This window comes from Brenneria sp. L4-2C (assembly GCF_040240335.1).
GTDB lineage: Bacteria > Pseudomonadota > Gammaproteobacteria > Enterobacterales > Enterobacteriaceae > Brenneria.
Genome location: NZ_JBEIAC010000009.1, coordinates 57,219 through 114,889, shown reverse-complemented (window position 1 = coordinate 114,889; position 57,671 = coordinate 57,219). Strand labels below are relative to the sequence as shown.

Genomic DNA, 57,671 nt, shown 5'->3' with positions numbered 1-57,671 from the left:
ATGCGGCGCCCGGCAGCGGCGTCGGGCCTTTCATCTTGCAGGCGGAAGGCATGGGGCGCCTGTTCGGCATCGATAAGCTGACCGACGGGCCGTTCCCGGAACACTACGAGCCGGTCGAATCGCCGCTGGCGAAAAGTCCGCTGCATGAAAATACCCGTTTTAACCCGGCCGCCCGCCTGTATGAGGCCGACCGGCTACGCATGGGCGCGGCGTCTGAATTTCCCTACGTGGCGACCACCTACTCCATTACCGAACTGTTTCGTCACTGGACCAAACATGCGCGGCTGAATGCGATTGTCCAGCCGGAGCAATTTGTCGAAATCGGCGAAGCGCTGGCCGAGCAGAAAGGCATCCGCGCCGGCGACATGGTGAAGCTCAGCAGCAAACGCGGTTATATCAAGGCGAAAGCGGTGGTCACCAAACGCATCCGCACGCTGATGATCGAAGGGCGACCGGTGGAAACCATCGGCGTGCCTTGTCATTGGGGGTTCGAAGGCACCACGCAGAAAGGGTTTCTGGCCAATATCCTGACGCCGCACGTCGGGGATGCCAATACCCAGACGCCGGAATACAAGGCGTTCCTGGTTAATCTGGAAAAGGCGTAGCGGAGAAAAATTATGGCCATGCAATCACAAGATATTATCCGTCGCTCCGCGACAAATTCCCTGACGCCGCCGCCGCAGGCGCGCGATCACCAGCAGGAAGTCGCCAAGCTGATCGACGTGACCACCTGTATCGGCTGTAAAGCCTGTCAGGTCGCCTGCTCCGAATGGAACGATATTCGCGACGAGGTGGGGCATAACGTCGGCGTGTACGATAACCCGACCGACTTAACCGCCAAATCCTGGACGGTGATGCGTTTCTCGGAAGTGGAGGAGAAGGGCAAACTGGAGTGGCTGATCCGCAAGGACGGCTGTATGCACTGCGCCGATCCGGGCTGCCTGAAAGCCTGCCCGTCGGAAGGCGCCATTATTCAGTATGCCAACGGTATCGTCGATTTTCAGTCCGAACACTGTATCGGCTGCGGCTACTGCATCGCCGGCTGTCCGTTTGACGTACCGCGTATGAACAAAGAGGACAACCGCGTCTACAAATGCACGCTGTGCGTAGACCGCGTGGCGGTGGGCCAGGAGCCGGCCTGCGTCAAGACCTGCCCGACCGGCGCCATTCATTTCGGCACCAAAGAGGCGATGAAAGATCTGGCGGCGGAGCGCGTCCTCGATCTCAACAGCCGCGGTTATGAAAATGCCGGACTGTACGATCCGGCCGGCGTCGGCGGCACCCACGTTATGTATGTTCTGCACCATGCGGATAAACCCCAGCTTTATCACGGCCTGCCGGATAACCCGGCCATCAGCCCGACGGTGACTTTCTGGAAAGGGATCTGGAAACCGCTGGCGGCCATCGGTTTTGCCGCTACATTCGCCGCCAGCGTATTCCACTATGTCGGCGTGGGGCCGAATCGCGTAGAAGACGATGAAGAGGACGCGGATGAGGCGCATCATGAGGATAAGCAACATGAAGAAGAATAATCGGATTCAGCGCTATAGCGCGCCGGAGCGCATTAATCACTGGATTGTGGCTTTCTGTTTCGTGTTCGCCGCCATCAGCGGATTAGGTTTTTTCTTTCCTTCGCTCAACTGGATGATGAATATCCTGGGAACGGCGCAACTGGCGCGCATTCTGCACCCGTTTGTCGGCGTGGTGATGTTTGCGGCGTTTCTGCTGATGTTTTTCCGCTACTGGAAACACAATCTGATCAATCGCGACGACATCGAATGGGCTAAAAATATTCATAAAATCGCCAGAAATGAGGAAGTCGGCGACACGGGCAGGTATAATTTCGGCCAGAAATGCGTATTCTGGTTAGCCATTATCAGCCTCGTATTGCTATTGGCGAGCGGCGTGGTCATGTGGCGGCCCTATTTTGCCGACGCGTTCCCCATTCCGGTTTTACGTCTGGCTTTATTGGTTCATTCGCTGTCGGCGGTTGGGCTTATCCTCGTTATCATGGTGCATATCTATGCGGCATTGTGGGTGAAAGGGACGATAACCGCTATGGTGGAAGGCTGGGTGCCGGCCGCCTGGGCGAAAAAACATCACCCGCGCTGGTATCGCGAGTTACAACGTAAACAACAGGAAAAATAACCCTGATGAGTATCCGTATTGTTCCTCAGGAACAGTTAGAAAGTAATGAAACTTCAGCATCGGTGGGACATATCCCGCCGTTGCTTTTTGCTAATTTGAAAAGTTTATACAGCAGCCGCGCCGAGCGGCTGCGGCAGTTGGCGCAGGCGCATCCGCTGGGGGATTATCTGACGTTCGCCGCCGCCGTGGTGGAGGCGCAGCGGAAAGTGCTGCACGATCATCCGTTGCGGATGGATCTGTCCGAGGTACTCAAACAGGCCGGCAATCGTCCCCCGCTGGATATTTCGGCGTTTCCCCGCGATGAACATTGGCACGCCCTGCTGCGCGCGCTGATCGAAGAGCTGAAACCGGAAGCGGACGGGCAGGTGCTGGCGACGCTGGAAAATCTGGAGAAGTCGTCGGCGCAAGAGCTGGAAACCATGGCGACCGCGTTGTTTAACCATGAGTTCGGCGCGGAAATTAACGATAAAGCGCCGTTTATCTGGGCCGCGCTGTCGTTATTCTGGGCGCAGATGGCCAGCCAAATCCCCGGTAAAGCGCGGGCGGAGCCGGGCGAACACCGTCAGTTTTGCCCGGTGTGCGGCAGTATGCCGGTTTCCGGCGTGGTGCAGCTCGGCGCCGGCAGCGGGTTGCGTTATCTGCACTGCAATCTGTGTGAAAGCGAGTGGCACATGGTGCGGGTGAAATGCAGCAACTGCGAGGAGTCGAGCGATCTGAACTACTGGTCGCTGGACAGCGAAAATGCCGCCGTTAAAGCGGAAAGCTGCGGCAACTGCGGCACCTATCTGAAAATCCTGTATCAGGAAAAAGATCACCGGGTGGAAGCGGTGGCCGACGATCTGGCGTCGCTGGTGCTGGACGTGAAAATGGAAGAAGAAGGCTTTTCCCGCAGCAGCATCAATCCGTTCCTGTTCCCCGAAAGCGCAATCTGATCGCGAACTGGCGGGGAATTATCCCCGTCATCCCCGCAGTAGTAGGCGGGGATCACATGCTGAAACCGGAGATAGTCATTGACTGATTCCCGGTTACTCGCCCCATCTCTTCGGCGGCGTTCAAAAACATGCCCGCTGTTTTTGTGCGCAGGGAATAACGCAGAGGGGGGCAGGCATCACAAGCGTTAGAGTCTGCCGGCGGCAGGCGCATATGTTAGCTCGTCCGGCGCGCCAGCAAGACAAACGACGCGATGGCCAGCGCATAACAGATGGCGATCACCAGCGCCATGGACAGCGCGGAAGTGCCGAATAGTCCGGTCAGCGGAACGCTGACGGCGCCCAGGGTGAACATGCTGACGCCAAGTAACGCCGAGGAGCTGCCCGCTTTATCTCCCTGACTTTGCATCGCCAATGCCGATGCGCTGGGGCCGACGATACCGATAATGATAATGGTAAAGAACAGCGGGATCAGCAGCCAGATCAGCGATGCTTGCAGCGCGGTCGCCAGCAGCAACAGCAGCGACGATACGCCGGCGATAACCAGCCCGACCTTCAGCACCGGTATTTCTCCAAAATGACCGCTCAAGCGTGAGGATATCTGGGCGGAAAATATCAATCCCACGCCATTGATGGCAAAACATAAACTGAACATCTGCGGGCTAAGCCGATAGATCTCCTGCAAGACAAACGGCGAGGCGCCGATATAGGCAAACATCCCGGCCCCGGCGAAGCCCTGAGCCAGACAAAGCCCCATAAACTGGCGCTGCGTCAGCAGGCTGGCGACCGACAGGACCAGCGTTCCCACGCCGCCGGTCACCCGGCGCTGCGGCGGAAGGGTTTCGGGCAGGCGCAGGGCGGCAAGCAACAGCAGCAAAACGGCAATCACCGCCAGCGCAATAAATATTCCCCGCCAGTCGATAATGCTCAGTAACACGCCGCCCATGACCGGGGCGACGATCGGCGCCAGACCGTTGATCAACATCAGCAAGGCGAAGAAGCGGGTCAACTCATGGCCGGAATAGAGATCGCGGGCTACCGCGCGCGACAAAACGGCGCCGCCGGCGCCGGCCAGCCCCTGAATAACCCGCGCGACGATCAGGTGATTAATATCCTGCGCCAGCGCGCACCAAACCGAAGCCAGCAGCAAAATAAACAGGGAGATCAGCAACGGTCGCCGGCGCCCCAGTTTGTCGCTGAGAGGGCCGAAAATCAGCTGGCCGACGCCCAAACCCAGCAGGCCGGCGGTCAGGCTTAACTGTGCGGCGGCGGTGGTCGTCGACAGTTCCGAGGCCAATTCCGGCAGCGCGGGCAGATAGAGGTCGGTACATAAAGGGCCAAGCGTCGCAAGCAGCCCCAGTACCAGTGCGTAACCCAAACGGGATGATTGCGTGGTTTTATTCATTGACGGTGGTTTCAGGGAAAGAGTGATGGAAGATATGCTGATAAAGCTGACTTAACATATCCGGCGAGGCCTTTTGGCTGGTCACGGCGCGAAACGCCGTGCCTTCAGACAAGACGGCCATTAATTCAACGCGCGCGGCGATTTGCGGCGCGCTCAAGGCGGGATAACGCTGTTGCAGCATCTCGGTCGCCTGCTGGAACAGCTTGTTATCGGCTTCTTGCAGGATCGCCGCGACGCGAGGATTGCGCGTGGCTTCGGCGGTCACTTCCAGCATCAGCGCATTATCATCTTCGCGGGTTTTCTCATCGCCCACCAGAATGCGCTCCGCCAGCATTTTTATCATTTGCGCGGAATGATCGCCGCTCAGCCTGAGAAGCTGTAATTTATTGTTCACGATCTGGCTGACCATTTCCTCAATGATGGCGTCTTTGTTGGCGAAGTAGCGATATATCTGGCCGACGCTAAGGTTCGCTTGCGAGGCGATGGCCGCCATCCCCGCGCCATGGAATCCCGCACGGCGAAAACAAAAGCGCGCCGCCGCGATGATCTGATCGCGGCGGGCGGTTATTCGTTCTGATTTGCTGATGGTTTTTTGCATAGTCTCTCCAATGTTGCAACGTTCACCCAGACAAACAGTAATCAACTTGGCGGACGATCTTATCGCGTTTTGTTAATTATGAGAATGAACGTTCATTCTCAATTATAAGGCATGATTTCCGCCCGGGGAAACGTTTTATTTTGTCGCGCGCAGGAAAAGCGGTCGTTACGGTGAATTGGTCGATAGCGATCGCGCCGGCCAGAAAGGCCGGCGCGGTTCTGATTCAGGCGAGAAACGTACGCTCATTAGCCAGCGAAAATCGATAGTCAGGGGTTTTCCGCTGATGCCGCCATGGCGTTTTTTCTTGCTTTGACATCGTTTGTTGATCGTCGGTTGACAGGTGAAATGAGGTTTGCCGCGTTTATCTGGCCTGAGCGGTCAGCAGATCAACCTTGCCGGCATCGCTGACGCGCGTCAGGTAGCCGGCGACGTGCGGTCCGAAGTGAATGCCTTTCACAATGCTCAGCGAGCGCAGAAGCGGGAACAGAATAAAGTCGGTGGTGGCAATCGTCTGTTTATCGGCCAATAGCGGCTCAAGCTCCGTCAGTTTGCGCTGCGCTTCGGCGATCAGCGCCGGGCTGTCGGCGATCAGCGCATCCAGATCGCCGAAGGCTTTCTCTTCGCGCAGACGGTAGGCTTCACGCGCTTCAGGCGTAGCCAGCTCTTTGAAATCCGCTTTGGTGAAACGCGGCACCGCCAGGTTGAAAATTACCCCGGAGGCGGCTTTGCACCATGTTTCAATGGCGGCATCGACCGGCTTGTCCGCGATTAGCGGCGTGCTGATGTTATCGACATAATGAACGATATCCATGCTTTCCGGCATAAAACTGCCGTCATCCTTCTGAAGGATGGGAACCACCTTACGTCCGACCATGCGGGTCGGGGTTTCAACGTCGCCTTCCATAATGACGGACAGATCGAAGGGGATCGCCTTCAGACCGAAAATCATTCTGGCTCTGACGCAGAACGGGCAGTGTTCATAAATGAAAAGTTTCATGTTTTGGCACCTTCAATGGGTAGGAAAACAGCAGAATACGGATCTTTATCCGACCTGTAACCATCATACTGCAAGTTGCCGCCGGGTGGGCCGTCGGCATATTGACGCGGGCGGGCTGTCGCCGGCCAACCCGCGTTGCGCGTGATAAAAAGCAATCTACCCGCCGGAGAATTAAACGCGTTGCCAGTCGCCGGCCGCTGACGCCAGCCGCGTCGGCGCGGGTTTTTTCAACGCCGGCGCCGGGGAGGCGCCGCGCGTGTCGCCGATATTGAACGCGCTCATCAGTTCCACCAGTCTGGCGGACTGGTCGCTGAGGCTGTCCGCGGCGCTGGCGGATTGTTCAACCAGCGCGGCGTTTTGCTGGGTCACCTGATCCAACTGGGTGATGGCGTCGTTAATCTGGCCGATGCCGTGCTCTTGCTCTTCCGTCGTGACGCCGATTTCGGCAATCAATCCGGCGACGTGGCGGGCCTGCTGCACCAGTTCATCAATGGTGGCGCCTGCGCCGCTGACCAATGACGCGCCTTTTTCCACCGTCGCGACGCTTGCGCCGATCAGATCCTTGATTTCTTTGGCGGCCGATGCGGAACGTTGCGCCAGCGCGCGGACTTCGCCTGCGACCACGGCAAAACCGCGGCCTTGCTCGCCCGCTCTGGCGGCTTCTACGGCGGCATTCAGCGCAAGGATGTTGGTCTGGAAGGCGATACCGTCGATCACGCCGATGATATCGCCGATTTTCTGCGAGCTGCCGCTGATTTCCTGCATGGTCTGGACGATATTCCCCACCGCCTGTCCGCCCTGCGCGGCCGTGGCGCTGGTGGTGTTGGCCAACTGGGTCGCGGTGCGTACCGTATCGGCGTTTTGACGAATGGTCTGACTCATCTGTTCCATCGCCGCGGCCGTTTGTTGCAGGCTGGCGGCCTGTTCTTCCGTACGCTGGCTCAGATCGGTGCTGCCGGCCGCGATTTCTCTGGCGCCGGTGGCGATGGATTCGCTGCTCTGCCGTACCTGATGAACCATCACGAGCAGCTGTTCGCGCATGTCGTTCATGGCCGCCAGCAGGCTGCCGGCGTCGCCCTGGCGCAGCGCGACCTGCATGGACAGATTGCCTTCCGCCACCTGATGGGCGATTTGCGCCGCATAGGCGGGTTCGCCGCCCAACTGGCTTTTAACCGTACGGGTAATCAGCCAGGCGATCAGCGCGCCAATCAGCGCGCTGATGGCGGTGACGATCAGCAGCAACGTTCCCGTCGATTTTGCCTCATCCATAAAGCGATGCGACATCGCGATGGTATCGGCCTTGTGCTCCTGGATCATTGCGTCCAGCGCCGCGATCACCCGGTTCTGCGGTTCGATCACTTCAGCCAGAATATAGGCGCGCGCGCTTTCCTGCTCACCGGACAAGCTCATCTCAATCGCCTTTTTGACCGCTTCCGAGTACGCCGGACGGGTCGAATTCAGATTATCCAGCAGCTCGCGCGAGCGTTTGAGCTTCAGGTTCTTATCCAGCAGCGTCATTCGTTCGTTATCACTAACGATCAGGCGCTCAATTTGTTGATTGCTTTCCTGAATACGATGCTTATCGGTATATAAAGCCATGTCGCGAATCAATCGTGACGCGGTATTCATATTATCTTTGATTTCTTGCATCAAGATCAGGTTGGTTAGCCGGGTATTCGCCAGATAGTCCATATGGTTCGCTACGCTGACCAACTGGCCGCGCCCGAAAATCGCGGTGAGCAGGCCAAGTAAAATCACTAAGGTAAAACCGGCGCCCAGCATTGAGCTGAGCTTCATATTTTTCAACTTATTCATAAATATCCTTTGCCATTTTATTCTTCCCTAACGAAGAGCGTCTTGTTTCGGAGGAGGGTTGTTGTGTCTACCCGTCATTTTGTTCGCGTCTTCCCTGCCGCGAATTGCTGCGGGAAACGGTCGCCGCGCCCGGCCGCAGAGTCGAGTTATGAGATAGCGAATTGGGGCGGAAGATTCTATTGGATTCCAAGGTTTAGATCGAGTTAATGTTTTGTTAATAATCTTTTGGCGAATGTGTTTTTCGGCCGTCATCGGCGCATTCCCTTGATGCGCATCCGGCGACTGCGCCGCAGTCGCCGGTTCGACGGGGTGTATTAAGACGACGTCAGGCGTTGCAGGGTCGTCAATTGCTCGACCGCCTCATGCATCGCATCCATTCCTTTGGCCGCTTCCTTCAAACGTCCCATATTGGCGGTTACGTTATGACGCTCCTGACTGGTTTCGGTGCTCATGACGGCGATCTGGTCGGCGGCTGAAATGCTTTGATTCGCCATATCCTGCGTGGTGCTGACGGTTTGCGCGGCGACGTTGCGGATACGCTCAATGGTGTCGACCGCCGAACGGATATTCTGCCTGGTGGCGTCGGCCTGTTCTTTGGAAGAGCGGGCCAGACGCCGGACCTCGTCGGCCACCACGGCGAAGCCGCGGCCGGCATCGCCCGCGCGTGCGGCTTCTACGGCGGCATTGAGCGCCAGCAGGTTGGTTTGATCGGCTATCGCGCTGATGCCGACAGTGATCTGCGTGATGCCGAGAGAAATCTGTTCCAGTTGGTTTAGCTCCTGCTCCAGATTGTTTTGCGCCGTGCGCGTCTGCATGGCCGCGGCGCTGATGGCGCGGATGCTGGACTCGGCGATGTCCAACGTTTCGGTCTGCCGGGTCGTGGCGTGCTCCAACTGCGGCAGCGTCGTCAGCAGCGGGTTGAGTTCTTCCTGATAAGCGACGACCCGCTGGATCACGCCGGACTGGATGCCGTGCATGGCTTCCCAGCGCCGCAGCGCCCGCTGGGCATAGTGGCCGGCGTAGGCCGCGTATTCGATGGGAAAATGCGTCATGGCTTTGACGTCGTGATCGAAAAACGCCAGCGCGGATAGCGTTTGGTTGATGGGGACGCCGAAAATCTCGCCAAAGCTGGAAAAACCGGCGGCCGGCACCTGATCAAAGAAGCCGGCGTGTTCCAGGCTGGCGGCGTTGTTCATCCTGCGCAACACGCAGTCATTCAGCAGCAGACCCGTGGGTTTGCCCTTATCGGCCAGGAACCGTTGCCAGTCATGGCGGGTGGCGGCGACAAAGTCCGTTGCCTGAAGAAGATACAGGCGATCGCCGAACGCTAAATCGCAGAAGAACGCGATGCGGTCGGGGTGAATGGCGGCGATCGAACGAATAAAATATTCGTTATCGACCTTCACCCCGAAGGTTTTCCCTGTCAGTTGATCGGCGATTTGCTCCGGTCGACAGCGCAGGTATTCGGCCAGCGCGCTGACGATCGGCTGGGGCCGTCCGTTGGCGTCGAAAACCGACCGGACGGTGCGGGCCACCGGATCGGCCTCCGCGACCAGCCAGCTTTGCTCCGTAGGGGTAAAGTTCTGGCTCTTGAACGGCGCAAAGGATTTCCCTTCAGCCATCTGGCAAAACACCAGCACGGCCTTGCCTTGCAGCACGCCGTCGCGGCGACCGATATAGGTGGCGCTGAAGTCGAGCTTGCCGCCGGCCGAGCCGCCAATCGCCAGGCAGGGAAAGCGGCCGCTGTCATACCATGCCTGCATCAGAAAACCTTCTGAGGCCGACAGGCCGTCGCAATAAATCATGGCGAAAGTGCGATCGGCGGAAAGCGGCATCTTGAGATTGAGCCGCTCCAGTTCCTGACGAATCGCCGCCACTCGCTCGCCGGCGCCGGCCTTTCCCTGTACATGCAAATCAATAACGTGAACTTCATGACGGGCGATCAATGTCTGCGGCAACCATAGCCAACTTCCCTGGCTTCCGCTCATTGCGCAATAGGTCGAGGTCTGCGGACGGCTGCACAGCGCGCCGGAGGATGAAAGGGCGATAACCGTCAGGTCGTCGTCTGAAAACCGCTGCCAGGCGCTATTGACCCTGGCGAAATCGGCATCGGGCGGCACGAACGCGAACAGCAGCCCCGAGGGGGCGGAAAGGCCGATTTTACTCAACGAGGCGGGTAACGCATCACAGTTATAGACGCCGCTGGCGGGCGATTTGACGCCGAAAAGACTTGCTCCTGCACGGAAAGACGACAGCATTCCCATAGTAGTTCCCTCTCTTCAATTGAATCATGGAGTAAAACGAATCATTGAATCATCCGAGTCTAGCCTGCGACGTATTTTCTGAATGCGTTACGGGTCACGTTTATCCGCCGCATGAATAGGCGGGGCCGGGCGCCGCGTCGCCCGGCTTATTATCAGACGATTAGTCGCGAATAAATTTCACGCCCGGCCTGGCGCGTTCGTCCACGCTTAACTCAAACACATCGGGGCGGGCATAGTGACCGACCACATCGAAATCGTAACGGGCGCGTTTAAGCTCACGCGTATCGATTTCCGCGCTGATCAGACCGCTCTCGTTTTTGAACGGGCCGGCCAGAATATCGCCCAGCGGGCCGACGATCACGCTGCCGCCCTGAATCAACGGCCGGTTTTCATCCCAACCCGCGACGCTGATCCCCAGTTCTTTCGGCGAGGGTTGCACCTGACAGGCGCTGACCACGAAACACCGTCCTTCATGCGCGATATGACGCATGGAGCACAGCCACATATCGCGTTCGTCGACCGTCGGCGCGCACCAGATCTCCACGCCTTTGGCATACATGGCGGTGCGCAGCAGCGGCATATGGTTTTCCCAGCAGATCGCCGATCCGATGCGTCCGGCCTCCGTCTCAACCACCGGCAGCGTGGAGCCGTCGCCCTGACCCCAGATCAGGCGTTCGGTGCCGGTCGGCATGAGTTTGCGGTGTTTCGCCGCCAGTCCCAGCGTCGGTTCGAAAAACAGCGATGAACAATATAACGAACTGCCGGACCGTTCGATGACGCCGACCACCAGCGCCGCGCCGGTGCGGGCGGATAAACCGGCCAGCGCCTCGGTTTCCTCGCCGGGCGCTTCGATGGCGTTGTCGAAATAGCGCGCGAACGCTTCCCGTCCTTCCGGTAACCGATACCCGAGATGCGTACCGAATATCTCGCCCTTGGGATAACCGCCGAGCACGGCTTCCGGCAGCACCACCAGTTTTGCGCCGCTGGCGGCGATGGCTTTTTCATAGGAAAGAATGAGTTTCAGCGTATCGGCTTTACCGCTGGGCAAAGCGCCGATTTGCAGCGCGGCGACGATGGATTGGGTCATGGCAAAAAACCTCTGAAGGGACGGAGACCTGATGATATAGAATGCGCTGTTACCAATGAAGAGCGAATGGTTGCTAATCGATATGAATGATATGAATATCGTCAGGGCCGACCTGAACCTGTTAAAAGTGTTTGAAGCGCTGTATGAAGAAGGCAGCGCCAGCCGGGCCGCCATCCGTCTGCATGTCACCCAGTCGGCGGTCAGCGCCTCGCTTGCCCGTCTGCGCGAGCTGTATGGCGAGCAATTGTTTCAGCGTACCGGCCACGGGCTGGCGCCGACGCCGCTGGCCAGTCAGCTAAAACCCGTCGTGACGGAGGCGTTAAACCGGTTTCGCCAAAGCCTGTCGATGGTCTCCCCGCAGGCCGAAAGCTATGAAGGGCGCTCGCTGATTATCGGGCTTTCCGACGACTTTGAAATCGCCATCGGCTCCCGGCTGATCGCCATTATGGCTGAACGGGCGCCAAAACTGCGGCTGATTTTTCGTCAGACGCATAGCCAGATTGTGTCGAGCGCGCTGATGGAGCGCCAAATCGATATTGCGATTACGTCCGGCGGCTTTTCCAGCCGCGCGTTGAGCCACGCGTGGGTGGGGGAAGGGGAGTATGCCTGTCTGGTCGATCCTGCATTTCATCCGGCCGATGAGCGCATGGACCTGGAACGCTTTGTGGCGAGCGATCACATCCTGATCTCATCCGGCGGTTTTATCGGCATTGTGGATGAGGCGCTGGCGGCTGCCGGTTTGAAGCGTCATGTCACGGCCGCCACTACCCATTTCGCCGCGCTGCCGTATCTGCTGAAAGGATCGCCGGCGATAGCCACTATCCCGGCGCATGCCGCGCTGGCCATTGCCGGCAACGGCGGATTACGCCTGTTGCCGTGTCCGGTCGGTTTGAGCCGTTATCCCATCGAGGTGGGCTGGCGCGCCGCCGGTTCATTCGACAAAATTGAAATCAAGGTTAAGGGCGCGATAGAGGAATGTTTCAGGCAACCGTAGCCGGATGTAAGGCTACGGCCGTCGGCAATCAGCCTTTGCGCAGACGCACCGCCAATCCTTTCAGGAAATAACGCAGCACCTGATCGCCGCAGGCGCGGTAGTTTTTATGTTCCGGCGCGCGCAGCATGGCGGTCAGTTCCGGCTGCGACAGGCGGAAATCCTGCGACTGAAGAATCTCCTGAATATCGGTGGTTTTCAGCGCGAACGCCACGCGCAGTTTTTTCAGGATGATGTTATTGGTGATCCGGCGTTCGATTTTGGGGGCCGGGCGGCTGTCGTCTCTGCCACGCCTGTGGATAATCAGCCCATCGAGAAACGCGCCCATCAGCACATCCGGGCAGAGCTGGCAGCCCTCTTCCTCTTCTTTTTTGACGAACGCGGCCATTTGCTGCGGCGTGACGCTGACGTCCATCAGCGCCAGAATTTCAATCAATTGTTCGTTATTCAGATTTAGCATGTAGCGCACGCTACGTAATACATCGTTATTTATCATTACCGGATGATTCCCGCCGCTGATGATCATTATGGCCGGGTAGTATAAAGCGATCCGGCCGTAAACGCAGTAAAGGATACCTCGGCGGCGGCGGGCATTGCCGCGTCGGTCAGTGGAAGGTCTCTCTGCCGGTGAAATGACCGACCCAGCCCGCCGGGTTGGTAAAGATGCGGATAGCGACAAAATCCGGGTATTCGCCGCTGTCGAACCAGTGCGGCGTATTGGCCGGCACGCGCAGCAGATCGCCGGCTTCGCAGGTCAGGCGGAAAACGCGGTCGTTAATCGGCACAAAAAAGGTGCCGCTGCCGTGGACGAAAAAGCGCACTTCATCTTCGCTGTGGGTGTGCTCATGCAGAAATTTCTCCCGGAGTTCCTGACGTTGCGGGTGGTCCGGCGTCAGGCTGATCACATCCGACGAGGTATAGCCTTCCTGTTGTTTGAGTCGTTCGATATCCGCGCGGAAATGCGCCAGCAGCGCTTCGCTGTCGGCGTCATGGCTGATGCCGTCGGTCGGCCAGCGCTCCAGTTGAATGCCGGCGCCGGCAAGCAGCGCGGCGATCTCGTCGAAGCGGGTCAACTGTTGAACCGGTTGGGCTGTTTGCGGACGCTGAAAAATAGAGAGTGTGGTCATGGTTGTTACCTCAGGCCGTTAGCAAGAATCCGTTAACCATCATCTTTATAGGGGTAAAAAACAAGACGCTTTATTTATATCTTATTCCAGCATTTTCCAAGAAAAAAAACGAATATGTTAATATTTTCAACCACTCGTTAACACCAATCCCGATTAGTTAATAGCGATTATCACTTTTGTTATTTAGATTTAAATTTTTCTACTGTTAGCATCATTTACCGCTATTAACTGTATAAAAATCAGGATGAAAACCATGATCGTTCATTTTCGTCGTTTGGGATCGCTGGCGTTACTGCTTGGTCTGGCCGGCAGCGCGCAGGCAGCGGATGAGGCGCTTTCGCTCAAGGGAAAAACCATCGGCGTGGCTGTGGTGGGAACACAGCATTTTTGGGATCGCGAGGCTTATAAAGGAGCCACGGCGGAGATAGAAAAACTGGGCGGCAGCGTGGTGGGCGTGGACGGCGGACGCGACAATCAGGTGCATGCCAATAACCACGATATTTTGCTGGCGCGCAAGGTGGATGCGGTCATCAGCATTCTGGGGGACAGCGCGGTAGAGCCCAAGTTCAAGGCGCTGCGCGACGCGGGCATCCCGGTCTTTACCGTCGATCACGTTTCGCCGTACTCCATCAACAACACCACCTCCGACAATTACGCCATCGGTTCGACCATCGGCCGCTACACGGCGGATGTGCTGGGCGGCAAGGGCAATGTCGCGGTGTTCAATGCGTTCTCCAACTCGCTGCGCATTTGCGGCATTCGTTACGATCTGTGGAAATACGTGTTGCAGGACTATCCCGGCATCAAAATTATTCAGCCGGAGCTGGCGGAGCAATACTCCAATTCGCCGGAAGATGCGCGTAAGAAAACCCTTGAGCTGCTGAGCCAGCATCCGAAAGGCACGCTGGATGCGATTCACGTCGCCTGCTGGGATCAGCCGGCCATCGGCGTGGTGCAGGCGCTGGAAGAGACCGGACGCGACAAGGACGTGAAGGTGACGGCGATCGACGCCGGCCCGGAAACGCTGGAAATCATGGCGGAGCAGGGCAGTCCGTTCGTCGCCAACGTCGCGCAGCAGCCGCATTTGATTGGCTCGCTGTCGGCGAAGAACGTGGCGCATTACTTTGCCGGCGAAACGCTGTTGCCGCAAACCTTTGTGCCGGTCTTGCCGGTGAAAGGCGAAGCCGAGGCGAAAGCGGCCTATAAGCAACTCGGCTACGGCGAACTGAAGTAATCATGACGGCGAATGCAGGCGCGTCGGAGCCGGCCTCCGCGGGGCTGGTGATGACGCGGATTAACAAGCGCTTCGCCGGCGTTGCTGCGTTGGAGGATGTTTCGCTGCATGCCGCGCCGGGCGAGATCCACGGCCTGATTGGCGAAAACGGCGCCGGAAAATCCACCCTGATCAAGATCCTGGCCGGAGTGTATGCCCCGGATAGCGGTTCCATCCTGTTCGACGGTCAGCCGGTGCATCCTGTGACGCCCGCCGTCGTGCATGCTCACGGCGTACGGGTGATTCATCAGGAATTACATCTGATCCCGCATTTCACCGTCGCGGAATCGGTGTTTATCGGTCAGGAGCGCCGTCATCGCTGGCTGGGGCTGGACCGACGGGCGATGCGCCGTGAGGCCGAGCGTTTCTTTCGGCAGACGCTGAATCTGCCGATGGATGCCGACCGGTTAATTCGCGATTTAAGTCTGGCTGAACGCAAGCTGGTGCAGATTGCGCGGGCGCTGATCGACGGCGACGCCAGGCTGGTGGTGTTTGACGAACCGACGGCGCCGCTGGAGGCGCGGGAAGCCGGTCAATTGCTACAGACTATTCTGGCGTTGAAGCAGCGCGGCATCGCTATTATCTATATTTCCCATTATCTCAATGAGATAGCTGATATTTGCGACCGTGTCACGGTATTGCGCAACGGTCGCAAGGTCGCGACGCTGGAGGCGCAGGCGGCGCAAAATATCGACGGAATGATCCATCTGATGGTGGGGCGCGACATCAACACTCTGTTCGCGCCGCCGCAACGCGCCGTTGCCGACGGACGTCCCTTTTTGCAGGCGGATCGCCTTACCGACGGGCGCTATTTTCGGCCCGTCAATTTTTCGGTGGCGCATGGTGAAATCGTCGGCATCGCGGGGCTGCTCGGATCGGGGCGCGAGGCGGTGATTGATGCGCTGTATGGATTAACGCCGGCGCGCGGCGGACGCCTGTTGATTAACGGCGTGGCGCGCCGTATTCGCTCCCCGGTACAGGCCATCGCGCTGGGGATGGCGCTGGTTCCGCGCGATCGCCGCCACCTGGGGCTGATTTTGCCCTGGTCGGTGGCGGATAATATCAATCTCTCGTCGCTGCCCGCGGTGGCGCGTCACGGCTGGCTGCGGCGCGCAAAGGCGAAACTGCGGGCGCGGCAACTGGCCGATAAGCTGGATATCCGGCCGCGCGAGGTGGAGCGGCCGGTGCGTTATCTGAGCGGCGGCAATCAGCAGAAAGTGATTCTGGCCCGCTGGCTGAGCACGGACGCCTCGCTGTTTATCCTTGATGAGCCGACGCTGGGCGTGGATATCGGCGCCAAAGCGGAAATCTACCAGCTCACCCGCCGACTGGCGGAGCAGGGGCGCAGCGTGATGGTTTCTTCCAGCGACGCCGGCGAACTGCTGGGGCTGTGCGACCGTATTCTGGTGATGTGGCGCGGCGAACTGATCGCCGATGTCGGTACCGAGCAACTCTCGCTGGATACGCTGCTGGCGCTGACCAGCGGCGGCCGGGAAAAGGAAGCGATATGATACGCGATGCCGGTTTGCCGTCGGCCGACGCCCGTCCGTCGGCGCTGCTCGATAAAATCCCGCTGCTGTTATTTGCCGCAGTGTTGCTGTTCCTGTGCGTACAGGCGCCGTACTTTCTCTCCTGGCAGAACATCGCCATTATTTTGCGTCAGACGGCGCCGCTGGCGATCCTGTGCTTCGGGCTGGTGTGCGTGATCGCCGGCGGCGGCGATGATGTGGTGGCGGGCGGCATCGATCTGTCGCTGCCGGCCATTGCGGTGCTGGCGGTGGCGATCGTCAGCCACGGGCTGACCAACGGCGGCGACGGCTATCTATGGCTGACGCTGCTGGCGGTGTCGGCTACGCTGCTGGCGGGCGGGCTGAATGCGCTGCTGGTGGTGCTGGTGCGTCTGCCGCCGCTATTGGCGACGCTGGCGTGTTCCGTGGCGCTTACCGGCCTGACCAATCTGCTGACCCGGCAACGCCGTATCAGCGTCATTGATCCTGCTATCGTGGCGTTTCGCGATAACAGTCTGCTGGGTTTGCCGCTGGCGGTATGGTTCATGCTGCTGGTGTTTATCCTGTTTCAATTTATTGTCCACCATAGCCGCTGGGGTCAACATTTACAGGTGGTCGGCGGCAATCCGGAAACGGCGCAGATGTCCGGTCTGTCCGTCCGCGGGCTGGTGACCGGCTCCTATCTGCTGGCGGCATTGGCGGCGGCGCTGGCCTCGTTAACCCTGCTGGCGCAAGGCTCCGGCAGTTCGCCCGGCACGGCGGAGCCGCTGCTGCTGGAAATGGTGCTGGCGACCTTTATCGGCGCGTCGTTTTCCCGCCGCCGGGTGGTCACTATCTGGGGCGCGTTGTTGGGGGCGCTGCTGGTGAATGCGTTATCAAACGGTCTGGCGCTGTTGCGGGTGGATATCTTCTGGGTAGGCGCCATCAAGGGTGTGTTGATTTTGCTGGTGCTCGGCGCGGGCTCGTTGCAGCAACGGAGGAACGGATCGTGAAGCTGAACGTGATGCCTTCTTTCCCGGCCCTATTCCGGCAAGGCAATCCGCTGCTGACGCTGTTTGTCCGCTACGGTTTTCTGCTGATTCTGCTGGCGTTTTTGCTGTTCTTTGCGCTGAGCAATCCGCTGTTTCTGACGTTCGGCAACTGGGCCAATCTGGTGCAGGGCAGCGCGGTGCTGCTGATCGTGGCGCTGGCGATGACGTTGGTGGTCGCCGCCGGCGGGATTGATTTGTCGGTCGGGGTGGCGCTGGATTTCGGCGCCGCCTTCGCGCTGATCGCGCTCAAGGTTTATCAACTGCCGTGGCCGGCGGCGGTGCTGGCGGCGCTAATCGGCGGCGCGCTGGTCGGTCTGCTGAACGCATTGCTGATTATTTATTGCCGGATAAAACCTTTTCTGGCCACGCTGGGCACCTGGTTTATCGGCAGCAGCATCGAGCGTATTTATACCGACGGCGGCGGCCCGATAGCCTATCGCCGCATGGCGCCGGAGTATCACCAACTGGCGGTCGGCGATCTGTGGGGGATCCCGCAGCCGATCCTTATCGTGCTGGCGCTATTAATCATTTACTACCTGTTGTTTGAGCGCGCCGTCGTCGGTAAGCGCCTGCACGCGATTGGGCTGAACACCCCGGCGGCGCTGATCGCCGGCGTTAATGTGCGTCGGTCGCTGTTCTGGCTGTTGATTGCCGCCTCCGTAACCTGCGCCGTCGGCGGCGTTATTTTATCCGCCAATCTGCGGCAGTTCACCCCGCTGGCGGGACAGGCCTATCTGATGGACGCCATTGCGGCGGTATTTATCGGTACGGCGTTTCACGCGCATGGGCGGCCGAACGTGCCGGGTACGCTGATCGGCGTCCTGTTCCTCGGCATGATCGCCAACGGTCTGAATCTGATGGGATTAAATTTCATGCTAAAAGACGCCCTGACCGGCATTATTCTGGTCGTCGCGCTGGCGCTGTCGTTCCTGCAAGGGCGTCTGCGTCAGCGCCTGTGAGCGGCGTCGGCAGAATCTATATGGGTATCAAGGAGTCAATGTGAGTCAGTTTGATGCGGTTTTTGTCGGATTAACCATTCTGGACGTCGCCGGTCGTTCGGTCAGCGAGCTGCCTGCCGGCGGCGATGTGCGCTTCATCGAACAGATCCGCCTGAACCCGGCCGGCACCGCCAGCGGCGCGGCGATGAACGCCGCCAAGTTGGGGATCCGCACCGCTACCGCCGCCTGTCTGGGGGAAGATGAAAAGGGCGATTTTATTCTTGGCGTCTACCAGCGGCTGGGGATCGATTGTTCGCTGGTGCAGCGTACCCGCGAGGCGGAGACCTCGGCCACCATTCTGGCGATCCGCCCGGACGGCGAGCGTTCGGCGTTGCATTACCGCGGCGCGTCCGATCGGTTGTTTATCGAGGAACAGGATTTCGACGCGGTGTGCGATACGCGCTTTTTGCATCATGGCGGCACCGGCCTGCTGGCGAGGATGGATCAGGGGCAGAGCGCCCGACTGCTGCGCCATGCCAAAGCGCGCGGGGTCACCACCAGTCTGGATTTGATTGCGCCGGATAGCGCGACGCTGTCGCTATTGACGCCGCTGTTGCCCTATGTCGACTATTTTATGCCGTCGCGTCAGGAAGCGACCTTTTTGTCGGGCAGGGATAATCTGGCCGACAGCGCGGCGTTTTTTCTTGAGCGCGGCGTCGGCGTCTGTATTTTCAAATCCGGCGCCGAGGGGTCTTACGTCTTTGGTCAGGACTTCTCTTTGCATATTCCGGCTTATCAGGTGGCGGTGGCCGACACCACCGGCTGCGGCGACAGTTACTGCGGCGGGTTTATCGCCGGGCTGGCGCGCGGCTGGGATCTTGAGCGCGCCTGCCGCCTCGGCTCGGCGGTCTCGGCGCTGGTGGCGACCGGGCTGGGTTCCGACGCCGGCGTCGTCGACTGGGAGCATACCCAGCGATTTATGGCGCAAACGAAGACGTTGTGACCTGTCGCTGTTTATGGGATTACCCCACCTCAACCCTCCCCTTCGCAGGGGAGGGAGTTGACTATCCCCCTGCGCAAGCAGCTCTTTCTTATACACAAATGCGGGAGCGCTGACGGGGTTGGTTGTTACGCGGCGTAAAAAATTATGCTGAGGAGATAGCAGGCTTAGGATGAGCCGCATGGATGCGGCGAAAGCTTGCGCCACGTCGGGAACGTGTCGCAAGCGGTCCGTTAAGCCTGATACCGACGAAGGCACCGCGCAGCGGCATAATTTAGCCACAAGCCCGGGTTCGTAGGGTGGTGGCGCTTGAACCACCCTGCGTCGGGCGCGTGCTGCGACATAGCATAGAAATGACGGCCTTCTCGCGCACGAAATAACACTGAGCCTACATATACCGTTATCGGTAAATATGTGACTAAGAGACAGCTATCAAGGGGGAGGCAAGGAGGGGGTCAACACTCAACCTACTTCCACGCATACAACAGCGGTTCGCCGCTGACAAAGCGCTCCAGCTCGGCGGCGATCATGGCGGTGTGTTTGCTCAGGGTTTCCCGCGTGGCGCCGGCGATGTGCGGGGTGATCACCACGTTGTCGAATTCGGTGACGAACGGATGATGCCGCCACAGCGGTTCGCTGTCGTAGACGTCCAGCGCGGCGCCGGCCAGCCGCCGCTCGCGCAAGGCGGCGATCAGATCCGCTTCCCGTATTACCGCCGCGCGCGAAGTGTTGATCAGGTAGGCGTGCGGCTGCATGCGGTTGAGCAGTGCGGCGTTAACCAGGTCTCTGGTCTGCGGGGTGCTGTTCAGGTGCAGACTGACGAAATCAGATTCGGCGAACAGCGTCTCCAGCGTGGTTTTGCGCACGCCGGGCTCGTCTATTTCTTCCGCCGCGACATAGGGATCGGCGATCAGCAATTGCATGCCGAACGCCCGCGCCAGCCGGCCCACTCGTTTGCCGATGCTGCCGTAGCCGACGATCCCCAGCGCCTTGTTGCGCAGCTCGCTGCCCTTAAACACCTCGTAAGGGCTCTCTTTGGTGACGTCCCAAACCACATCCTGCCGCAGACCGGCCTGCGTAGCGCTGTTTTGCCGATCGTCGCGGGTGAACTCGCCGCGTTTTAACGCCGCGTGCGCCTGCGGAATATGGCGCGCGACGTTGAGCATCAGCGCCAGCGTCAGTTCCGCGGCGGCGTCGGCGTTGCGCCCCGGCGTGTAGATCACCGGAATGGCGCGATCGCGGGCGGCGGCGACGTCGATATTCACCGGGTTGGCGCGGGTACAGGCAATCAGCCGCAGACGCGGGCAGGCGGCAATCACCTCGGCGGTGATATCGTCATAGCTGGTGATGAGGATCTCCGCGTCCCGCGCCAGCGCAATCAGCGCCGCGGCGCTGAGTTTGGGCTTGCCGACGGCCCAACCGTCTAAAACCAACTCGCCCAAACGACGAAACCGATCGAGGTCGCCGGCATATTCGGCGGTAAAAATGATTTTCATGATGGAAATGTGCCTTCTGCAAGCTGGTTCAGCGCCTGTTCGCGGGCCTGCCACAGGGGTTGCAACTGGTCGCGCAACTGGCGAAAGACCGGAAACAGCGTCTGGTAATGGCGATGCGCGCGCGGATTGGGCGCAAACGTCTGCCGACCCTGGTTGCCCGCCAGATCGGACGGTACGATTTTTTCGCCGACGGCCAGCGCGGCCAGCATCGCCGCGCCGCGAGCGCTGAGCTCTTTCGCCGGGCTGGCGATCACCTTGCGTCCGGTGCAGTCGGCGATGATTTGCAGCCAGTAGGGCGAGGCCGCGCCGCCGCCGGCGATATAGAGATCGCCGCCGTCAGGGTAATCGGTCAGCGAGTCCTTGATAGCATAGGCCAGCCCTTCGAATACCGCCCGCAACAGGTGCGCATTGGTGGTGTGCTGACCGATGCCGAAAAATCCCGCTCGCGCCGACTGACTGTAAAACGGCGCGCGTTCGCCGTTCAGATAAGGCTGATAAAACACGCCGTCGCTGCCCGGCGCAATGCGGCTGATTCGCTCGCCAAGCTCCTCGAAGTCGGCGGTATCCGCCAGATGCGCCAGCGCCCAGTCAATATTCGGCGTGCCGGACTGCATGGCGAACAGGTTAAGGTAATGTCCCGGCCAGGCATGAGCGACAAAGCGCGTTTTGGCGCTGACGCGCGCCAGTCCGCGACAGACAATCCCGGTACAGCAGGTGGTGCCGAGAATGGTGAAAATATCCCCGTCGCGCACCGCGCCGATGCCCAGCGCCGCGGCGGAGACGTCCAGCGCGCCTGCGCCGATCGGGGTGTTAACCGGCAGGCCGGTGAGGGCGGCGATGTCGTCGCTCAGCGCGCCGGCGATCGCCTGCGGTTGCAGCAGCGGCGGAAACAGAGGACGGAACGCGCCCAGCTCCAGCGTATCCAAGACGGTATCCGACAAGGTTTCGCTGCGCAGATCTAGCAGCGAGGTGCCGGCATCGGTTAATTCAAGGTTGGCCCTGCCGGTCAGGCGAAAACGCACCCAGTCTTTGGCGAAAAAGAAGTAGTCGGCCGCGCTCAGCAACTGGGGCTGATGCCGCGCCAGCCAATGCAGGATCAGGCTGCTGTTGCAAGGCAACAGCGGGGAGCCGGTGGCGGCGAAAAACGCGGCCTCAAGCGCCGGATCCTGTTTCAACTGCGCGACGCGTTGCGCCGTGCGGGTATCGCTCCACAGGATGGCGCGACGCACCGGTTCTCCCTGACGGTCGCTCAGCCAGACGCCTTCCCCCTGTCCCGCCAGCCCGATGGCCTTCAGTCGTCCATGCCGCAGCAGGGGGGAGCGCGCCAGCGTGGTCAGAGTCGCCAGCACGCCTTGCCATAAGCCGGCCATATCCTGTTCCGCATAACCCGGCAAAGGCGTCTCGGTGGCGTTGGCGGCTGAGGCGATCTGATGTTCATTGAACGCGGAATCGAACAGCACCGACTTCACTTTCGAGGTGCCGATATCAATGCCTATGTAGTAATCCATCCGTCATTCACCTTCTGTATTGCGGGCGAAATCAGGGTAATGGAAAATCCGACGGCGCTATATGCCGATATCGGCAAAGCAAATCATCAGGGGAGAAATAACCCGTGGGCGGGGAACGCGGTTTTCGCGACGCTCAGGGGGCGACCACCACCACCTGCAATCCGCTGGTCAGCCATGCGTCGAGCTGATGTTGGAGCGCCTGGGTCAGCGGGCCTGCGGTAACCAGCACCCAGAGCTTGTCCGGCTGTACTTCCGGCGTGATGTCGTCAAGCGCGGCGCCCAGCACGTCGAAATGGAACGCGGCGGTAGAGCGTTTCAGCGCTTCCAGCCATACTTCCGTGTGATCGCGTAAATGCCAGCCGGCCAGAAAGGCCTCCTGTCCGCGACGGCGGCGGTTGCTTGCCAGACAAAACGCGCTGTATCCGACGATCTGACCATCGAGCACGGCGCGCAGCGTGCGTACCGCGGCATGGTTACTGCTCAGCCGCATCCGCAGCGGGCGCAATACGTTATCCACCAGCGCGGCGCGCGGATATTCGCGCCCCGTTTCATAAAGAAGATGGCGCAGCGCGGACACCTGGCCCTGTTGCAAATGCGCCAGCATTTTATCCTGCAAGCGGCGCCAGTTATCTTCCGGCGCATAGCCGTGCGCGCCGTCGGCCAGCAGCGGTTTGACCTGACCGATCGAGACGCCTTTTTTCAGCCAGACCAGGATGCGCTGCACCTGCTTGAGGTCTTCATCATTATAGAGCCGGTGGCCTCCCGGCGTGCGCTGCGGCTGCAACAAACCGTAACGGCGCTGCCAGGCGCGCAGCGTAGCCGGCGTGATGCCGCATTGTTCAACGAATTCGCCGATGGTATAGACTGCCATAAATGCTTACGAAGCCATTGTTATGTAGGGATAGTCAGAAGGTAACGCCGGGCGCAAAGTTATACAAATGTTTTATCTTGTACAACCTTGACGCGCCCGGCGTCGGGCGCGTGCGGTGGCGCGGCTTCAGAATGGCGATAGGCCGGCGGAAAACAGCGCATCGATCAGAGGTTATTTTCCTGCGTATTGAGCGCCTGGCGCAGATCCTCTATCAGATCCTGCGGGTTTTCAATGCCGACGGACAGGCGCAGCAACTGCGGCGTGATGCCTTTCAGCAGCCGTTTTTCCAGCGGCACGGAGGCGTGGGTCATGGCAAAGGGCTGACTGATCAGGCTTTCGACGCCGCCCAGACTTTCCGCCAGCGTGAAAAGCCGGGTTCGCTGGATAACCGCGCGGGCATAGCCTTCGTCGCCCTGCAAACGCACCGAGATCATGCCGCCCGCGGCGGACATCTGGCGCTGCGCCAGCTCATGCTGCGGGTGGCTGGGCAGTCCCGGATAATAGACCTGCTCCACCTGCGGCTGTTGTTCCAACCAGCGGGCGAGCAGCAGGGCGTTTTCACTGTGGCGCGCAATACGCAGCGACAGCGTGCGAATGCCGCGGATGGTCAGGAAGCTGCTGAACGGATCGAGGATGCCGCCCACCGCGTTTTGCAGATAGCCGAGCCGCGTGGCCAGATCGCTGTTGTCGCCCACCACGGCGAGCCCGGCGATCACATCCGAGTGGCCGTTCAGATATTTGGTGGCGGAATGCACCACGATATCGAATCCCAGCTCCAGCGGCCGTTGCAGGGCCGGCGAGGCGAAGGTGTTGTCCGCCACGCTGATCAGATCATGGCGACGGGCGATGGCGGCTATCGCCGCCAGATCCGCCAGCTTCAGCAGCGGATTGGTGGGCGTTTCCACCCAAATCATACGGGTCTTCGGGGTGATGGCCTGTTCCAGCGCCTGAAGATCGGCCGGATCGACATAGGTCACCTGTAGCCCGGCGCTGCGCTTGCGTACGTTTTCCAACAGCCGCCAGGTGCCGCCGTAAAGATCGTCCACCGCCACCACGTGGCTGTCGTGATCGAGCAGTTCGAGAATGGTCGCGCTGGCGGCCAGGCCGGAGGCGAAAGCGAATCCCCGGCTTCCGCCCTCCAGTTCCGCGATGGCGGCTTCCAGCGCGCTGCGGGTCGGATTGCCGCTGCGCGAATACTCGTAGCCGGTATGTTCTCCCGGCGCGGGTTGCGCAAAGGTCGAGGTGGCGTAAATCGCGGGCATTACCGCGCCAGTGCTGTCGGGCGTGTAGCCGGCGTGGACGGTTCGGGTATCAAAACGACTCATAACATATTCCTTGTATCAGAAAGCGAGCGGGGCCAAACGCACATTCAGCGTAGCGCCAGTCGCCAATGGTTCAGCACATCGGTACGGGTTATCAGGCCCAGAAAGCGTTCGCCGTCGAGAACGATGGCGACGTGTCCTCGATCAAAGGTCGCGAGCAGTTCATCATGCGATGCGGACTTATCCAGCGTATTAACCTCGCCGGACATGGCGTCGCGGGCGGTGAGCGAGAAATGCTGCGCGTCTTTTTTCAGGCTGTTGAGCAGATCCCATTCATCAATAATGCCCACCACGCGATCGTTCTCCAGCACCGGCAACTGGGAAATGTCATACAGACGCATGCGGGCATGCACCAGCGCCAGCGTGTCGTCGGGGGAAACCGACACCGTGGCGCCTTCATCGTGCCGGTAGGTGATCAGATCGCGCAGATCGCCGTGCGGCGGGCGCTGAATCAAGCCCTGCTCGATCATCCAGTAGTCGTTGAACATCTTGGAGAGGTATTTATTGCCGCTGTCGCAGATCAGGGTGACCACGCGCCTGGGTTCGGTCTGCGCGCGGCAATAGCGCAGCGCGGCGGCCAGCAGCGTGCCGCTGGACGATCCCGCCAGCACGCCTTCTTTTCGCAACAGCTCGCGCGCGGTCGTTAAGGACTCGGCGTCGCTGATGGCATAGGCCTGCGTGACCTGGCTGAAATCGGCCAGCTCGGGGATAAAGTCTTCGCCGATGCCTTCCACCCGCCAGCTTCCCGCTTCCCCCAGCGTGCCGTATTTCAGGTAATCGGTAAGGATGGAGCCTTCCGGGTCGGCCAGGACGAATTCGGTGTCCGGCGATACCTCTGCAAAGTAGCGGCTGAGACCGCCCAGCGTGCCGCCGGAGCCCACGCCCACCACCACCGCATCGACTTGCTGTTCCAACTGCCGCCAGAGTTCCGGGCCGGTGGTGCGGTAGTGCGCGGCCGGGTTGGCCGGGTTATTGAACTGATCGATGTAATATGCGCCGGGTATCTCGGTCGCCAGCCGGCGGGCATAATCCTGATAATAGGCGGGATGCCCTTTGGCGACGTCGGAGCGCGTCAACAGCACCTCCGTTCCCAGCGCCCGCAGATGGAAGATCTTTTCCCGACTCATTTTGTCCGGCACCACCAGCACCAGACGGTAGCCTTTCAGCGCCGCCACCAGCGCCAGCCCCAGACCGGTATTGCCCGCCGTGGCCTCAATGATGGTGCCGCCCGGTTTCAGCCAGCCTTGCTGTTCCGCATGCTCAATCATCGACAAGGCGACCCGGTCTTTAATCGAACCGCCGGGGTTCTGATTTTCCAGTTTGACAAACAGCCGGCACGGCCCGGTGTCGAAATTCGTCAGTTCAAGTAACGGCGTGCGGCCAATGAAATCAAGTACTGAAGTAGAGATTGCCATGTGTTGTCCGTCCAGAAATAAACCGCGTGCCGCCATATTAGATCCGCGATAAATCAGGACGAACGAAATAAATCACCAATAGATATGCATATGTGTAATATAAAATCCTGTTTGGCCGTATGGATGTGTGGCTGCTCAGCAGTTTAGACGTATATGCTTCCGCCTGATGGCTATGCCGATACCTGCAATTTCCAGCCCTGCGCCTCCTGCTGCCGTTCCCACAGGCGTGAATACAACCCCGCCCGCGCAATCAGTTCCTGATGGTTTCCCTGTTCCACCAACCGCCCGTTATCCAGCACCAGGATCAGGTCGGCATGGCGAATGTTTTTTAGCCGATGGGCGATCGCGACGACGGTGCGCCCCTGCGCCAGCTCGGTCATCGCCTGCTGAATCTCGGCTTCCGCGGAAGGGTCGACGCTGGCGGTGGCTTCATCCAGCAACAGTATCGGCGCATTTTTCAGCAGCGCCCTGGCGATGGAAATCCGCTGGCGCTCCCCGCCGGATAGCGAGCCGCCGCCTTCGTCCAATAACGTGTCGTATCCCTGCGGCAATGCCTCAATGAAGCGGTGCGCCTGTGCGCGTTGCGCCGCCTCAATCGCTTCTTCCCGGCTGGCGTCCGGTCTGCCGATGCGCAGATTGTCCAGAACCGAACCAGAGAACAGCAGCACATCCTGGAAGACCATCGCCACATGTTGATGAAGCTGGTCGGTGCCGATATCGCGCAGATCGACGCCGCCGAGACGGATCCGGCCGGCGCGCACGTCCCATAAACGGGCGATCAGATGCGCCAGCGTGCTTTTACCGGCGCCGCTGGGGCCGACGATAGCGGTAAAGCGGTTGGCGGGGATCGCGCAGGAGATATCGTTAAGCGTCTGCGACGAATCGTTGCGATCGTCATAGGCGAAGTCGACATGTTCGAAAATGATCTCCTCTCCCTGCGGAGGCAATGGCGAAGCGGGTTCCGGCAGCGCTTTTTCCGCCAGCAGGGATTCAATGCGCATCAGCGATCGACGGGCGAAGCGCAGCATCAGCGTAGACAAACCAACGTCGAATAGCTGGCGGTATACCGGCAGCGCCAGTATCAGGAACAGGATCAGTACGTCCGGGGACAGGGTATGGTCGCCCAGCCACCAGACGCCGGCCAGCACCAGACTGATATAGCCCATTTCCAGCATAAATCCGTAACCGGCCAGCCAGGGCGCGGGTTTGGACTCCACGGCCAGCGCGGCGTCATGGTGTTCGGTCAGAATTGACGCCAGACGTCGCCAGGCCTGACCAAAGCGCCCGAAGCTGCGGATGACCGCAATGCCTTGTACGTATTCCAGCAGCGCGGACTGCGCGGCCATGCCGGAGGCGATCATCTGGTCGCCGGGACGCGCCGCCATGCGTTGACTCCAGCTCAGCATCAGCAGCGCCAGCGGAATGCCGGCGCAGGTTAATAGCGCCAGATGCCAGTCTACCCACAGCAGGAACAGCATGAGAAATATCGGCATCGCCAGACCGGACACGAACACGCCTAAAAAATGCGACCAGAGGTGCTCGATCAATTCAAGGTCCGACGTCAGACGCGCGGACAGATCGCCGCCGCGTTGCCGGTTGAACCAGCCCATCGGCAGTCGCCCCAGATGGTCGGCGACACGCAGCCGCGCTTCGCCCATCATGGCGTAAGCGCCGCTGAAGATCAGCGGCATGCCGTAATAGCCGGCGACGATGCGCAACGCCACGCTGGCAAGCATCGCCAGACCATATTCGATCGATTGCGCCGGGGTGTTGACGCCGGCGAAAACCTCGCGCAGCAGACCATAGAGCGCCATGTAGAAGAGCGCGGAAAAAAATCCTTCCGCCACGCACCACATCAGGCCGCGCACTAATCGCGGGTCGCGGACGCCGGATAAGCGAAAGCCGGACTGTACCAATTCACGAATCATTTATTTTTCCTCCCCGGCGCAAGTCTTGTCTGCCGGTTTACCGAGCGACCAGGATTCAGCCTGGATATAATCGTGCCACAGCCGCTGGTAGGCCGGGCAGGTTGCCAGCAGCGCGTCATGGGTTCCCTGTCCCGCCACCCGGCCTTTTTCCAGCACCACGATATTGTCGGCATGCATAATGGTGCCAAGACGGTGGGCGATCATTAATACCGTTCTTCCCGCGCAGAGGCGGCTCAGCGCCTGCTGTATCAGCTTTTCGTTTTCCGCGTCGATACTGGCCGTGACCTCGTCAAGCAACAGGATGGGCGCGTCTTTAAGCAACGCGCGGGCGATGGACAAGCGCTGGCGCTCGCCGCCGGACAAGCTGGCGCCGCGTTCGCCCAGCATGGTTGCGTAACCCTGCGGCAGCGCGCAGATGAAATCATGCGCCTGAGCGGCCCGCGCCGCGGCCTCGATCTCCGCATCGCTGGCGTCCGGGCGAGCCAATGCCAGGTTGTCGCGTACGGTGCCGTGCAGCAGAAAGACCTCCTGAAAGACAATCCCCAGACGAGCCAGCAGGGCATCCAGCGGCCATTGGCGAATGTCCACGCCGCCGATGGTCAGACTGCCGGATTCAAATTCGTAAAGACGCGCCGCCAATTTAACCAGCGTGCTTTTGCCTGAACCGCTGGCGCCGACCAGCGCGGTCAATTGACCGGCCCTGGCCTGAAAACTGACGCCGTTCAACGCCAGTTGCGCGTCGTACCGCTGACAGAGATCGGTAAATTGGATATCGAGCGCGCCGTCGGGGACGGGCGCGCCGGCCTGATTCGGCAAGGGGGGAACGGCGAGAATGTCGTTGATGCGTTCCAGCGCCGCCATGCGCTGCATCTGTTCGCCCATTGCAAAGGTCAGGCGCAGCAGCGGGGATAAGACCGCCGGCGCCACCAGCAGAAACATGACGAACGTCGGGCGATCCAGTTCGCCGCGCGCCAGCATCCAGGCGCCGAGCGGGGCGACGACCAGCAGGTTAACGGATAGCAGCGTGGTAAACAGCACCCAACCGCCGGTGCTGTTTTTGGCGTAAGTCTGAACCCAGTCGACGGCGCGGTGAATGGCGTCGGCGAGATCGCCGAACGAGCGCGACGTCAGCCCGAAACTCTTGATGACGTGTACGCCGCGGATATATTCGCCGACCTGATTGGCGATGCGCTTTTGCAGTTCGTTCCATTCCCGAATCTGCGCGCGTGAGCGCCGTATCATCCACCACTGAGCCAGCATCGCCAGCGGCAGCGGTATCAGCGCGGCCAGCGTCAGCGGCCAGTCGGCGGCGAACAACAGGATTAAGGCCGCGACGGGGATCGCCGCGGCGGCGGCCGCATCGGGCAACATATGGGCGAAGAAGCCCTCAAGACTATTGACGTCGTCATTCAGCACGCGGCGCAGGCTGCCGGTTCCACGCCGGGCGAAGAAGGCGAGCGGTACTTCCCCCAGCCGTTTCGCCATGCCGATTTTTAATCGATACTGAATATGAAAAGCGCCGATGTGGGCCAGAATATGGCTGATCGCCATACAGGCCCAGCGCAGCGCCAACACCGCCACTGCCCAGCCGATCAGTCGCCAGACCGCGCTCATATCAGGCTGGGCGGAGAAAAGCTGTACCGTGATGAGATAGATGATCCAGAACGGCGCCACGCTCAGCGCGGCCGACGCAATGGCGGTAATAATGGCGCCGCCGAGCGGGTAGGGCGCAAGCGTGATTAAGTGTAAAAATCCCCTGGGGGTCAGATCGGTCGGACGGCTTCCCGTTCGATGCTTCATAACGCGCATCCTTGGTTTCATGTGAAAAATGGGATGACGATCATGATGGCGGCGGCCCCGGCGTCGAGCTACCCGATTCGGTACGATTTCCCCCCCGATAAGGATTTATTTATGCGCGACCGGCGCGGGTCTTGCTTTTTATTTGAAAACAAGAATTGTTTGCAATGGCGTGTCTTGCGTTAAGCCTGGTTATACAATGGGGTTATAAATGCGGTGCAACGCAAAGGAAACAGTATGCAAGATATGAAGTCAGGCGCGTTACCGACCACCTCGGGGTTTCTCTGTCCGCCAGGCATGAAGGTAAAAACGCTGGAACTGCGTCCCGGCATGGAGTTGTCCCTCGTCACCTCCCGTACCGCCCAGACGCTGTCGGCGGTGACGGAAGGCGCGGGACAGACCGCGCGGATTCATTTTAATTGTCAGCTCAGCGGTCAGACGCGAATTGCCTGCCGCGAGCAGCGTCTGGAACTGGCGCGCGGTCGGGCGCTGACGACCTTTATTCCCGATGGCCTGTTCCGGGTGCAGTGCAGTCCCGACTGGAGAAACATCGAACTGAGGATCTCTCCGCCGTTGCTCATGGCGCTGGCGGGCGATGATTATGCAGGCGGGTACGACGATTATCGCGAGCAAGACGGTCTGCTTTGCCACGCCTGCGGTCAGCGCATTATCGATTCGGCCGAACGTCTCAGTCGTTTGCTGATGAGCGATCATCCTTCGGTACTGCTGGCGCATTCGGCCGCACTGGAATTTCTGGCCTGGAATTTGATGTCCGTCCGCGCCGTAAGGCCGCATGACGAGACAATCTGCGGCCGTGAGCGGCGGCGGCTGCAACTGGCGCGAGAACTGCTGCTCAAGGATTTAAGTAAACCGCCGACCATCGCACAATTGGCGCGCCGGAGCGGGCTAAATCAACAGAAGATTAAACGCGGATTCAAGCAACAGTTCGGCGTTACCCCTTATGCGCTGTTCCAGCGTAAACGCATGGAGTATGCGCGAGACCTGTTGGCGCGCCATGGCGTAACGGAAACCGCCGCGCTGCTGGGCTACAGCAATCCCTCTCATTTCAGCGCCGCGTTTCGCAAACAATTCGGCGTATTGCCGAAGGACGCGAGGCGGTGGTGCCTGTAACGCATTCGGCATCCAGCGAAAAAATCAACCCGGCGATTAGCCGCTTAGCGATATAGCCATTATTTGGCTAAGGTTTTTCATTATTGGTATTTTACCTGATGACGTAAATCAGGATTAATACTCGGGAGGAAGCAGCGCCGGCGGCTAAGACGCGTATTACCTTAATCAAATGACGTCAGATTATCTTGACCGGTTGAATATAAATATAATAGAGAGAGGATTAATCATGACCCATTATCGTTGTTGTAGCGACTCCACATTTTGTTTAAGCGATTTTTATTGGCTAATGACCGGAGTCTGCCATGAGCAATATCACATCTCTACCCATTCTGGACTTGTCACAGCTTGACGGTAATACGGAACAGCGGGCGAATTTTCTGGCCAAACTGAACCGGGCCGCCCGGGACGTCGGTTTCTTCTATTTAGTTCATCATGGCATCGATACCGCGCAGCTACAGCGCGTGCAGCAACTGGCGAAAGCGTTTTTTGCTTTGTCGGAGGCGGAAAAACAGCGTGTCGCCATGATTCATTCCCCCCATTTTCGTGGTTATAACCGGGCCGGCGCCGAATTAACGCGCAGCCAGCCGGACTGGCGCGAGCAATTTGATATCGGCGCCGAACGTCCCGCGTTGCATCTGTTGGCCCACGATCCCGCCTGGCGTCGGTTGCAGGGGCCGAACCTCTGGCCTGCGGCGCTGCCTGAGTTGAAAACCACCCTGTTGCACTGGCAGCAAGAGATGACGCGCATGGCGTTGCGCCTGCTGCGGGCGTTCGCCGAAGCGCTGGAGCTGCCCGTCACCGCGTTTGATGCGCTGTACGGCGCAAAACCCAACGAACACATCAAATTGATCCGCTATCCCGGCCGGCCGCATGACGGCGGTCAGCAGGGCGTCGGCGCGCACAAGGACTCCGGTTTTCTCAGTTTTTTACTCCAGGATAATCAGCAAGGCCTTCAGGTGGAAGTCGAACCGGGGCGTTGGATCGATGCGTTGCCGCTGGCCGGTTCTTTTGTCGTCAATATCGGCGAACTGCTGGAGCTGGCGACCAACGGTTATCTGCGGGCGACGGTTCATCGGGTGGTTTCTCCGCCGCCGGGACGGGAGCGTCTGTCCATCGCTTTTTTCCTCGGGGCGCAGTTGGATAGCGTGGTGCCGGTTTATCAATTGCCGGACCATCTTGCCGTCCAGGCGCTGGGACCGACCAGCGATCCCCTGAATCCCCTGTTGCGGGACGTGGGGTGGAATTATCTCAAGGGACGCTTACGTTCCCATCCTGATGTCGCGACCCGATATTACGGTGATGTTTTGCAAGCCAAAGAAACGATAACTATCTAAAAATAAGGAATATCCGTATGAAAAACCATGTCATTTTCTCTTTGGCAGGGCTGGCGTTATCCGTCGGTCTGGCGTTTTCGGCCCAGGCGGCGCAAGCGCTGCGGGTGGCGGCGGATCCGGTGCCGCATGCCGAGATTCTGGCGCAGGTGAAAAAAATCGATCCGTCTCTGGATCTGAACATCGTGGAACTGACCAGCGGCGTTAACGCCAACGAGCTATTAGCCCATGGCGATGTGGATGCCAACTATTTCCAACATGTGCCTTACCTGCGCGATCAGGAAAAAGCGCTCGGTAAGGAATTCGTGGTCGCCGCGACGGTGCATATCGAGCCGCTGGGGATCTACTCCAGAAAGTATAAAACGCTGAACGAGGTGCCGAATAACGCCACGGTGGCGGTGCCGAACAACGTGACCAACCTCAGTCGCGCGCTCTATTTGCTGCAAAGCGAGGGACTGATAAAGCTCAAGAGCGGCTATAACGATCCGGCGACCGCGCAGGCGACGCCGAAGGATATTGCGGAAAATCCCAAAAATCTGAAGATTACGGAAATTGAGGCGGCGCAACTGCCCCGTTCGCTGGATGATGTCGCGCTGGCCGTCATCAACGGCAACTATGCGCTGGAGGCGGGGCTGGTGCCGGCGAAAGATTCCCTCGGGCTGGAAAACGCCGCCGATAACCCGTATGCCAATATTCTGGTGACGACGCCGGCGCTGAAGGACGATCCGCGCATTAAGCAGTTGGCGAAAGATCTGGAGTCCAGCCAGATAGCGGATTTCATCAATAGCCGTTACAACGGGTCGGTGATACCGGTTGCAGGGAAAAAGTAATGATCGTTATCGACAGGCTTGGTAAACATTACGCCGAAAGCGCCCGACCGGCGCTGGATAATGTGTCGTTAACCATTCCCGACGGGGCGGTTTACGGCATTCTGGGCCGCAGCGGCGCGGGGAAAAGCACCCTGATCCGCTGTCTTAATCTGCTGGAACGGCCCACGTCGGGCCGTATTCTGATGGACGATCGCGATATCACCACGCTGTCGCCGCAGGAACTGCGCCGGCATCGCCAGCGCACCGGCATGATCTTCCAACATTTCAATCTGCTGCATGCCCGCAACGTGCGGGATAACGTGGCGGTTCCGCTGGAAATCGCCGGCGTCGCCAGCCCGCAGCGGGCGGCCAGAGTGGAAGAGTTGCTGGCGCTGGTGGGGTTGAGCGACAAGGCGCGGGCGTACCCGTCGCAGCTTTCCGGCGGACAAAAACAGCGGGTCGGGATTGCCCGCGCGCTGGCGGCGCGGCCGCAGTATTTGCTGTGTGACGAAGCCACCAGCGCTCTCGACCCGGAAACCACGGAGTCGGTGTTGTCGCTGCTGGCGGATATTAATCGCCAGTTAGGATTAACCATCGTCCTCATTACGCATGAACTGGCGGTGGTCAAGGCCATCTGCGATCACGCCGCGCTGCTGGAAGCGGGGCTGGTGGCGGAAAGCGGATCGCTGCGATCGCTGCTCTCTAATCCCGATTCGCGCTTGCGTAAGGCGCTACTGCCGGATTATGCCGCCGAACGGGCTTTTTTACAGCGTCATGGGGTGGAGGATATCCGCTTATGCAAAGTCGCCTGAGTTGGGAGGAGTTTTATTCCCTGATGCTGAACGCCACGCTGGAAACGCTGTATATGGTGGGGCTGGCCGCCTTGTTCACGGTGCTGATCGGGTTGCCGGTGGGCGTCGTGCTGTTTATCAGCCGTCACAACGGCGTGTTGCCGTTGCCGTGGGTAAACCGCGTGCTGGGCGGCATCATCAACATCGGGCGTTCGCTGCCGTTTGTGGTGCTGCTGATTGCGCTGATCCCGTTTACGCGTCTCATCGTGGGAACCACGCTGGGCAGCACGGCGGCGGTGGTGCCGATCACCATCGGCGCGTTTCCTTTCTTCGCACGCGTGGTGGAAAATGCGCTGGATGAAGTCGATCGCGGGCGGGTGGAAGCCATTCTTTCCATGGGGGGAACCGCCTGGCATGTCGTCAGTAAAGTGCTGCTGCCGGAGGCGCTGCCCGCCATTCTGGCCGGAATAACCCTGACGATAGTGATGTTGATCGGCTTTTCTTCCATGGCCGGGGTTATCGGCGGCGGCGGTTTGGGCGATCTGGCTATCCGCTATGGCTACCAGCGCTTTAACGATCAAATCATGGCCGGCACGGTTATCGTCCTGATTGTGCTGGTGCAGCTGGTGCAGTCTTTCGGCGACCGCATTGTGCGCTCGCTGGCCTATCGTCGTTAATCCGCCGCTATTGTCAGAGGGCGTTGCCGGGGGGTATCTTGTGCCGTCGGTCATTTCCCGGAGGCGATTTCCCTATCCCTGGATGGAGTGCAGCCTGATCAGGGCGCGATGACCTGTGACTGAGGGATAAAGGAAACGCGCATGATTGATGAAAACCGGCTTATTCAGTCCGTCGAACGGGCAATGTCCCTGCTGGAGGCGATGGCGGCGGCCGGCGGCGAAGCGCGGCTGGTTGATCTGGCGACGCACCTGGGGCTGCATAAAAGCACGCTGCACGGCTTGCTGAATACCTTGTCCGCCATGGGCTATGTCACCCGCCGCGATACCCGCTATGCGCTGGGGCTGCGCCTGAGGGAAATCGCTCAGCCGCTGGCCGACGCGGACGCCGCGTTGCGTCGCGCATTTTCCGGCGCGCTGCGGGCGATGGCGCAACACAGCGGTGAAACCTGCTACCTGGCCGTACCCTGCGGCACGCGCGAATATCTCTATATTGACGCGCTGGAAGGCAACGGCAGTCTGTGCGTTCCCAGTCCGCGCGGGCGGCGCGAGGGGTTAACCACCTCGGCGATCGGCAAAATATTTCTGGCTTATGATCCTGAGCTGATGCGTAGCTTGCGTCGTGCCGGGCTGGTATCGCCCGCGCTGGAAAAAGAGCTGAAAACGATTCAGGCGCAGGGTTATGCGCTGGATCTGGAGGAGGCCGAACCCGGTCTGAATTGTCTGGCGTTGCCTTTACGCCAGCAGGGGCGCGTGGCGGCGGCAATCGGCGCCGCCGGACCCGCCTGGAAACTGCGCGAATCGGTGCTGCGCCGTTTGGCAACCACCGCGATGTATTGAATGTTCGGCATTATCGAACTTTGTCCGCCAACTTGTCCGATGCTATTCCCACCATCCCTTCCTTATCGGCATTATCGAACGCTCTAATGGTTTTATCAGGAGTTTTCGTATGTTTGAGTCTCTTTCCCGACAGGTTATCGAACGCGCCCGGTCGCTGGCGTGTGAGCAGGGTTTCGCCGTTTGTATCAGCGTGGTGGACGATAGCGGCCTGTTGCGCGCGTTTCTGCGTATGGATGATGCCGTTCCCGGCGCAATCGATGTTTCGCTAAAGAAAGCGCGTACCGCGGCGCTGTTTCGGACCGATAGCGGCGAGATCGGCGCCGCCGCACAGCCGGGCGGGGCAATCTATACCCTGGAGGCCACCAACGGCGGGCTGATCAGCTTTGGCGGCGGCATTGTATTGCACGACGCTCAGGGCAAGGCGATCGGCGCCGTCGGCGTGGCGGGCGCCACGGTAGAGGACGATCAGGCTATCGCGCTGAAAGCGGCGGGGCGCGTATGAGCCGAGCGACGCAGGTACATCCCGGTATCTGGGCGCTTGCCGTTACCGCCTTCGCCATCGGCGTGGCGGAGTTTATCGTCGTGGGCGTATTGCCCGCCATTGCGCGGGATTTTAATGTCCCGCTGTCAACGGCGGGCGGGCTGGTCGGGATCTATGCGTTGGCGCTGGCCGTGGGGACGCCCGTTGTCGTATTGACGCTGGCGCGCTTGCCGCGTAAACCGGTGATGCTCGGACTGATAGCGGTTTTTCTTGCAGGCAATATATTATCGGCGCTGGCCGCCGACTACGCCATGCTGCTGGCCGGACGTATTCTGACTGCGGTCGCGCACGGCAGCTTTTTCGCCATCGGCGCGACGGTGGCGGCGCGGCTGGCGCCGGCAGGGCAGGCGAGTCGCGCCATTGCGCTTATGTTCGCCGGGCTGACCCTGGCGATGGTGATCGGCGTGCCGCTGGGCAGCCTGATTGGCAACGGTATCGGCTGGCGGCTGCCGTTCTACGCCGTTGCGCTATTGGCCGCTATCGCCTGGCTGGCGACGGTATTCTGGGTGCCGACGCTGGCGGCGAAACCTGCCGGCGGCGTCGCGACGCAGTTGGCGGCGTTGGCCCAGCCGGCGCTGCTGTTGATGATGAGCGTCACTATCCTGGGATTCGGGGCCAGCTTCGCCGCTTTTACCTTTGTTACGCCGATTTTGACGGAGATTACCGGGTTTTCATCTTCCAGCGCCAGTTTATTGCTGGTGGTATTCGGTGTCGCCACCCTGATCGGCAATCTGGCCGGCGGGCGTCTGGCTTCCGCGCTCGGCTGGCAGGTTGCGCTGAAGCGAATGTTGCTCTTGCTGCTGTTGACGCTCATTGCGCTGGCGTTTCTGATGCCTTATCCGTTGCCGATGATGGTGGTGTTATTTGTCTGGGGCGCGCTCGCTTTCGGTTTATCGCCGGGATTTCAGGCGGGAATGCTGGACACCGCCGAACGCTATACGCCGCAAGCGGTGGACTTTGCCTCGGCGTTGAACATTTCGGCGTTTAATTTAGGGATTACGTTGGGCGAGAGCGTCGGCGGCATGATGGTCGCCCGCGACGGGCTGACGCTGACGCCCTGGGCGGGCGTGGCGCTGGCGGCGCTGGCGCAACTGCCTCTGGGCTGGCTGGTGTTGAAAAACCGGCGCTTCGCGGCCTATTCATCCGGAGCCGATGCGAACCGCTGAATAATTAAGCTGGGCGGGCGATGAAAAGCGCCCGCCCGTTTGTTATGTCTGCCGCCATACTGCGAGTCGCCGGCGTGTTGGGGTGCGGAATGATTAGGGTATGGCGGTTGTTTTACTGATTATGGTGATTCTGTTTTTCCAGATACATATTTTTATCCGCTTCTTCCATTAATGATTTCAATGTCGACTGCTTATCCGCAATGGCGACGCCGATACTTAACGTCATTTTGATGGTGATGCCATCGGGCAAACAGATAGGTTCGCTCATTTTATTTTTGATTTTCCGTATTGTGGCGTCGATCAGATCCCTGTCTTGCGTCGTGGAACAGATAAACAAGGCAAATTCGTCGCCGCCCAGACGCGCGGGCAGCGACGCCTTACCCACGCACTGTAATAAACGGTTGGCGATGGTGACCAGAACGTCGTCGCCGGCGGCATGTCCATAGGTATCGTTAACCGGTTTGAAATGATTGCAATCGATAAAAAGTAAAGCGATCTGGGCGTTGCCTTTTTTATCTCTGAGCAAATTTTCCAGCGTGCTACAGAATGCCGCTCTGTTGGCTAACCCTGTCAGCGAGTCGCGGCGCGAACGTTTTAGCAGGGAGTCGTTTTCTTTCAACATCTGGCTTTGCCAATGTTCGATTTCTTCAATTAAGCTATTGAAGTCTTTACTCAATGTATCAATTTCCACTATTTTACCCGCGGGCGCCCGTCGGGAGAAATTACGGTTTTCCCTGATATCATGCACCGCGGCGGTAATATTTTGCAGATCGAAAACCAGCCCCTTATGCAGACGACGGGAAATAAAAATAGCCAGGACGGAGGCTAAAATAATGCACAGGGTCAGCGCGATTAACGAGAAATAAACGAACTGTTTTATCGTCGCATCCGCACCGGAGATTTCAATGTAGCCCACTAACTTGTCGCGATGATAAATAGGCTGAATAACCGAGTGCGGAAATAGCCAGCGGATGATTATTTTGTCCTGATGATCCAGCGTGAGGCTGTCGGTCGCCCGCCATTCGGTCAGTTTTCTCCCCTGAACATCGGTCACGGTGGCCACGCTGAATTGCCCCTGTTGACCAAGATTGGCTAATATTTCTTTGGTGGCCAGGCCGTCCTGAAATACCACGGCGGCTTCCACGCTTTGACTCAGGGTATAAGCCAGAACTTGCAGGCTTTTTTCCGTATATTGCTTAAGCGAAACCAGCGAAGCGGTGGTAATCAACATCCACGAGACCATCATCGTAATAAAGATGCTTACCGCGCTGATGCGGGTCAAGGCAGACCTGAAGGTTATTTTCCTTGCCTGACGGGAAGTAAACATGCCTTTATTATTCATGATCTTCATTCTGTGGTCGTGCGAGAATTAAAACCTCAGGGGTAACCCTGATACCCGTTCGAAACAATGCATCCCAATTAACGGCAAAGCTGACGGTTTTATTGGCGAATACCAGACAAAATGCGCTGCCGTTGCCGCATTCCTGGTTTTGTTCGGCAATGGTCAATAATGGATGATCCTGATAGCGTTCAGTGATGATTAACTGTTCCGCTGCGGATTCTCGACCAAAATACACGGCGTCGCATCGAGATGGCGGCATATCACGACTATTTTTCAGTACCACGGCATTAAAAACCGGCCTCTTTTGCGTCTCCGCCGGCGCGGTTATGGCGGACAGAAAGTAGGCGGATGAAAACACGCACAGTGTGGGGGGATTATCCGACGCCGGCCAGTGTGAATAACTGATGATGCCCGCTACGGTCTGATAAACCCTCTCTGCCGGCACCTGCGACATCTCATATTCTATTCCGGACGCCGCTCTGGCTGAAACGATCGCGATGGACAGTAAAAATGGGAGTAATACGGGCCATTTTTTCATCATTCCTTGGTTCAACCTTGTAAAAAAATACTCGCTCGAATAGGGGGCAATATATTTAATCCCCGCTATTCTAGCCAGCGCTTTTTAAGTTACGCCGAGACGGCGCCGGCGAAGAAAACGTTTTGACGCGCCACGCTCTGGCTTTACTTTCGCATTTACATATCCCGACTTCCTGATACAGTCAAAAAACGCGATCCACCCGTTGAGATTGCGATTTTCTATACGCAGGGAGAAGTCTCGTTTGGATATTTTAGCAATTAAATTGGTGGTTACGCCGATTCTGATGCTTGTCGTTTCCTTAGCGGTAAGAAAGTGGGGAGGGTTTGTCGGCGGTTTACTCTCTGGCATGCCGTTGACGTCTGGCCCGGTCGCGCTGTTTCTGGCTATCGAACAGGGGCCGCAATTTGCAACCCAGGCTGCATCCGGATCGCTGTCGGGGCTGGCGGCGGTGCTGATGACCTATCTTTTCTACCTGGTTATCGCCCGCTCGCTTGCTGTGGCGGCGGCCTGCGTCGCCGCGCTGGCCTTTTTTGTCGCGATTTCTCTGCTGCTGCTGATTTCCGCTGCTCCGCTGGGGGCGATTATTATCAGTCTGGCGGCGATTGCGATGATTGTTCGCTTAACCGGTCGGGTAGAGCGGAAAGCCGTCACATCGCCGGCGCCGTTTTGGGATATCCCTTTGCGCATGTTGACTTCAACCGCGATGCTTTTCGCTATTACCGGTTCGGCGCACATCATCGGGCCGCATGTCAGCGGCATTTTGTCGCCGGTGCCGGTGATCGCCTGGCCGTTAACGGTATTCGCCCATGTTCAGGGCGGTCGCGGTGAAATGGCGGCAGTGGTGCGTGGCAATGCGGTCAGCGCGTTGGGCGTCATCATTTTCTATGTGACGATCGGGGAACTGCTGCTCAAGGTCGGGTTATTGACGACATTTGTCGTGGCCTTCGCCGCTTCCATATTGGCGACGACGCTGCTGGCCGAAATCATGCGACGTTCGGTGAGAGCAACTACCTGAATACATTTGCCGTCACCGCGTCTGCTCAACAAATCAGCGCGTCATGGCCGAGTTAACATGACATACCGGTCGCGCCGGTCACTGACTTGGGTATGCTTCTGCGGATTAATGAGAGACTTCCTGTCTCTCACCGTAAATTTGCTCCTGACGATTTATCACTCGGCGGTCGTCCTCCTGCCTCTCGAATTATTCAGGGCAGATGGCTATCCTCGATTAAGAATACGGAGAAAATCCTGTTTATTTGAAATAAGAGAGAGTGCATTGGCAATGATTTCGTCACTAAAAATCGATGCGACTTGTTTTAGGACATCAATATGCTCTTTCTCTTTAGCGATAACGCCAATCGCGATAAACATGACGCTGCTGTTGCTTCTATCCCAAATAACGCCATCGGGAAACTGAAAAATCTCAACGCCTTTTTTTACAATGATATTGGTGGCCGATTTCGGCAGGTGAGGCAAGGTAATGCCATTTCCCAGAAAGGTGGAGACCTGTTGTTCTCTTTCATTGAGAAAGGCAACGCAATCCTGGCTGACATAGCCTTTTTCTTTAAAAGATTTACCGACCATGGATAGGACTTCCGCTTTGTTTTTTGCCTGACAGCCTAAATGAAGATTATTGATTGTAATATCATCTATCATGTTCTGTACCCTCTGCTATATAACCGTCATATTTCAAGCTGCTGTGCGTTCGCTTCATGACTCGGCCCCTCCCTGAGCCTCGCCGTAAAGGGTCATGAGCAAAACGACGATCTGTTGTCCCGCATCTCGAATTGTTTCCTGCTATATAACTTGTTTGTTTTCATATGGAATCGCGTTGACTATTGTCCAGCGGACAGCTCTTCCTCTAATTGCTCCAGTGATTTATTCGAGGTTTCCGGCAAGGCGTATATGACAAAGATAATAGCCAGATAGTTGATGACGGCCAGTATCAGGAATACGGGGCCTAAACCGAGTTCCGCCTGAAGCACCGGGAATAAATAGCTGACGATAGCATTCATAATCCACATGAAAAATACGGATATCCCCATGGATAGTCCGCGGATTTTTAATGGGAACAGTTCAGCTAACACCACCCAGGTCAGGAAACCCATGGTACATTGCATCACACCGACGAATAATGCGCCCAATAGCCAGATCGCCGTGGCTTTTACATCGCCGGTCAGGGTGTAGTCAGCGGCGGCAATGACCAGATGCAAGGTTGCCATAAGAGCAAACCCACTGACGATTAGCGTTTTCCGTTTAAACCGGTCAACCAGGAAAAGCACCCCGATCAACATACCGCCGACGGAGAATACGCCGTTGAGCACATTACATATCAAGGATGTTCTTTCTGAAAAACCCGCGGTACGCAGTATTTCCGTACCATAATACATAATAACGTTAACCCCGGTGGTTTGTTGGGCGGCGGCCCAGACCATGCCCACCAGAATGAGTTTGAAAATCCAGGGCGTATTGAGAATGATCGACAGCGAGCCTTTCGTATGCAGCTTCTTTTCCGCTTCGATATTAATCAACGTCACGATATCTTCAAATTCTTTAACCGCTCTTTCTACCGGCCGAATTTGTTTTAAAATGGCTAAGGCTTCTTCTCCGCGATTTTTGCTAACCAGCCATCGGGGGCTTTCCGGCGAACGCCACATGCCGATGAGCAATCCAATGGCGGGCAATGCCTGAACCATTAACATATATCGCCAAACATCCGGGAGATGTCCCCAGACATAACCAATAACGGCGTTAACGGCAAACGCGGATAATTGGCCGATGACGATGGCCACTTCATTTAATCCTGTCAGCTTTCCTCGCATTTCCGTTGGCGCGACTTCAGATATAAATGTAGGCGCCGTAACCGATGCGCCGCCCACGGCATAGCCGAGTAAAAATCGAGCAATCAACAGGTTGGTGATATTGGGCGCCAGCGCAGACATAAATGCGCCGAACAAGAAAAGGAATGATAAATATAATAAATATTTTCGCCGACCAATATAGTCGGCCAGTTTGCCGCCACAGACGCTACCCAGTGCGGCGCCGATTAAAAGTACGCTCATGACGAGGCCTTCGGTCGTCGGCGTGAGCGCCATATTTTCTTTCAGGGAAAGGAAGGCGCCGTTAATTACGCCCGTGTCATAACCAAAGAGTAGGCCTCCGAATGTGGCGACTAATGTTATTTGATGCAATCGTTTTCGCTGTTGTATATTGAGAACCATAGTTAGCGACATATCTTTACCTTTTATTCAGTTAATCATGTGATGCCAAAAACCCCTTAATATATTCATGTTAATGGTTGTTACACCTTATGAATAAAAGGCGGTGAGGGTTCTTGGTTCTGTGAACGATTATTTGGCTAAATTTTTATATCAATAAAGTTGATAAAATTTTTATTAATATGATTGCCACCGAAGGTTTTATTTTCTGCGCTTGCTTACTATTTTATTGTTTTCTTACTTTAAGTTTTAACCCATCGGCGTTCCTTCGCTGATTCGGTAATGGCCTCCAGCACTTGAGAAACTCGTCATTCATCATTTATTCCCTTTGCTATTCCATAGCCGCAAGGCAAAACGCGCCTTGCGGGGAGTCATATATCGTCATTAAATATCGGCGACCTCGCGAATATAACGCCTGGCTTTAACGGCATATTCAAAAGGATTGGCTTTGGCGGGATCTTGTTCGGCCTCGACCACGATCCAGCCCTGGTAACCAAAATCCTCCAGTAACTTAAAGACCGGCCTGAAATCAATCACCCCGTCGCCCGGTACGGTAAAGGTTCCTTTTTTCACGCCATCAAGGAAACTTAATTTATGGGCGCGAACCTCGGCGACGATCTCGTCGCGCACATCTTTCAGATGAACGTGGTTGATACGCGGCAGGTATTTGCGCAGGATTTGCAACATGGCTTCCTGCGAACCTTCCGAGTAGTAGGCGTGGCCGGTGTCATAGAGCAGGTAAACATCATCATTCACCAGCGCCATGAAACGATCGATTTCCTCAGCTGTCTGAATGCCGGTACCCATATGGTGATGCAGGCCGACGGTCATATTTTTTTCAGCCGCGAGATCCGCCAATTCATTATACCCGTCGGCCACTAAGCGCCACTCTTCATCGGTAAAGATAGGCCGTCCTTCCAGTACCGGCTTTGGCGTACCCTGGGTACTGCGCGACTGCTCGGAACAACCAATGACGGTTGCCCCCATGGCATGAAGAAAATCCCGGTGAGTGATAAACTCATCAAGGGTTTTGGCTTTTTGTCCGTCGGCAAAAAACGTACTGAACCAGGCATTGCAGATTTGAATGCCGCGTATATCCAGCATCGGTTTGAGAACCTTGGGATCCCGCGGATATTTACTGCCCACTTCGCTGCCGGTAAAACCCGCCAGCGCCATTTCGCTGACCGTTTGCTGAAATGTATTTTCCTTTCCTAAATCGGGCATGTCGTCATTGGTCCAGCCGATGGGGGCTATGGCGAGTTTGACTTTATTTTTATCCATAATAAATACACCTCGAATAGAGCGGTAATTGAGAAATTTCCTCATGGTTGCTCATTGCGTGTCACAAGGGACATGACGCCTTAATTTCGGCGCGTAAACCAGCGTATCCCGATTGCCATACTGGAAAAGGTAATCGTGATGCATACCGATTCAGAGTATCTGTTCTGTCTTCCTGTATAAGAATATATCTTTCATATTTCTTTAGTGCAGAAAAAATATTCCATTTTGAGATAAGGATCATATATTAAAAGGCATTTATTTCGTCTGAATCTGCTTGCCTACTGACGTTATGGCGGTATTTACTGTGATCGCGATGATAAATAAACCTATTTTTTATAAGGTTACGTGATGGCGTTTGCCGGGCTTTTATTAAGACCTGGATGTGTGGGCGTTATAAAAATGGTCGGCAGTGATGATGAATAATGAACGCGATACGTTTTTTATCAAAATTTTTAAAAAATTAAATTCCATATTGAAATAATACAAAATATTCATTTTGAATTTTCGCCATCTGAAGCCGCGGGCGGCTCGCCGTTCGTTGATGCTGTCACATCGTCGCCCGGTTTCCCCCTGCGGTTGGCTTGCGTTCTGACAGAGTATTCACCGCTTGTCGGTCGGTTAAGCGCTGGGTTAGCCAGATCGGCAACCGACCGGCGCCGCACCGCCGGCGTTTACTGACAATAACCACCGAAGATGCGGACCAAAGGCGACTCAGTATTGACGGGCCTTGTCGATATTTTCCGCCAATAGGTCGGCGACGGACTGTATATCAGCGCTGGCGGAGACCTGTGCGCCGCCGACTCGCCACCAGCTGAAATAACCGTGGATCATGGTTTTCGGCAGCACTTTGATATCGATCAGCGTCGAGATACGCTGCCGCCTGGCGTCTTCCAGCGCATGATGCAACTCCTCTACCGTGGTGACCCGATAGCTTTTACAGCCGTAGCCCTCGGCTATTTTGGCAAAATCCACCGGCACCAGAGCGCCGTCAAGCCGGGATGGCGATTTATCCCGGAAACGGAATTCGGTGAAAAAACTTTGCATACCGTGTCCCAACTGTAGGTTGTTAATACAACCGTTAGCCATATTATCGAACAGCAATACGTTGATTTTGCTACCTTCCTGAATGCTGGTGACCAGCTCGGAATGCGACATCATAAAGGCGCCATCGCCCACCAGCGCGTAGACCTCCCGGCGCGGCTCAGCCAACTTAACGCCCAGCGCCGCGTTGACTTCGTATCCCATACAGGAGTAGCCATATTCAACGTGATAGCTCTGGGGGGAGGTTGTCCGCCAGATACGCTGTAAATCCCCCGGCAGGCTGCCTGAAGCGGCGACGATTACCGCGTCTTCCGGAATGGTTGCATTGACGATGCCCAATACCCGGCTCTGGGTCAGCAGCGAACCGGTGATACGATTGAATTCGTCAAAGACGGATTTATGGTCAAGGCCGTCGTTGATTTCAGGCGCAAAATCGTCGCCGGTGTAATTAATGGCGTAAACGCGTTTCCGCTCCGCCTGCAATTGGTTGCGCACCTCGGTGACGCGATCCCCCCAGTCCGCTCGCCAATCTTCCGACAACATGTATTGATTGAGCGCAATCAGCGTCTGACGTGCGTCTGCGGTGACCTGGAGACCATCGAGCTTGTAGGCGTCGAAGCGATTGATATTGAGGTTCAGGAACGACACCGCCGGATTCTGGAAAATCCATTTGGAGGAGGTCGTAAAGTCGGTATACCGGGTGCCGACGCCAATAATCAAATCGGCGTCTTGGGCCAGTTGGTTGGCGGCCAGGGTGCCGGTTTCGCCGATGCCGCCGACATTCAGCGGATGGTCGGAAAGCAATGCGCCTTTCCCGGCCTGAGTTTCGGCGAAGGGAATGCGGTAACGTTCGGCAAACTCACGCAGCGCCTGCCCGGCATCCGAGTATTGAACGCCGCCGCCGCAAATCAGTAACGGTTTGCTTTTACGCAACAATAATTCCCTTGCCTGGTTCAGCATATCCGCAGTGGGGGAACGGCGCTCGATGCGGTGTACCCGTTTTTGAAAGAAATAATCAGGATAATCATAAGCCTCTCCCTGGACATCCTGCGGCAGGGACAGCGTTACCGCACCGGTTTCCGCCGGGTCCGTCAGCACACGCAGGGCGCTGATGCAGGCGCTCATCAATTGTTCGGGGCGGGAGATCCGATCCCAATATTTGCTCACGGCGCGAAACGCGTCGTTGGTGCTGATGCTGAGATCGTAGGACTGTTCGATTTGTTGCAGCACCGGATCGGGCTGCCGGGTGGCATAGACATCACCGGGCAACAGCAGCAGAGGAATGCGGTTGGCGGTGGCGGTGGCCGCCGCCGTAATCATATTGGCGGCGCCGGGGCCGACGGAAGAGGTACAAGCATAGATTTGCCGGCGCAAAGACTGCTTGGCGTAGCCGATGGCCGCATGGGCCATGCCTTGCTCGTTTCGGCCCTGATGGATATGCAGTTGCCCGCTATCCTGCTCCAAAGCCTGCCCGATCCCCAGAACATTGCCATGGCCGAAGATGGCAAAAATTCCTTTGATGAATTTCGTTTCGACGCCGTCAACCTCGACATATTGGTTATCTAAAAACCGGACCAATGCTTGTGCCGTGGTTAATCTGATTTTGTTCATATTTTCCTTCCATTTCCTCTGGCCTGCGGGGAAACCCGGCGGTCAGGATAACCGCCCCATAAAGCGATCTGAGAAAGACGTAGGGTTATGATTAATCGGGTGATGAAGTCATAGCGTCATTATAAGGATTCCCTTGTTCAAAAAAATAAAAAATAAAATATTAATTTCATTTATGAGAGAAAGGTCAAATAATGAAAATTTCATTTTTCGGCCACAGGAAGGGTTGCGTCCTGCGGATTTGACGGTGTTTCTTTAACCATTATAGGGGATATTTATTGTTTATCATGAGGATGGGGTTAACGATGGGAATGGAATGCGCTTTGTTTTTTAATGCTTAAAAGGGATTAAATTTTCTATTTATCTATTTTGTGAAATTTTATATCCCTGCCTGCGCGATACATGGGGGATTTTGCTCATTGCCATTCTGGCGCGCCTGGCCGGGCAAGACTTGATTGATGGGGGGAACCGCCTTCTCCGGCGCCGAGAGAAAATGAGGGATGATGCTTCTTGAAGGGGGGAGCAAACGATCCTGGCCGGGAACGCATGACCGGCATATTTCATAAAATGACGAAATATTTTCAATAATAGGTTGATTTGAATTTTTCAGTCGTAATAATCAATGTCAGCGCTTTTGCTGAAATCCACGGTGTGCTGTTTTCATGACAACTTCTCCTTCCCAACTCTCGTCATTGCAGGATGATATACGTAACCGCTACGACACGCTCAGTAAGCGATTGAAGCAGGTGGCGCGTTATATGCTGGATAATAGCACCAGTATCCCTTTCGATACGATTGCATCCATCGCTGAAAAGGCCAATGTTCCGCCCTCGACGCTGATCCGTTTCGCCAACGCGTTCGGGTTTGACGGTTTCAATGAAATGAAACAGGTATTTCGTCAACACATCATGGAAGATACGGTCAGCTATACCGAACGCGCCCGATTATTTCGCCAGGTTGCCGGTAAAGAGGCCGATGTGCCGGAAACGCCGATGGAAATACTGAGCATGTTCAGCATGGTCAATAGCCTGGCGTTACAGCAACTACCGGGCCAGATCAAAGAAGAGGATTTGTCCCGGGCGGTGCAACTCCTGGCGAATGCCAACAATATTTATGTCATTGGGCTACGCCGCTCTTTCAGCCTCGCTTCCTATTTGACCTATGCCTTGCGGCATCTGGAGCGTCGCGCTTTTCTTATCGACGGGCTGGGCGGCATGTTTTCCGAACAGCTGAGCATGGTGCAGCCTGACGATGTGGTGATTGCCATCAGCTATTCGCCATACGCTCAGGAAGTCGTGGAACTGGTCTCCATGGGGGCTAAAAGCGGCGCCAAGCAAATTGCTATTACCGATAGCCTGGTCAGCCCGCTGGCCGCGTTCAGCGAAGTCTGCTTTGTGGTGCGTGAAGCGCAGGTCGACGGGTTTCGTTCCCAGATTTCTTCCATGTGTCTGTCCCAGACGCTGATGCTGTCCCTGGCGATGCAAAGCGCCACCCATCCGTCCAACGATAGTCGACAAGCCGACTAATTATTGATGCCGGATGAATAAGCCACTCGCCTGTGTCATTCCCGCGCAGGCGGGAATCAGCCGATGGCTGTTTGCGGTTTCAGCAGGAGATTCCCGCCGACGACAGCGGGAATAACGGGGGAAGGGCGCTTGAGGGCGCTAAGGACGCCGGGGATATTCCGCCGAGTTGATCCAGGCATGATCCTTTTCCCAGGTGAACTGCCATTTACGTACCGGGCCGGCCATAACATTAAGATAATAACTGTCGTAACCTGCGATAGTCGCTACCGGATGATAGCCGCGCGGAACTTTTACCACATCGCGATCGTACACCGGCAAACATTCATCCAGCGAGCGGTCATCGGTGTAAACCCGTTGCAGGCAAAACCCTTGGGCTGGATCGAGACGATGATAATAAGTCTCTTCCAGATAGGTTTCATCGGCCGAGTTTTCCGTATCATGTTTATGGCTGGGATAAGAGCTGGTATCTCCCTCCGCGGTAAATACCTCGACCACCAGCAGGCTGTCCGCCGGGTCGTTTTCCGGCAGGATATTATGAACCAGCCGCTTATTTCGGCCCTTGCCCCGTTGTTCTACTCCGACGTCAGCCGGTGCGATAAGCCGCGCCGGTAAATAGCCGTTGCCGGGCGCCCGGCAAACCGCGAGTTCCAAATCGGTTTGCGCGGTGATATGCGCCTGGTCGTGATGGGGGACGTAAACCGAATAAGGCGGTATGCGCTCAAAAGGGCTCATACGTTTGCCGATATCGCTGAATTCGGCGTGGCGGGTGGCGATGGTGGCGATGCCTGCCACCAATACCAGGCAAAGCTCCTGGTCGCCGCTGTCGAGATCCAACGACTGCCCTTTTTTAAGCAGGTAGGCGTCAAAACCGACATAACGCCAGCCGGCATTGGCCGGAGTAATGTGCTGGATACGCCCGCTGACGTCTCCGGCATGATACTTTGATAGTAAAGTGGTCACATAATCCTCCTGTGCAAATCAACATCGCCGCCCCTATCAACTGGTTACGCCCCGGCTAAAGGGAGAGAAGGGCGTGGCGAACATCGGCGAAATCCTTCTTACCCTATTCTTGTGGAATAAATATTTCAATTTTATTGTTATGAAATTTTAATTTAATGAGATGAGCCGCACAGTTAATCACCCATTCCGGCTACCCCTTATCGGGGCTGTCTCTTGGTCACATATTTATGCGGACTCAGAGGCAGTTTCGTGCGCCACAATGCCGCCATTTCCATGCTACGTCGTAGCACGCGCCCGACATAGGGGGCTAGCGCCAGCCCCCTATGAACCCGGGCTTGCGGCTAAATAATGCCGCTGCGCGGTGCCTTCGTCGGTATCAGGCTTAACGGACCGCTTGCGACACGGAATACTCGTCTCATCCCTGAGACTCGCCCTGGCGGGCCAGCGCAAGCGCTGTTCAAAAACGCTCCCGGCGTTTTTGTCCGACGTGGCGCAAGCTTTCGCCGCGTCCATGCGGCTCATCCTAAGCCTGCTATCTCCTCAGCATAATTTTTTACGCCGCATAACAGCCAACCCCGTTAGCGCTCCCGCATTTGTGACTAAGAGACAGCCGGGGAAGGGCCGGGGTTTAAACCACACAGGTGTCGTCAAACTCAAGTCAATAATGCCGATTAAATCGTACCGTCCCAGGAATCCACTTTTTCACGTTTACGCTCTTCCTCGTCAAACCAGCGGCTGGTGACGCATTTGGTTTCGGTATAAAAGCGCATGCCGTCTTTACCCAGACAATGCAGATCGCCGAAAAATGAGTTTTTATGACCAGAGAAGGGGAATACGCCGACCGGTACCGGAATGCCCACATTGATGCCGACCATGCCGCCGTGGGTCCGTTTCTGAAATTCCCGCGCATAGTGACCGTTCTGCGTGAAGATCACCGAACCATTGGCGAGCGGGTTCTGGTTCATGATGCGTAATCCTTCCTCAAAGTCTTTTACCCGTTTGAAGCAGAGAACCGGTCCGAAAATTTCCTCGGTACCGATGCTCATGTCCTCGGTTACGCGGTCAAACAGCGTCGGGCCGACGTAATAACCGTTCTCAAAACCCTCCACTTTATAGTTGCGGCCATCCAGCACGAGTTCGGCGCCTTGTTCGATGCCTTTGGTTATCCAGTTTTCCACCGACGTTTTATGTTCGGCGGAGATAACCGGTCCCATATCCGTCTCTTTGCGGTAACCCGGCCCAACCTTCAGCGCTTGCGCTTTTTCCAATACGGCCGCAATCAGCCGATCGGCGATCTCTTCCTGGACCACGACCACCGGCAACGCCATACAGCGTTCTCCCGCACAGCCGAAGGCGGCATTGATAATGCCCGCCGCAGTACGGGCGATGGGGGCGTCGGCCAGCACCAATGCATGGTTTTTAGCTTCGCACAGCGCCTGGACGCGTTTACCGTGCGCCGCCGCTTTGGAATAGACATGCAAACCCACCGGGGTCGAACCGACGAAAGAGACGCCGTTGACGTCGGGATGGGTCAGGAACAGGTCGGCCTCGTGTCGCGAGCAGGTCACGATATTAATGACGCCGTCGGGTACGCCGGCTTCCTGGTAAAGTTTGGCGATTTCCATACAGGTTATCGGCGTCATGCTGGCGGCCTTAATCACGATGGTATTGCCGGATGCGATACACAGCGGCGCCATCCAGCCCATCGGGATCATGGCGGGAAAATTGAACGGCACGATACCGGCAAATACCCCGATGGGTTCACGATAAAGGGTGGTATCAATGCCAGCCGACGCGTCCATCAGGCTTTCGCCGGCTAATAATGTCGGAATGGAACAGGCCAGTTCGGTTCCCTCCTTAGCCTTCAGAACGTCGCCCTGGGCATCGCCCCAGGCTTTGCCGTTTTCCCTGGCGACCAGTTCCGTCAGCCGCTCCTCATGTTTGATCAGCAGTTCGCGCACCTGGAACATGATCTGCGCACGTTTGATCGCCGGCGTGTTCGACCAGGCCGGGAACGCTTTACGGGCGGCGGCGATGGCGTTTTTCACTTCATCCTCGGTGCAGCAGGGAGCCTTGGCGATAACTTCGCCGGTGCTGGGGTTATGCACATCCATAAAGCGGGTGGTTTTGGAGTCGAGCCAACGGCCGTCAACCAAATACTGTAACGTTTGTACTGTAGACATATCTATTCACTCCATCATTGAGTCAAGCTCTCTTTCGTTTGTCAGGCATCGTCGCGCTTAACGGCTAATGTCCTGGCTGCCTGCGGTCCTGCTGCGTAATTGAACATCATTCCGTTATTTTTTGTCCGCTCGGGGATGCATTCGTGCCGGATGTTCAGAATCTTTGACGCGCCCGCGACACGGCGCCGCGTTCGGGGAAATACACAGCACGTTACTGCCGACATTATAGGCGTGTTATGTTCTATAAAAGTCTATTTTGGAATAAAAATTCCATTTATGGGAGATTGATCAAAAAATGAAACTAACATTCCTTGTCGCGCTTCAGCACAGGCGGAAAGCCCGTTTCTTTATAAAATTATCATGTTAAACATTATCTTGGCTTTATTTAGTCTATTTGATTATATTAAGATTCGTTATTTTTATTATTGTTAATAACTATAAAAATCATTTAATTATAATTAAATGGTCATATAAATGTTATCAGCGGCACACGTTTTTCGAAGCGGTTTATTTTAATGTGATTGAAAATGAAATTTTTATTCCTCATAATATTCGCAGGCTTTTATTCATGGGGGATTGCATATTATGGGTACAGCGCAGCAGCAAAAGACGCTTGATGTCATTTGCATCGGGCGCATCGCGCTCGATTTGTACGGACAACAAATCGGTTCCCGATTGGAAGATATGACCACCTTTGCCAAATATTTGGGCGGATCGTCGGGAAATGTCGCTTATGGCACGGCGGTTCAGGGGCTGAAGTCCGGCATGCTGGCGCGGGTGGGCGACGAGCATATGGGTCGTTTCCTGCGCGAGGAGTTGCAGCGCGCCGGCGTGGATACCCGTTACCTCATTACTGATAAAGAGCGATTGACCGCGCTGGTGATTTTAGGCGTAAAAGATCAGGAGACGTTTCCGTTAATTTTCTATCGTGATAACTGCGCGGATATGGCGTTGAGCCCCGAGGATATCGACGAGGACTACATCGCTTCCAGTCGGGCGGTGGCGATTACCGGCACCCATCTTTCCCATCCCAATACCCGAGCCGCGGTGCTCAAAGCGCTGGAATTCGCGCAGCGCCACGGCCTGCGCCGGGCGCTGGATATCGATTACCGACCGGTACTTTGGGGGCTAACCACCCTGGGCGACGGCGAAACCCGTTTTATCCCTTCCGAGCGTGTTACCCGTGAATTACAGGACGTACTGCACCATTTCGACCTGATTGTCGGGACTGAAGAAGAATTCCATATTGCCGGCGGCAGCACCGATACGCTGACGGCGCTGCGTAATGTCCGTCGGGTGAGTCAGGCGACCCTGGTTTGCAAGCGGGGAGCGCAGGGATGCTCGGTATTCGAAGCGGAGATCCCGACCGGTTGGGACCAGGTGGCGCTCTACAGCGGCGTCAGAGTGGACGTTCTGAATGTGCTGGGGGCGGGAGACGCCTTTATGTCCGGACTGTTGCGCGGTTATCTCAACGATGAAGGGTGGGAACAAGCCTGCCGTTACGCCAATGCCTGCGGCGCGCTGGTGGTGTCGCGACACGGTTGCGCGCCGGCGATGCCGACCCGCCTTGAACTGGACGACTATCTGTCGCGGGAGCAATCGGTGCCGCGGCCGGATAAGGATGTCCGGTTGAATCATCTGCATCGGGTTACCACCCGCAAGCAGCAGTGGCCTGAACTCTGCGTGTTTGCCTTTGATCACCGCAAGCAATTGGCGGATATGGCCCACGCCGCCGGGCGGGACGAGAGCGATATCCCCCCGTTGAAATTGCTGTTGCTGCAAGGGGCGCGGGCCGCCGCCGCCGAGGCGGGATTGAAAAATAATGCCGGCATCCTGGCGGACACGACATACGGTCAGGCGGCGCTTAACGACATCACCGGCCAGGGATGGTGGATTGGCCGCCCGATAGAGTTGCCCGGCTCGCGGCCGCTGCGTCTGGAGCATGGCGACATCGGTTCCCAACTGGTGGGGTGGCCGCTGGAACATGTGGTGAAATGCCTGGTGTTTTATCACCCTAAGGATAGCGAGGCGACGCGGCTGGAACAGGAAGCGTTAATCACCGAGGTCTATCATGCCTGTTGCCAGTCCGGTCACGAACTGTTGCTGGAAGTGATCCTGCCGCATGACAACCCGGATCGGGATGAAAAGCGCTATGGCGAGATCCTGTCGCGCTTTTATTCTCTGGGCATTCAGCCGGACTGGTGGAAGCTGCCGCCGCTGTCTTCGACTGGCTGGCGGGATATCAGTCAGATCATCGAGCGTCATGACAGCCACTGTCGCGGGGTGGTGATTTTGGGGCTGGATGCGCCGGAAGCCTCCTTGAAAGCGGGTTTTGCGGCGGCGGCGGATGCGCCCTGGGTGAAAGGATTCGCCGTGGGGAGAACGATATTCGGCGAACCGGCCGCTAAGTGGTTCAGGGGGGAACTGGACGATCGCCAGGTGGTGGAAGCCGTGAAACAGAATTTTCTCAGGCTGATCGGATACTGGCGGACTTATCGTCCCGCCCCCCTCTGAACATGGCCGCAACGGCATAGCTTTGCGCGCGGGAAATCCTTGTCCCGCGCAATCATCCGCGATATCGATTCTTCTCTCCAATGCATGATTTATCCGCCGTATGGCGGCGTCGGCATAAAAACGACGCTTATGAATTAATATTTTCTTATTTTTTATAATGAAAAAATAATTTCCTTTATCGCGATTTCATTCGAAATATGATGGTGGCTGATTAACCGCAATAACAGGCGCGGTTCGCTATCAATGACCGCGATATCCGCCGACAGGGCGACACCGCCTGAGTATATAGGCTGGTATCGCTATCTCACGGTTGTCGATATCCCCTAAACCGGCGTAAAACGGGCCTTTGCCTGCATCGATGGAATGCTTGCCGAGGCGCCATGTGAAAAACGCCTCTCTGGTTGGCAATAGTTTGATCTCTCCCTCAAAATAAAATTATTTTTCCATAAAGTAATTTTATGAAATTTTAATGCGTATATACTCATTAGTACTTCAATAGGGGCAGCGCTTCAGTCCGGCTCCGGGGTTTTGGGCCGTTGGATGTTGCGTCGAATGATTCATTCGGGCAGTCGGCATGCCTATCGTTAAAGGTGAAAGTTCCAACGAAAACAATGAGCCGCGATTATCTCAATTTGTTGATTGTCTGGCGGATATGGAGCGATGAAATCGCGGGGGCAAAATAATCACACCCTTCTATGTGATTAATTTTTTATCGTGAGGATCATTATGTTGAAAATTGCATTATTGGGGGCAGGACGTATCGCCAAGATCCATGCTAATAATATCCATGCACACCCTGATTCAATACTGTACTCCGTTTCAGATATTAGCGCGGATGCCGCCCGGTCTTTGGCGGATCAATATCAGGCCAGGGTGCTTTCCGTCCAGGAAGCGATAAATCATCCCGAAGTGGATATTGTATTAGTTGCGACATCGACGGAAACCCATGCCGAGTTCTCTTTGCTGGCGGCTAAAGCCGGTAAAGCCATCTTCTGTGAAAAGCCCATTGATTTGAATATTGATCGTGTGAAGGCCTGTGTGGCTGAAATCAACCGCCTCGGCGTGCCTTTCATGATCGGTTTCAACCGTCGTTTCGATCCGAATCATGCACATTTGCATCGCGCCTTGCGCGCGGGAGAAATCGGTGAGTTGGAACATCTGCAAATCAGCTCCCGCGATCCGTCCCCGGTCCCTGATGATTACCTTGTGGCGTCCGGCGGTATGTTCAGGGATATGACCATTCATGATTTCGATATGGCGCGATTCCAGCTTGGCGAAGAGCCGGTCTCCGTCTCGGCAATCGCATCTGCGCTTATCAGTCCTGCGGTAAAAGCGGCCGGCGATATTGATACGGCGGTAGTCACCCTGCAAACGGCCTCAGGAAAGATTGCGGTGATCAACAATAGCCGGCGGTCAGGTTACGGATATGACCAGCGAATCGAAGCCCATGGTCAGAAGGGATCCTTGCGCGTCGAGAACGTTCCCACAACGACGCTGGTTAAGCTTACCGAAGAGGGCGGCGTACAGGCGCAGAAACCCTTGTACTTTTTCCTGGAACGTTATCACGATGCCTTCAGGGAAGAGTGGGATGCCTTTATTACCGCAGTCAAGACGAAAACACCGGTTCCCTCCACCGCCAGCGACGGTTTGAAAGCATTAATGCTTGCCGAGGCGGCGATCGAGTCGCTGAGAACGCAGAAAGTCGTTAATGTCTCATTAGACGGGGTTTAGCATGAGCCGACGCGCCACAGGGCTATTGCTGTTTTATACCTGCGCCGGTTTCTGATACCGCGACTGATTACCGACTGAATCATCTCTCCTATCCTCCACAACCTCATCGTTCCGGTGAGGTTTCTATTGTGAATTAAACATTTCCCGGACGGGGTGTTAACCCGAAAATAATCACGCTGCGAAAGTTAAATTTGAATTAACTCAGCATACTGGAGTCCAACGTAGACTCAATGACGGCACCCTACTCAGATAAAGAGGTTAGCTTGCGTCAGATCGGATAAAGAGTTTAGCTTGCGTTAGACAGGGACAGCGCAAGTTATGGCAATCTCACCTTAATAAAAGCGTGTTATGAATAATCCCCCGTTAAAGACCGCTTGCTAATAATTAGAGATACACTGTATATGCTTACTCCCCCGGAAAAATTTTTACACTATGCCCATCCCAGGTACTGGTTATCGTGGTTTGGGTTGGGGGTATTGTTTTTACTGGTTCAGTTGCCTTATCCCATACTGGTTAAATTGGGCGGCTGGTTGGGGCGTCGGTCGATGCGTTTTTTAAAACGACGCGTCGCAATCGCCAGACGTAATCTGGAACTCTGTTTTCCTGACGACGACGCACAGCAAATTGATGCAAAATTAACCGATAATTTCACCTCGCTCGGTATTGGGCTGATGGAAACGGGCATGGCGTGGTTCTGGCCCGACCGGCGGATTAAAAAGTGGATTGACGTCGTCGGGCTGGAGAATTTGCAGAAAGCGGAAGACCAGCAGCGCGGAGTGATCGTCATCGGCGTACACTTTATGACGCTCGAACTCCATTTCCGCATGTTGGGCCACTGCAAACCGATGACCGTGATGTACAGACCTCATAACAGCAAAATTATGGAGCGGGTGCAAAAGAAGGGGCGTTCTCGCTCGGGAAACGAACTGGTCAGCCGGAAAAAACTGGTCGGCATGGTGCATAAATTAAAACGCGGCGGCGTGGTCTGGTTTGCGCCGGATCAGGACTATGGTCCCAAAGGCAGCCTGTTCGCGCCTTTTTTTGGCGTGGAGCAGGCGGCGACCAGCAACGGTACCTTCATTATCGCCAGGCTGGCCAGACCTGCCCTGGTGACCGCCGTGGTGATCCGTAAGCCAGGCGCGCAAGGATATCAACTGATTATCTCGCCGGAACTGGAAAATTATCCTTATGACGACGCGCTGGCCGCCGCCGGCTACATCAATCGGGTTATCGAACGGGAAATCATGAAAGCCCCCGAACAGTATCTTTGGCTGCATCGGCGTTTCAAGACTCGTCCGGCAGGCGAACCGTCGCTGTATATTTAATATGCGGGCGTTTACCTTTTCTCGACTATACTTAACTCCATCGGTTTAAAACCGATTGGGCCTCCCGCCTTCTCCCTTTCCCGATACCCGCGCCGGACCGGCGCAACAAGGGTGTTTTTCCAAGATATAAGCGCCGACATTCCTGCGCCAATAAGGTCTGCCAGCTTTCTGGACGTTACCTTCAATACCGCCTGCGCGGATTTTGCGTTCAGGCGAAAAGGCGATTATGACAATATTTCCCCGCGTGCTGAATTTTTTGCGTCGATCCCCATCGCCCTGGCATGACATTTTACCGGTAAGAGGCGAGCTGTTCGGCATGGAGCGCCTGGAACAACACGGCCGCACGCTGGCGGAGGCTCAGCCGGTGACGCTCTCGCCGCCCGCCGTGCTGTCTTTGCACCATCGTTTGGACGATAACGCCAAGGTGTTACTGACCGCGTATCGCGCCAGCGCCGCTGAACTGGAAAAGGGCGGCAGCGTGGTGCCGGCGGCGGAATGGTTACTGGATAACTATCATCTGGTGTCGGCTCAGATCCGTGAAATCCGAGAAGATCTTCCGCCGCGCTATTACCAACAACTGCCGAAGTTATCGCAGGGGCCATTTGCCGGTTATCCGCGGGTCTTCGGTCTGGTCTGGGCGTTCATTGCCCACACCGACAGCCATGTCGATCCTGAAGCATTGCGCCGTTTCATCATGGCGTATCAGGGGGTACAGCCATTGACCATCGGGGAACTCTGGGCCGTCGCCATTACCCTGCGCATCGTGCTGATAGAAAATTTGCGTCGCCTGGCCGATCAGATGACGGTCGGGCGTCAGGCTCGCGCCGAGGCCGAACGGGTCGCCAACCGTCTGCTGCTGGCGGGCGATGGACAGTCCGCATTGGCGAAGGAGATCGCGCGTCATAATGATGCGCCGCTATCCGAGACGTTTGCGGCGCAACTGGTGAAGCGATTACGCGATCAGGATCCGCGCACCACGCCGGCGCTGGGGTGGCTGGAACAGCGCCTGAGCCAACAGGGGCGTACGATGGACGACGTGGTGCAAAACGCGCAGCAGCGTCTGGGCGTGTCGAATGTCACCGTGCGCAATATCATTACCAGCATGCGGTTAATTTCCGATATCGACTGGGCGACGTTTTTTGAAAGCGTCAGTCTGGTGGATGCGCGTTTGCGGGCCGGCAGCGCGTTTGCCGAGATGGATTTCACCTCGCGCAATTTATATCGCAGCGCCATTGAGCAACTGGCCCGACGGGCGCCTTGCAGCGAGCTGGATATTGCCGAAAAAGCGCTGTTGCTGGCGCAGAGCGTACCCGCCTCGTTATCGCCGGACGATCCTGAAGGGCGGCGGCGTGAACCCGGTTATTACCTGATAGCGGAAGGGCGTCCGCAGCTTGAAAAGGTCATTGATTTTCGCCCCGAACTGCTGCTGCACGTTAACCGTTTTTCACTGCGCGTGGGGATGGCCGGCTATGCGGCGGCCATCGGCTTTTTTACCGCGTTATTGCTCGCCGGCGCGTTAGTCGTCTTGTCGTCTCCCGCCGTTTCGCTCGTCTGGCTGATAGGGATCGGTTTCGTCTGTCTGATTCCATTTTCTGAAATCGCCACCGTCTGGGTCAACCGGCTGACGGCCTGGCTATTCGGCGCGTCTCCGCTGCCCGCGCTGGAACTGCTGC

The 57,671-nt window shown here is 56.9% G+C and carries 47 protein-coding genes (2 of these 47 cut by a window edge); 24 read left to right on the top strand and 23 right to left on the bottom strand.

Annotation, left to right across the window (positions count from 1 at the left end; translation table 11 throughout):
• The 4 genes in view from fdnG to fdhE are tightly spaced (at most 12 nt apart) and all read left to right on the top strand, a layout consistent with a single transcriptional unit that may run on beyond the window.
• Window positions 1–605 carry the 3' end of a formate dehydrogenase-N subunit alpha gene (gene fdnG / locus ABRZ26_RS14585; RefSeq protein WP_319604869.1) on the top strand. It extends 2,443 nt beyond the left edge of the window, so the window shows 605 of its 3,048 coding nt (coding positions 2,444–3,048); its start codon lies beyond the left edge, outside the window; it ends in the stop codon at window positions 603–605.
• A 12-nt stretch (window positions 606–617) separates the two neighbouring features.
• A complete protein-coding gene (fdxH, locus tag ABRZ26_RS14580) occupies window positions 618–1,532 on the top strand; it encodes a formate dehydrogenase subunit beta (RefSeq protein ID WP_319604868.1) in 915 nt (304 codons plus the stop codon).
• Window positions 1,519–2,148 carry a formate dehydrogenase cytochrome b556 subunit gene (gene fdoI / locus ABRZ26_RS14575; protein ID WP_319604867.1) on the top strand — a complete coding sequence of 210 codons (630 nt, stop codon included), beginning with the start codon at window positions 1,519–1,521 and terminating at the stop codon, window positions 2,146–2,148. Before fdxH ends, fdoI begins: the two co-directional genes overlap by 14 nt.
• Before the next feature lie 5 nt (window positions 2,149–2,153).
• Window positions 2,154–3,080 carry a formate dehydrogenase accessory protein FdhE gene (fdhE, locus tag ABRZ26_RS14570; RefSeq protein ID WP_319604866.1) on the top strand — a complete coding sequence of 309 codons (927 nt, stop codon included), beginning with the start codon at window positions 2,154–2,156 and terminating at the stop codon, window positions 3,078–3,080.
• A 214-nt stretch (window positions 3,081–3,294) separates the two neighbouring features.
• Here the strand turns inward: fdhE and ABRZ26_RS14565 are convergent, their stop codons facing one another.
• The 6 genes from ABRZ26_RS14565 to ABRZ26_RS14540 all read right to left on the bottom strand — a co-directional run bounded on the left by ABRZ26_RS14565 (window position 3,295) and on the right by ABRZ26_RS14540 (window position 11,243).
• Window positions 3,295–4,482 (bottom strand): multidrug effflux MFS transporter, encoded by a 1,188-nt coding sequence (locus ABRZ26_RS14565; protein WP_319604865.1) that lies wholly within the window; start codon window positions 4,480–4,482, stop codon window positions 3,295–3,297.
• Entirely contained in the window at window positions 4,475–5,080 is a 606-nt protein-coding gene (locus ABRZ26_RS14560) for a TetR/AcrR family transcriptional regulator (protein WP_319604864.1), read from the bottom strand. Before ABRZ26_RS14560 ends, ABRZ26_RS14565 begins: the two co-directional genes overlap by 8 nt.
• A gap of 361 nt (window positions 5,081–5,441) precedes the next feature.
• Window positions 5,442–6,077 carry a glutaredoxin 2 gene (gene grxB / locus ABRZ26_RS14555; protein WP_319604863.1) on the bottom strand — a complete coding sequence of 212 codons (636 nt, stop codon included), beginning with the start codon at window positions 6,075–6,077 and terminating at the stop codon, window positions 5,442–5,444.
• Between the two features lie 171 nt (window positions 6,078–6,248).
• Window positions 6,249–7,892, bottom strand: coding sequence for a methyl-accepting chemotaxis protein (locus ABRZ26_RS14550; RefSeq protein ID WP_319604862.1), 1,644 nt, complete (start codon window positions 7,890–7,892; stop codon window positions 6,249–6,251).
• Window positions 7,893–8,206: 314 nt separating this feature from the next.
• A complete protein-coding gene (locus ABRZ26_RS14545; protein WP_413556266.1) occupies window positions 8,207–10,150 on the bottom strand; it encodes a methyl-accepting chemotaxis protein in 1,944 nt (647 codons plus the stop codon).
• A 166-nt stretch (window positions 10,151–10,316) separates the two neighbouring features.
• Window positions 10,317–11,243 (bottom strand): carbon-nitrogen hydrolase family protein, encoded by a 927-nt coding sequence (locus ABRZ26_RS14540; RefSeq protein ID WP_319604860.1) that lies wholly within the window; start codon window positions 11,241–11,243, stop codon window positions 10,317–10,319.
• A gap of 55 nt (window positions 11,244–11,298) precedes the next feature.
• On the opposite strand from ABRZ26_RS14540, the gene ABRZ26_RS14535 reads away from it, so the two are divergent.
• Window positions 11,299–12,237, top strand: coding sequence for a LysR family transcriptional regulator (locus ABRZ26_RS14535; protein WP_319604859.1), 939 nt, complete (start codon window positions 11,299–11,301; stop codon window positions 12,235–12,237).
• 28 nt (window positions 12,238–12,265) lie between these two features.
• Here the strand turns inward: ABRZ26_RS14535 and ABRZ26_RS14530 are convergent, their stop codons facing one another.
• The gene (locus tag ABRZ26_RS14530) at window positions 12,266–12,730 is read right to left on the bottom strand and encodes a YehS family protein (RefSeq protein WP_319604858.1); all 465 of its coding nucleotides are present in this window, start codon (window positions 12,728–12,730) and stop codon (window positions 12,266–12,268) included.
• Window positions 12,731–12,839: 109 nt separating this feature from the next.
• The gene (locus tag ABRZ26_RS14525) at window positions 12,840–13,361 is read right to left on the bottom strand and encodes a 1,2-dihydroxy-3-keto-5-methylthiopentene dioxygenase (RefSeq protein ID WP_319604857.1); all 522 of its coding nucleotides are present in this window, start codon (window positions 13,359–13,361) and stop codon (window positions 12,840–12,842) included.
• Between the two features lie 253 nt (window positions 13,362–13,614).
• Between ABRZ26_RS14525 and ABRZ26_RS14520 the strand changes: the two genes are divergently transcribed.
• From ABRZ26_RS14520 to ABRZ26_RS14500, 5 genes are read left to right on the top strand one after another with little or no spacing between them, the layout of a single operon-like run.
• On the top strand, window positions 13,615–14,595 hold the full coding sequence (locus ABRZ26_RS14520; RefSeq protein WP_413556260.1) for a sugar ABC transporter substrate-binding protein: 981 nt from the start codon (window positions 13,615–13,617) through the stop codon (window positions 14,593–14,595).
• A gap of 2 nt (window positions 14,596–14,597) precedes the next feature.
• Entirely contained in the window at window positions 14,598–16,145 is a 1,548-nt protein-coding gene (locus tag ABRZ26_RS14515; protein ID WP_319604856.1) for a sugar ABC transporter ATP-binding protein, read from the top strand.
• Window positions 16,142–17,134: an ABC transporter permease gene (locus ABRZ26_RS14510; protein WP_319604855.1), complete on the top strand. Its 993-nt coding sequence runs from the start codon at window positions 16,142–16,144 to the stop codon at window positions 17,132–17,134. The genes ABRZ26_RS14515 and ABRZ26_RS14510 overlap by 4 nt, the downstream gene beginning before the upstream one ends.
• Before the next feature lie 11 nt (window positions 17,135–17,145).
• On the top strand, window positions 17,146–18,132 hold the full coding sequence (locus tag ABRZ26_RS14505; protein ID WP_319604961.1) for an ABC transporter permease: 987 nt from the start codon (window positions 17,146–17,148) through the stop codon (window positions 18,130–18,132).
• A 40-nt stretch (window positions 18,133–18,172) separates the two neighbouring features.
• Entirely contained in the window at window positions 18,173–19,114 is a 942-nt protein-coding gene (locus tag ABRZ26_RS14500; protein ID WP_319604854.1) for a carbohydrate kinase family protein, read from the top strand.
• A 464-nt stretch (window positions 19,115–19,578) separates the two neighbouring features.
• Here the strand turns inward: ABRZ26_RS14500 and ABRZ26_RS14495 are convergent, their stop codons facing one another.
• The 7 genes from ABRZ26_RS14495 to ABRZ26_RS14465 all read right to left on the bottom strand — a co-directional run bounded on the left by ABRZ26_RS14495 (window position 19,579) and on the right by ABRZ26_RS14465 (window position 29,451).
• On the bottom strand, window positions 19,579–20,607 hold the full coding sequence (locus tag ABRZ26_RS14495) for a 2-hydroxyacid dehydrogenase (RefSeq protein WP_319604853.1): 1,029 nt from the start codon (window positions 20,605–20,607) through the stop codon (window positions 19,579–19,581).
• A complete protein-coding gene (locus tag ABRZ26_RS14490; RefSeq protein WP_319604852.1) occupies window positions 20,604–22,115 on the bottom strand; it encodes an FGGY-family carbohydrate kinase in 1,512 nt (503 codons plus the stop codon). Before ABRZ26_RS14490 ends, ABRZ26_RS14495 begins: the two co-directional genes overlap by 4 nt.
• Window positions 22,116–22,248: 133 nt before the next feature.
• The gene (locus ABRZ26_RS14485) at window positions 22,249–22,986 is read right to left on the bottom strand and encodes a MerR family transcriptional regulator (protein ID WP_319604851.1); all 738 of its coding nucleotides are present in this window, start codon (window positions 22,984–22,986) and stop codon (window positions 22,249–22,251) included.
• A 164-nt stretch (window positions 22,987–23,150) separates the two neighbouring features.
• Window positions 23,151–24,311, bottom strand: coding sequence for a trans-sulfuration enzyme family protein (locus ABRZ26_RS14480; RefSeq protein WP_319604850.1), 1,161 nt, complete (start codon window positions 24,309–24,311; stop codon window positions 23,151–23,153).
• A gap of 44 nt (window positions 24,312–24,355) precedes the next feature.
• Window positions 24,356–25,723 carry a pyridoxal-phosphate dependent enzyme gene (locus ABRZ26_RS14475; protein ID WP_319604849.1) on the bottom strand — a complete coding sequence of 456 codons (1,368 nt, stop codon included), beginning with the start codon at window positions 25,721–25,723 and terminating at the stop codon, window positions 24,356–24,358.
• Window positions 25,724–25,893: 170 nt separating this feature from the next.
• Window positions 25,894–27,651, bottom strand: coding sequence for an ABC transporter ATP-binding protein (locus ABRZ26_RS14470; protein WP_319604848.1), 1,758 nt, complete (start codon window positions 27,649–27,651; stop codon window positions 25,894–25,896).
• On the bottom strand, window positions 27,652–29,451 hold the full coding sequence (locus ABRZ26_RS14465; RefSeq protein WP_319604847.1) for an ABC transporter ATP-binding protein: 1,800 nt from the start codon (window positions 29,449–29,451) through the stop codon (window positions 27,652–27,654).
• A gap of 234 nt (window positions 29,452–29,685) precedes the next feature.
• Between ABRZ26_RS14465 and ABRZ26_RS14460 the strand changes: the two genes are divergently transcribed.
• From ABRZ26_RS14460 to ABRZ26_RS14425, 8 genes are all read left to right on the top strand, one after another.
• Window positions 29,686–30,579 carry a helix-turn-helix transcriptional regulator gene (locus ABRZ26_RS14460; RefSeq protein ID WP_319604846.1) on the top strand — a complete coding sequence of 298 codons (894 nt, stop codon included), beginning with the start codon at window positions 29,686–29,688 and terminating at the stop codon, window positions 30,577–30,579.
• A 302-nt stretch (window positions 30,580–30,881) separates the two neighbouring features.
• Window positions 30,882–31,913 (top strand): isopenicillin N synthase family dioxygenase, encoded by a 1,032-nt coding sequence (locus ABRZ26_RS14455; protein ID WP_319604845.1) that lies wholly within the window; start codon window positions 30,882–30,884, stop codon window positions 31,911–31,913.
• A 17-nt stretch (window positions 31,914–31,930) separates the two neighbouring features.
• A complete protein-coding gene (locus tag ABRZ26_RS14450) occupies window positions 31,931–32,740 on the top strand; it encodes a MetQ/NlpA family ABC transporter substrate-binding protein (protein WP_319604844.1) in 810 nt (269 codons plus the stop codon).
• Complete coding sequence (locus tag ABRZ26_RS14445) at window positions 32,740–33,531, top strand: methionine ABC transporter ATP-binding protein (RefSeq protein ID WP_319604843.1); 792 nt, start codon at window positions 32,740–32,742, stop codon at window positions 33,529–33,531. The genes ABRZ26_RS14450 and ABRZ26_RS14445 overlap by 1 nt, the downstream gene beginning before the upstream one ends.
• Complete coding sequence (locus ABRZ26_RS14440; protein WP_319604842.1) at window positions 33,516–34,187, top strand: methionine ABC transporter permease; 672 nt, start codon at window positions 33,516–33,518, stop codon at window positions 34,185–34,187. Before ABRZ26_RS14445 ends, ABRZ26_RS14440 begins: the two co-directional genes overlap by 16 nt.
• Window positions 34,188–34,328: 141 nt before the next feature.
• Entirely contained in the window at window positions 34,329–35,024 is a 696-nt protein-coding gene (locus ABRZ26_RS14435) for an IclR family transcriptional regulator (RefSeq protein WP_319604841.1), read from the top strand.
• A gap of 109 nt (window positions 35,025–35,133) precedes the next feature.
• The gene (locus tag ABRZ26_RS14430; RefSeq protein ID WP_319604840.1) at window positions 35,134–35,526 is read left to right on the top strand and encodes a GlcG/HbpS family heme-binding protein; all 393 of its coding nucleotides are present in this window, start codon (window positions 35,134–35,136) and stop codon (window positions 35,524–35,526) included.
• On the top strand, window positions 35,523–36,731 hold the full coding sequence (locus tag ABRZ26_RS14425) for an MFS transporter (protein WP_319604839.1): 1,209 nt from the start codon (window positions 35,523–35,525) through the stop codon (window positions 36,729–36,731). The genes ABRZ26_RS14430 and ABRZ26_RS14425 overlap by 4 nt, the downstream gene beginning before the upstream one ends.
• A 112-nt stretch (window positions 36,732–36,843) precedes the next feature.
• On the opposite strand, the gene dgcN is transcribed toward ABRZ26_RS14425, so the two are convergent.
• The gene (gene dgcN / locus ABRZ26_RS14420) at window positions 36,844–38,073 is read right to left on the bottom strand and encodes a diguanylate cyclase DgcN/YfiN (protein ID WP_319604838.1); all 1,230 of its coding nucleotides are present in this window, start codon (window positions 38,071–38,073) and stop codon (window positions 36,844–36,846) included.
• Window positions 38,066–38,614, bottom strand: a complete 549-nt coding sequence (gene yfiR / locus ABRZ26_RS14415; RefSeq protein ID WP_319604837.1) for a regulatory sequestration protein YfiR — start codon at window positions 38,612–38,614, stop codon at window positions 38,066–38,068. Before yfiR ends, dgcN begins: the two co-directional genes overlap by 8 nt.
• Before the next feature lie 238 nt (window positions 38,615–38,852).
• Between yfiR and ABRZ26_RS14410 the strand changes: the two genes are divergently transcribed.
• On the top strand, window positions 38,853–39,626 hold the full coding sequence (locus ABRZ26_RS14410) for a hypothetical protein (protein WP_319604836.1): 774 nt from the start codon (window positions 38,853–38,855) through the stop codon (window positions 39,624–39,626).
• A 203-nt stretch (window positions 39,627–39,829) separates the two neighbouring features.
• Here the strand turns inward: ABRZ26_RS14410 and ABRZ26_RS14405 are convergent, their stop codons facing one another.
• The 4 genes from ABRZ26_RS14405 to iolD all read right to left on the bottom strand — a co-directional run bounded on the left by ABRZ26_RS14405 (window position 39,830) and on the right by iolD (window position 45,762).
• Window positions 39,830–40,267: a PTS mannitol transporter subunit IIA gene (locus tag ABRZ26_RS14405; protein ID WP_319604835.1), complete on the bottom strand. Its 438-nt coding sequence runs from the start codon at window positions 40,265–40,267 to the stop codon at window positions 39,830–39,832.
• Between the two features lie 179 nt (window positions 40,268–40,446).
• Complete coding sequence (locus ABRZ26_RS14400; RefSeq protein ID WP_319604834.1) at window positions 40,447–41,844, bottom strand: sugar porter family MFS transporter; 1,398 nt, start codon at window positions 41,842–41,844, stop codon at window positions 40,447–40,449.
• Window positions 41,845–42,213: 369 nt separating this feature from the next.
• Window positions 42,214–43,110: a myo-inosose-2 dehydratase gene (iolE, locus tag ABRZ26_RS14395; protein ID WP_319604833.1), complete on the bottom strand. Its 897-nt coding sequence runs from the start codon at window positions 43,108–43,110 to the stop codon at window positions 42,214–42,216.
• Window positions 43,111–43,821: 711 nt separating this feature from the next.
• A complete protein-coding gene (iolD, locus tag ABRZ26_RS14390) occupies window positions 43,822–45,762 on the bottom strand; it encodes a 3D-(3,5/4)-trihydroxycyclohexane-1,2-dione acylhydrolase (decyclizing) (protein WP_319604832.1) in 1,941 nt (646 codons plus the stop codon).
• 659 nt (window positions 45,763–46,421) lie between these two features.
• Between iolD and ABRZ26_RS14385 the strand changes: the two genes are divergently transcribed.
• Complete coding sequence (locus ABRZ26_RS14385) at window positions 46,422–47,285, top strand: MurR/RpiR family transcriptional regulator (protein ID WP_319604831.1); 864 nt, start codon at window positions 46,422–46,424, stop codon at window positions 47,283–47,285.
• Between the two features lie 138 nt (window positions 47,286–47,423).
• Here the strand turns inward: ABRZ26_RS14385 and iolB are convergent, their stop codons facing one another.
• Window positions 47,424–48,245, bottom strand: a complete 822-nt coding sequence (iolB, locus tag ABRZ26_RS14380; RefSeq protein WP_319604830.1) for a 5-deoxy-glucuronate isomerase — start codon at window positions 48,243–48,245, stop codon at window positions 47,424–47,426.
• 671 nt (window positions 48,246–48,916) lie between these two features.
• Window positions 48,917–50,428: a CoA-acylating methylmalonate-semialdehyde dehydrogenase gene (locus ABRZ26_RS14375; protein WP_319604829.1), complete on the bottom strand. Its 1,512-nt coding sequence runs from the start codon at window positions 50,426–50,428 to the stop codon at window positions 48,917–48,919.
• Between the two features lie 585 nt (window positions 50,429–51,013).
• Here ABRZ26_RS14375 and ABRZ26_RS14370 point away from each other — a divergent pair.
• The 4 genes from ABRZ26_RS14370 to ABRZ26_RS14355 form a co-directional block, all read left to right on the top strand.
• Entirely contained in the window at window positions 51,014–52,942 is a 1,929-nt protein-coding gene (locus tag ABRZ26_RS14370) for a bifunctional 5-dehydro-2-deoxygluconokinase/5-dehydro-2-deoxyphosphogluconate aldolase (protein WP_319604828.1), read from the top strand.
• Window positions 52,943–53,668: 726 nt separating this feature from the next.
• On the top strand, window positions 53,669–54,673 hold the full coding sequence (gene iolG, locus ABRZ26_RS14365; protein ID WP_319604827.1) for an inositol 2-dehydrogenase: 1,005 nt from the start codon (window positions 53,669–53,671) through the stop codon (window positions 54,671–54,673).
• Window positions 54,674–55,074: 401 nt separating this feature from the next.
• Window positions 55,075–55,998 (top strand): LpxL/LpxP family Kdo(2)-lipid IV(A) lauroyl/palmitoleoyl acyltransferase, encoded by a 924-nt coding sequence (gene lpxL, locus ABRZ26_RS14360; protein WP_319604826.1) that lies wholly within the window; start codon window positions 55,075–55,077, stop codon window positions 55,996–55,998.
• Between the two features lie 226 nt (window positions 55,999–56,224).
• Window positions 56,225–57,671 carry the start of a glycoside hydrolase family 94 protein gene (locus tag ABRZ26_RS14355; RefSeq protein ID WP_319604825.1) on the top strand. 7,136 nt of this gene lie beyond the right edge of the window, so only the first 1,447 of its 8,583 coding nucleotides appear in the window; the start codon lies at window positions 56,225–56,227; the stop codon falls past the right edge of the window.

Coding starts and splice junctions, on each gene's coding strand:
- fdxH (WP_319604868.1), top strand. CDS start 618: ATGGCCATGCAATCACAAGATATTATCCGTCGCTCCGCGACAAATTCC.
- fdoI (WP_319604867.1), top strand. CDS start 1,519: ATGAAGAAGAATAATCGGATTCAGCGCTATAGCGCGCCGGAGCGCATT.
- fdhE (WP_319604866.1), top strand. CDS start 2,154: ATGAGTATCCGTATTGTTCCTCAGGAACAGTTAGAAAGTAATGAAACT.
- ABRZ26_RS14565 (WP_319604865.1), bottom strand. CDS start 4,482: ATGAATAAAACCACGCAATCATCCCGTTTGGGTTACGCACTGGTACTG.
- ABRZ26_RS14560 (WP_319604864.1), bottom strand. CDS start 5,080: ATGCAAAAAACCATCAGCAAATCAGAACGAATAACCGCCCGCCGCGAT.
- grxB (WP_319604863.1), bottom strand. CDS start 6,077: ATGAAACTTTTCATTTATGAACACTGCCCGTTCTGCGTCAGAGCCAGA.
- ABRZ26_RS14550 (WP_319604862.1), bottom strand. CDS start 7,892: ATGAATAAGTTGAAAAATATGAAGCTCAGCTCAATGCTGGGCGCCGGT.
- ABRZ26_RS14545 (WP_413556266.1), bottom strand. CDS start 10,150: ATGCTGTCGTCTTTCCGTGCAGGAGCAAGTCTTTTCGGCGTCAAATCG.
- ABRZ26_RS14540 (WP_319604860.1), bottom strand. CDS start 11,243: ATGACCCAATCCATCGTCGCCGCGCTGCAAATCGGCGCTTTGCCCAGC.
- ABRZ26_RS14535 (WP_319604859.1), top strand. CDS start 11,299: ATGAAGAGCGAATGGTTGCTAATCGATATGAATGATATGAATATCGTC.
- ABRZ26_RS14530 (WP_319604858.1), bottom strand. CDS start 12,730: ATGATAAATAACGATGTATTACGTAGCGTGCGCTACATGCTAAATCTG.
- ABRZ26_RS14525 (WP_319604857.1), bottom strand. CDS start 13,361: ATGACCACACTCTCTATTTTTCAGCGTCCGCAAACAGCCCAACCGGTT.
- ABRZ26_RS14520 (WP_413556260.1), top strand. CDS start 13,615: ATGATCGTTCATTTTCGTCGTTTGGGATCGCTGGCGTTACTGCTTGGT.
- ABRZ26_RS14515 (WP_319604856.1), top strand. CDS start 14,598: ATGACGGCGAATGCAGGCGCGTCGGAGCCGGCCTCCGCGGGGCTGGTG.
- ABRZ26_RS14510 (WP_319604855.1), top strand. CDS start 16,142: ATGATACGCGATGCCGGTTTGCCGTCGGCCGACGCCCGTCCGTCGGCG.
- ABRZ26_RS14505 (WP_319604961.1), top strand. CDS start 17,146: ATGCCTTCTTTCCCGGCCCTATTCCGGCAAGGCAATCCGCTGCTGACG.
- ABRZ26_RS14495 (WP_319604853.1), bottom strand. CDS start 20,607: ATGAAAATCATTTTTACCGCCGAATATGCCGGCGACCTCGATCGGTTT.
- ABRZ26_RS14490 (WP_319604852.1), bottom strand. CDS start 22,115: ATGGATTACTACATAGGCATTGATATCGGCACCTCGAAAGTGAAGTCG.
- ABRZ26_RS14485 (WP_319604851.1), bottom strand. CDS start 22,986: ATGGCAGTCTATACCATCGGCGAATTCGTTGAACAATGCGGCATCACG.
- ABRZ26_RS14480 (WP_319604850.1), bottom strand. CDS start 24,311: ATGAGTCGTTTTGATACCCGAACCGTCCACGCCGGCTACACGCCCGAC.
- ABRZ26_RS14475 (WP_319604849.1), bottom strand. CDS start 25,723: ATGGCAATCTCTACTTCAGTACTTGATTTCATTGGCCGCACGCCGTTA.
- ABRZ26_RS14470 (WP_319604848.1), bottom strand. CDS start 27,651: ATGATTCGTGAATTGGTACAGTCCGGCTTTCGCTTATCCGGCGTCCGC.
- ABRZ26_RS14465 (WP_319604847.1), bottom strand. CDS start 29,451: ATGAAGCATCGAACGGGAAGCCGTCCGACCGATCTGACCCCCAGGGGA.
- ABRZ26_RS14460 (WP_319604846.1), top strand. CDS start 29,686: ATGCAAGATATGAAGTCAGGCGCGTTACCGACCACCTCGGGGTTTCTC.
- ABRZ26_RS14455 (WP_319604845.1), top strand. CDS start 30,882: ATGAGCAATATCACATCTCTACCCATTCTGGACTTGTCACAGCTTGAC.
- ABRZ26_RS14450 (WP_319604844.1), top strand. CDS start 31,931: ATGAAAAACCATGTCATTTTCTCTTTGGCAGGGCTGGCGTTATCCGTC.
- ABRZ26_RS14445 (WP_319604843.1), top strand. CDS start 32,740: ATGATCGTTATCGACAGGCTTGGTAAACATTACGCCGAAAGCGCCCGA.
- ABRZ26_RS14440 (WP_319604842.1), top strand. CDS start 33,516: ATGCAAAGTCGCCTGAGTTGGGAGGAGTTTTATTCCCTGATGCTGAAC.
- ABRZ26_RS14435 (WP_319604841.1), top strand. CDS start 34,329: ATGATTGATGAAAACCGGCTTATTCAGTCCGTCGAACGGGCAATGTCC.
- ABRZ26_RS14430 (WP_319604840.1), top strand. CDS start 35,134: ATGTTTGAGTCTCTTTCCCGACAGGTTATCGAACGCGCCCGGTCGCTG.
- ABRZ26_RS14425 (WP_319604839.1), top strand. CDS start 35,523: ATGAGCCGAGCGACGCAGGTACATCCCGGTATCTGGGCGCTTGCCGTT.
- dgcN (WP_319604838.1), bottom strand. CDS start 38,073: ATGAATAATAAAGGCATGTTTACTTCCCGTCAGGCAAGGAAAATAACC.
- yfiR (WP_319604837.1), bottom strand. CDS start 38,614: ATGATGAAAAAATGGCCCGTATTACTCCCATTTTTACTGTCCATCGCG.
- ABRZ26_RS14405 (WP_319604835.1), bottom strand. CDS start 40,267: ATGATAGATGATATTACAATCAATAATCTTCATTTAGGCTGTCAGGCA.
- ABRZ26_RS14400 (WP_319604834.1), bottom strand. CDS start 41,844: ATGTCGCTAACTATGGTTCTCAATATACAACAGCGAAAACGATTGCAT.
- iolE (WP_319604833.1), bottom strand. CDS start 43,110: ATGGATAAAAATAAAGTCAAACTCGCCATAGCCCCCATCGGCTGGACC.
- iolD (WP_319604832.1), bottom strand. CDS start 45,762: ATGAACAAAATCAGATTAACCACGGCACAAGCATTGGTCCGGTTTTTA.
- ABRZ26_RS14385 (WP_319604831.1), top strand. CDS start 46,422: ATGACAACTTCTCCTTCCCAACTCTCGTCATTGCAGGATGATATACGT.
- ABRZ26_RS14375 (WP_319604829.1), bottom strand. CDS start 50,428: ATGTCTACAGTACAAACGTTACAGTATTTGGTTGACGGCCGTTGGCTC.
- ABRZ26_RS14370 (WP_319604828.1), top strand. CDS start 51,014: ATGGGTACAGCGCAGCAGCAAAAGACGCTTGATGTCATTTGCATCGGG.
- iolG (WP_319604827.1), top strand. CDS start 53,669: ATGTTGAAAATTGCATTATTGGGGGCAGGACGTATCGCCAAGATCCAT.
- lpxL (WP_319604826.1), top strand. CDS start 55,075: ATGCTTACTCCCCCGGAAAAATTTTTACACTATGCCCATCCCAGGTAC.